The organism is Afipia sp. DC4300-2b1 (assembly GCF_049895725.1).
GTDB lineage: Bacteria > Pseudomonadota > Alphaproteobacteria > Rhizobiales > Xanthobacteraceae > Afipia > Afipia broomeae.
Genome location: NZ_JAFCSX010000001.1, coordinates 1,177,178 through 1,233,063 on the forward strand (window position 1 = coordinate 1,177,178; position 55,886 = coordinate 1,233,063).

Annotated in this window: 56 protein-coding genes and 2 tRNA genes (2 of these 58 running past the window's edge); 27 read left to right on the forward strand and 31 right to left on the reverse strand. The window is 61.9% G+C overall.

All coding sequences use genetic code 11. From position 1 onward, the window contains the following. The 6 genes from ACP7AL_RS05840 to ACP7AL_RS05865 all read left to right on the forward strand — a co-directional run. Positions 1–27: the final stretch of a GNAT family N-acetyltransferase gene (locus ACP7AL_RS05840; protein ID WP_425989736.1), read on the forward strand. It extends 681 nt beyond the left edge of the window; 27 of the gene's 708 nt are visible here — the last part of the coding sequence; the start codon falls outside the window, past its left edge; the stop codon is at positions 25–27. Positions 28–158: 131 nt separating this feature from the next. Then, positions 159–1,493, forward strand: a complete 1,335-nt coding sequence (gene mnmE, locus ACP7AL_RS05845; protein ID WP_425989738.1) for a tRNA uridine-5-carboxymethylaminomethyl(34) synthesis GTPase MnmE — start codon at positions 159–161, stop codon at positions 1,491–1,493. A gap of 143 nt (positions 1,494–1,636) precedes the next feature. Continuing rightward, entirely contained in the window at positions 1,637–3,505 is a 1,869-nt protein-coding gene (mnmG, locus tag ACP7AL_RS05850; RefSeq protein ID WP_425989740.1) for a tRNA uridine-5-carboxymethylaminomethyl(34) synthesis enzyme MnmG, read from the forward strand. 8 nt (positions 3,506–3,513) lie between these two features. After that, positions 3,514–4,170: a 16S rRNA (guanine(527)-N(7))-methyltransferase RsmG gene (rsmG, locus tag ACP7AL_RS05855; RefSeq protein WP_425989742.1), complete on the forward strand. Its 657-nt coding sequence runs from the start codon at positions 3,514–3,516 to the stop codon at positions 4,168–4,170. A 36-nt stretch (positions 4,171–4,206) separates the two neighbouring features. Next, positions 4,207–5,064 (forward strand): ParA family protein, encoded by an 858-nt coding sequence (locus ACP7AL_RS05860; RefSeq protein ID WP_006023298.1) that lies wholly within the window; start codon positions 4,207–4,209, stop codon positions 5,062–5,064. Between the two features lie 92 nt (positions 5,065–5,156). Next, positions 5,157–6,044, forward strand: a complete 888-nt coding sequence (locus ACP7AL_RS05865; RefSeq protein ID WP_425989744.1) for a ParB/RepB/Spo0J family partition protein — start codon at positions 5,157–5,159, stop codon at positions 6,042–6,044. A gap of 148 nt (positions 6,045–6,192) precedes the next feature. Here ACP7AL_RS05865 and holA read toward each other — a convergent pair whose 3' ends face one another. The 4 genes from holA to ACP7AL_RS05885 all read right to left on the reverse strand — a co-directional run bounded on the left by holA (position 6,193) and on the right by ACP7AL_RS05885 (position 12,211). Further along, positions 6,193–7,221, reverse strand: a complete 1,029-nt coding sequence (gene holA / locus ACP7AL_RS05870; protein WP_425989746.1) for a DNA polymerase III subunit delta — start codon at positions 7,219–7,221, stop codon at positions 6,193–6,195. Between the two features lie 24 nt (positions 7,222–7,245). Continuing rightward, positions 7,246–7,800, reverse strand: a complete 555-nt coding sequence (gene lptE / locus ACP7AL_RS05875) for an LPS assembly lipoprotein LptE (protein WP_425989748.1) — start codon at positions 7,798–7,800, stop codon at positions 7,246–7,248. Beyond that, positions 7,787–10,417 carry a leucine--tRNA ligase gene (gene leuS, locus ACP7AL_RS05880; protein WP_425989750.1) on the reverse strand — a complete coding sequence of 877 codons (2,631 nt, stop codon included), beginning with the start codon at positions 10,415–10,417 and terminating at the stop codon, positions 7,787–7,789. Before leuS ends, lptE begins: the two co-directional genes overlap by 14 nt. 102 nt (positions 10,418–10,519) lie before the next feature. After that, a complete protein-coding gene (locus ACP7AL_RS05885) occupies positions 10,520–12,211 on the reverse strand; it encodes a sensor domain-containing diguanylate cyclase (RefSeq protein ID WP_425989752.1) in 1,692 nt (563 codons plus the stop codon). A gap of 106 nt (positions 12,212–12,317) precedes the next feature. Between ACP7AL_RS05885 and ACP7AL_RS05890 the strand changes: the two genes are divergently transcribed. After that, the gene (locus ACP7AL_RS05890; protein ID WP_425989754.1) at positions 12,318–13,007 is read left to right on the forward strand and encodes a YggS family pyridoxal phosphate-dependent enzyme; all 690 of its coding nucleotides are present in this window, start codon (positions 12,318–12,320) and stop codon (positions 13,005–13,007) included. 65 nt (positions 13,008–13,072) lie between these two features. On the opposite strand, the gene ACP7AL_RS05895 is transcribed toward ACP7AL_RS05890, so the two are convergent. Beyond that, positions 13,073–13,690 carry a L,D-transpeptidase family protein gene (locus ACP7AL_RS05895; protein WP_024921035.1) on the reverse strand — a complete coding sequence of 206 codons (618 nt, stop codon included), beginning with the start codon at positions 13,688–13,690 and terminating at the stop codon, positions 13,073–13,075. A gap of 130 nt (positions 13,691–13,820) precedes the next feature. On the opposite strand from ACP7AL_RS05895, the gene ACP7AL_RS05900 reads away from it, so the two are divergent. Both ACP7AL_RS05900 and ACP7AL_RS05905 read left to right on the forward strand, forming a co-directional pair. After that, complete coding sequence (locus ACP7AL_RS05900) at positions 13,821–14,507, forward strand: response regulator transcription factor (RefSeq protein ID WP_006023290.1); 687 nt, start codon at positions 13,821–13,823, stop codon at positions 14,505–14,507. 33 nt (positions 14,508–14,540) lie between these two features. Beyond that, the gene (locus ACP7AL_RS05905; protein WP_425989757.1) at positions 14,541–14,981 is read left to right on the forward strand and encodes a Crp/Fnr family transcriptional regulator; all 441 of its coding nucleotides are present in this window, start codon (positions 14,541–14,543) and stop codon (positions 14,979–14,981) included. A 22-nt stretch (positions 14,982–15,003) separates the two neighbouring features. Here the strand turns inward: ACP7AL_RS05905 and ACP7AL_RS05910 are convergent, their stop codons facing one another. The 8 genes from ACP7AL_RS05910 to ACP7AL_RS05945 all read right to left on the reverse strand — a co-directional run bounded on the left by ACP7AL_RS05910 (position 15,004) and on the right by ACP7AL_RS05945 (position 24,926). Beyond that, positions 15,004–15,819, reverse strand: coding sequence for an exodeoxyribonuclease III (locus ACP7AL_RS05910; protein ID WP_425989759.1), 816 nt, complete (start codon positions 15,817–15,819; stop codon positions 15,004–15,006). Positions 15,820–15,977: 158 nt separating this feature from the next. Beyond that, a complete protein-coding gene (locus tag ACP7AL_RS05915; protein ID WP_425990033.1) occupies positions 15,978–16,736 on the reverse strand; it encodes an outer membrane lipoprotein carrier protein LolA in 759 nt (252 codons plus the stop codon). Between the two features lie 175 nt (positions 16,737–16,911). Then, positions 16,912–19,365, reverse strand: coding sequence for a DNA translocase FtsK (locus ACP7AL_RS05920; protein ID WP_425989761.1), 2,454 nt, complete (start codon positions 19,363–19,365; stop codon positions 16,912–16,914). A gap of 4 nt (positions 19,366–19,369) precedes the next feature. Beyond that, positions 19,370–20,602, reverse strand: coding sequence for an aminotransferase class I/II-fold pyridoxal phosphate-dependent enzyme (locus ACP7AL_RS05925; protein ID WP_425989763.1), 1,233 nt, complete (start codon positions 20,600–20,602; stop codon positions 19,370–19,372). 369 nt (positions 20,603–20,971) lie between these two features. Further along, positions 20,972–22,414: an ammonium transporter gene (locus tag ACP7AL_RS05930; RefSeq protein WP_425989765.1), complete on the reverse strand. Its 1,443-nt coding sequence runs from the start codon at positions 22,412–22,414 to the stop codon at positions 20,972–20,974. 37 nt (positions 22,415–22,451) lie between these two features. After that, the gene (locus ACP7AL_RS05935; protein ID WP_002713927.1) at positions 22,452–22,790 is read right to left on the reverse strand and encodes a P-II family nitrogen regulator; all 339 of its coding nucleotides are present in this window, start codon (positions 22,788–22,790) and stop codon (positions 22,452–22,454) included. 328 nt (positions 22,791–23,118) lie between these two features. Then, positions 23,119–24,429 carry an ammonium transporter gene (locus ACP7AL_RS05940; RefSeq protein WP_425989768.1) on the reverse strand — a complete coding sequence of 437 codons (1,311 nt, stop codon included), beginning with the start codon at positions 24,427–24,429 and terminating at the stop codon, positions 23,119–23,121. A gap of 158 nt (positions 24,430–24,587) precedes the next feature. After that, positions 24,588–24,926: a P-II family nitrogen regulator gene (locus ACP7AL_RS05945; protein ID WP_006023282.1), complete on the reverse strand. Its 339-nt coding sequence runs from the start codon at positions 24,924–24,926 to the stop codon at positions 24,588–24,590. Between the two features lie 254 nt (positions 24,927–25,180). On the opposite strand from ACP7AL_RS05945, the gene ACP7AL_RS05950 reads away from it, so the two are divergent. Next, a complete protein-coding gene (locus ACP7AL_RS05950) occupies positions 25,181–26,056 on the forward strand; it encodes a DUF4339 domain-containing protein (protein ID WP_425989770.1) in 876 nt (291 codons plus the stop codon). An 84-nt stretch (positions 26,057–26,140) separates the two neighbouring features. On the opposite strand, the gene tesB is transcribed toward ACP7AL_RS05950, so the two are convergent. Then, positions 26,141–27,028, reverse strand: coding sequence for an acyl-CoA thioesterase II (tesB, locus tag ACP7AL_RS05955; RefSeq protein WP_425989772.1), 888 nt, complete (start codon positions 27,026–27,028; stop codon positions 26,141–26,143). 163 nt (positions 27,029–27,191) lie between these two features. Between tesB and ACP7AL_RS05960 the strand changes: the two genes are divergently transcribed. After that, positions 27,192–28,412, forward strand: a complete 1,221-nt coding sequence (locus tag ACP7AL_RS05960; RefSeq protein WP_425989774.1) for a ubiquinone biosynthesis hydroxylase — start codon at positions 27,192–27,194, stop codon at positions 28,410–28,412. Between the two features lie 94 nt (positions 28,413–28,506). Here ACP7AL_RS05960 and ACP7AL_RS05965 read toward each other — a convergent pair whose 3' ends face one another. From ACP7AL_RS05965 to infC, 3 genes are all read right to left on the reverse strand, one after another. Then, a complete protein-coding gene (locus ACP7AL_RS05965) occupies positions 28,507–28,905 on the reverse strand; it encodes a nuclear transport factor 2 family protein (RefSeq protein ID WP_425989776.1) in 399 nt (132 codons plus the stop codon). 73 nt (positions 28,906–28,978) lie between these two features. Next, positions 28,979–29,179 (reverse strand): Trm112 family protein, encoded by a 201-nt coding sequence (locus tag ACP7AL_RS05970; RefSeq protein WP_006023276.1) that lies wholly within the window; start codon positions 29,177–29,179, stop codon positions 28,979–28,981. Between the two features lie 146 nt (positions 29,180–29,325). Then, positions 29,326–29,865, reverse strand: a complete 540-nt coding sequence (gene infC / locus ACP7AL_RS05975; protein WP_041713089.1) for a translation initiation factor IF-3 — start codon at positions 29,863–29,865, stop codon at positions 29,326–29,328. 444 nt (positions 29,866–30,309) lie between these two features. On the opposite strand from infC, the gene ACP7AL_RS05980 reads away from it, so the two are divergent. Further along, positions 30,310–31,116, forward strand: a complete 807-nt coding sequence (locus ACP7AL_RS05980) for an alpha/beta hydrolase (RefSeq protein WP_024920178.1) — start codon at positions 30,310–30,312, stop codon at positions 31,114–31,116. An 8-nt stretch (positions 31,117–31,124) separates the two neighbouring features. On the opposite strand, the gene queG is transcribed toward ACP7AL_RS05980, so the two are convergent. Then, positions 31,125–32,309 carry a tRNA epoxyqueuosine(34) reductase QueG gene (queG, locus tag ACP7AL_RS05985; RefSeq protein ID WP_425989779.1) on the reverse strand — a complete coding sequence of 395 codons (1,185 nt, stop codon included), beginning with the start codon at positions 32,307–32,309 and terminating at the stop codon, positions 31,125–31,127. Beyond that, positions 32,258–32,950, reverse strand: coding sequence for a glutathione S-transferase family protein (locus tag ACP7AL_RS05990; RefSeq protein ID WP_006023271.1), 693 nt, complete (start codon positions 32,948–32,950; stop codon positions 32,258–32,260). The genes queG and ACP7AL_RS05990 overlap by 52 nt, the downstream gene beginning before the upstream one ends. A 239-nt stretch (positions 32,951–33,189) precedes the next feature. Here ACP7AL_RS05990 and ACP7AL_RS05995 point away from each other — a divergent pair, with 239 nt between their 5' ends. Next, the gene (locus tag ACP7AL_RS05995) at positions 33,190–33,996 is read left to right on the forward strand and encodes an undecaprenyl-diphosphate phosphatase (protein ID WP_425989781.1); all 807 of its coding nucleotides are present in this window, start codon (positions 33,190–33,192) and stop codon (positions 33,994–33,996) included. A gap of 15 nt (positions 33,997–34,011) precedes the next feature. Here the strand turns inward: ACP7AL_RS05995 and ACP7AL_RS06000 are convergent, their stop codons facing one another. Further along, a complete protein-coding gene (locus ACP7AL_RS06000) occupies positions 34,012–34,980 on the reverse strand; it encodes a complex I NDUFA9 subunit family protein (protein ID WP_425989783.1) in 969 nt (322 codons plus the stop codon). Positions 34,981–35,184: 204 nt separating this feature from the next. Between ACP7AL_RS06000 and ACP7AL_RS06005 the strand changes: the two genes are divergently transcribed. The 10 genes from ACP7AL_RS06005 to ptsN all read left to right on the forward strand — a co-directional run bounded on the left by ACP7AL_RS06005 (position 35,185) and on the right by ptsN (position 42,901). Then, positions 35,185–35,271 (forward strand) — tRNA-Leu (locus ACP7AL_RS06005). Between the two features lie 140 nt (positions 35,272–35,411). Then, positions 35,412–35,741, forward strand: a complete 330-nt coding sequence (locus ACP7AL_RS06010; RefSeq protein ID WP_425990035.1) for a DUF930 domain-containing protein — start codon at positions 35,412–35,414, stop codon at positions 35,739–35,741. 122 nt (positions 35,742–35,863) lie between these two features. Next, positions 35,864–36,046, forward strand: a complete 183-nt coding sequence (locus ACP7AL_RS06015; protein ID WP_425989784.1) for a hypothetical protein — start codon at positions 35,864–35,866, stop codon at positions 36,044–36,046. Between the two features lie 399 nt (positions 36,047–36,445). Then, the gene (locus tag ACP7AL_RS06020; RefSeq protein ID WP_006023265.1) at positions 36,446–37,060 is read left to right on the forward strand and encodes a ribonuclease D; all 615 of its coding nucleotides are present in this window, start codon (positions 36,446–36,448) and stop codon (positions 37,058–37,060) included. A 164-nt stretch (positions 37,061–37,224) separates the two neighbouring features. Next, the gene (gene lptC, locus ACP7AL_RS06025) at positions 37,225–37,914 is read left to right on the forward strand and encodes an LPS export ABC transporter periplasmic protein LptC (RefSeq protein ID WP_024920184.1); all 690 of its coding nucleotides are present in this window, start codon (positions 37,225–37,227) and stop codon (positions 37,912–37,914) included. Continuing rightward, a complete protein-coding gene (locus tag ACP7AL_RS06030) occupies positions 37,911–38,654 on the forward strand; it encodes an LptA/OstA family protein (protein WP_425989786.1) in 744 nt (247 codons plus the stop codon). Before lptC ends, ACP7AL_RS06030 begins: the two co-directional genes overlap by 4 nt. A 109-nt stretch (positions 38,655–38,763) precedes the next feature. Next, entirely contained in the window at positions 38,764–39,840 is a 1,077-nt protein-coding gene (lptB, locus tag ACP7AL_RS06035) for an LPS export ABC transporter ATP-binding protein (protein ID WP_425989788.1), read from the forward strand. A gap of 131 nt (positions 39,841–39,971) precedes the next feature. Next, a complete protein-coding gene (rpoN, locus tag ACP7AL_RS06040) occupies positions 39,972–41,612 on the forward strand; it encodes an RNA polymerase factor sigma-54 (protein WP_425989790.1) in 1,641 nt (546 codons plus the stop codon). A gap of 64 nt (positions 41,613–41,676) precedes the next feature. Continuing rightward, on the forward strand, positions 41,677–42,300 hold the full coding sequence (gene hpf / locus ACP7AL_RS06045; RefSeq protein ID WP_425989792.1) for a ribosome hibernation-promoting factor, HPF/YfiA family: 624 nt from the start codon (positions 41,677–41,679) through the stop codon (positions 42,298–42,300). Positions 42,301–42,439: 139 nt separating this feature from the next. After that, positions 42,440–42,901 carry a PTS IIA-like nitrogen regulatory protein PtsN gene (gene ptsN / locus ACP7AL_RS06050; RefSeq protein WP_425989794.1) on the forward strand — a complete coding sequence of 154 codons (462 nt, stop codon included), beginning with the start codon at positions 42,440–42,442 and terminating at the stop codon, positions 42,899–42,901. Positions 42,902–42,951: 50 nt separating this feature from the next. Here ptsN and ACP7AL_RS06055 read toward each other — a convergent pair whose 3' ends face one another. After that, positions 42,952–43,281, reverse strand: a complete 330-nt coding sequence (locus ACP7AL_RS06055) for a hypothetical protein (protein ID WP_425989796.1) — start codon at positions 43,279–43,281, stop codon at positions 42,952–42,954. A gap of 239 nt (positions 43,282–43,520) precedes the next feature. Here ACP7AL_RS06055 and ACP7AL_RS06060 point away from each other — a divergent pair, with 239 nt between their 5' ends. After that, positions 43,521–43,973 carry an Hsp20 family protein gene (locus ACP7AL_RS06060; protein WP_425989798.1) on the forward strand — a complete coding sequence of 151 codons (453 nt, stop codon included), beginning with the start codon at positions 43,521–43,523 and terminating at the stop codon, positions 43,971–43,973. Between the two features lie 699 nt (positions 43,974–44,672). Here ACP7AL_RS06060 and ACP7AL_RS06065 read toward each other — a convergent pair. The 10 genes from ACP7AL_RS06065 to ACP7AL_RS06110 form a co-directional block, all read right to left on the reverse strand. Then, entirely contained in the window at positions 44,673–44,936 is a 264-nt protein-coding gene (locus ACP7AL_RS06065) for a DUF1150 family protein (RefSeq protein ID WP_006023256.1), read from the reverse strand. Positions 44,937–44,986: 50 nt separating this feature from the next. Beyond that, on the reverse strand, positions 44,987–45,412 hold the full coding sequence (locus tag ACP7AL_RS06070) for an Hsp20 family protein (RefSeq protein ID WP_006023255.1): 426 nt from the start codon (positions 45,410–45,412) through the stop codon (positions 44,987–44,989). A gap of 157 nt (positions 45,413–45,569) precedes the next feature. Beyond that, positions 45,570–46,667, reverse strand: coding sequence for a sn-glycerol-3-phosphate import ATP-binding protein UgpC (locus ACP7AL_RS06075; RefSeq protein WP_425989801.1), 1,098 nt, complete (start codon positions 46,665–46,667; stop codon positions 45,570–45,572). Between the two features lie 10 nt (positions 46,668–46,677). Next, positions 46,678–47,526 (reverse strand): sn-glycerol-3-phosphate ABC transporter permease UgpE, encoded by an 849-nt coding sequence (ugpE, locus tag ACP7AL_RS06080; RefSeq protein ID WP_425989803.1) that lies wholly within the window; start codon positions 47,524–47,526, stop codon positions 46,678–46,680. Then, positions 47,526–48,407: a sn-glycerol-3-phosphate ABC transporter permease UgpA gene (gene ugpA, locus ACP7AL_RS06085; RefSeq protein WP_425989805.1), complete on the reverse strand. Its 882-nt coding sequence runs from the start codon at positions 48,405–48,407 to the stop codon at positions 47,526–47,528. Before ugpA ends, ugpE begins: the two co-directional genes overlap by 1 nt. 8 nt (positions 48,408–48,415) lie before the next feature. Continuing rightward, the gene (locus ACP7AL_RS06090) at positions 48,416–48,814 is read right to left on the reverse strand and encodes a VOC family protein (protein ID WP_425989807.1); all 399 of its coding nucleotides are present in this window, start codon (positions 48,812–48,814) and stop codon (positions 48,416–48,418) included. Positions 48,815–48,835: 21 nt separating this feature from the next. Then, entirely contained in the window at positions 48,836–50,149 is a 1,314-nt protein-coding gene (gene ugpB / locus ACP7AL_RS06095; RefSeq protein ID WP_425989809.1) for a sn-glycerol-3-phosphate ABC transporter substrate-binding protein UgpB, read from the reverse strand. A 201-nt stretch (positions 50,150–50,350) separates the two neighbouring features. After that, positions 50,351–51,553, reverse strand: a complete 1,203-nt coding sequence (locus ACP7AL_RS06100; RefSeq protein WP_425989811.1) for a CaiB/BaiF CoA transferase family protein — start codon at positions 51,551–51,553, stop codon at positions 50,351–50,353. Positions 51,554–51,754: 201 nt separating this feature from the next. Beyond that, positions 51,755–51,830: transfer RNA gene (locus ACP7AL_RS06105), tRNA-Ala, on the reverse strand. Between the two features lie 120 nt (positions 51,831–51,950). Then, positions 51,951–52,367, reverse strand: a complete 417-nt coding sequence (locus tag ACP7AL_RS06110) for a TIGR02300 family protein (RefSeq protein WP_006023249.1) — start codon at positions 52,365–52,367, stop codon at positions 51,951–51,953. A 152-nt stretch (positions 52,368–52,519) separates the two neighbouring features. Between ACP7AL_RS06110 and aroA the strand changes: the two genes are divergently transcribed. The 3 genes from aroA to rpsA all read left to right on the forward strand — a co-directional run. Continuing rightward, positions 52,520–53,857: a 3-phosphoshikimate 1-carboxyvinyltransferase gene (gene aroA / locus ACP7AL_RS06115; protein WP_425989814.1), complete on the forward strand. Its 1,338-nt coding sequence runs from the start codon at positions 52,520–52,522 to the stop codon at positions 53,855–53,857. Next, positions 53,854–54,492: a (d)CMP kinase gene (gene cmk, locus ACP7AL_RS06120; RefSeq protein ID WP_024920194.1), complete on the forward strand. Its 639-nt coding sequence runs from the start codon at positions 53,854–53,856 to the stop codon at positions 54,490–54,492. Before aroA ends, cmk begins: the two co-directional genes overlap by 4 nt. A 252-nt stretch (positions 54,493–54,744) precedes the next feature. After that, a protein-coding gene (rpsA, locus tag ACP7AL_RS06125; protein WP_006023246.1) for a 30S ribosomal protein S1 crosses the window boundary here: on the forward strand, positions 54,745–55,886 show its 5' portion. The gene runs 559 nt beyond the window's last position; the window shows 1,142 of its 1,701 coding nt (coding positions 1–1,142); its start codon is at positions 54,745–54,747; its stop codon lies off the right edge, out of view.

Below are 55,886 nucleotides of genomic sequence, written 5' to 3' on the forward strand. Positions count from 1 at the left end.
GAGATAATGATCGCAGCGCGCGGGTGAACTTTGATTGTGCATCGCAATATGGAAAATTATTGCGGTAGACGCTGCAGCATATTGCGCCGCAGCAATCTTAGAGTCACGGCCTTCGGGGATTTTTCGTTGCCTGCCGGACGGGTGTCCGACAAATAGGCATGCATTCCGCTGACCAGACCATCTTCGCCCTGTCGTCCGGCCGTGCCCCCTCGGCGATAGCCATCATCCGCGTGTCTGGCCCGCAGGCGAGGGCGGCGGTCGAGCGGCTGTGCCGGAAACTGCCGACGCCTCGCGTGGCGCATCTTGCGACTTTGCGAGACCTCGACGGCAGCGCCATCGACGAATCGGTGGTGCTCTGGTTTCCAGGTCCGGGCAGCGCGACCGGGGAAGACGTCGCAGAATTTCATGTCCATGGTGGACGCGCCGTCATTGCGGCGATGTTCGATGCGCTTGGATCTATCGACGGCTTGCGTCCCGCGGAGCCGGGCGAGTTCACGCGCCGTGCGTTCGAGAACGGCAAGCTCGATCTGACCGAAGCCGAAGGTCTCGACGATCTGATCCACGCCGACACCGATCGTCAGCGCCGTCAGGCGTTGCGGCATCTGAAGGGTTTGCTTGGCGTGCGTGCCGAGACCTGGCGGCAGCAGATCATTGAAGCGTCGGCGCTGATCGAAGCGGGGATCGATTTCTCGGACGAGGGCGATGTGTCGGCAGAGCTTGTCGCGCCGGCGCTGCACAGGATCGCAGCGCTCAAATCTGAAATCGAAGAAACCCTTTGTTCATCGGCACAAAGTGAACGCCTGCGCGAAGGTCTCACGGTTGCGATCGCCGGTCCGCCCAACGCCGGCAAGTCGACGCTGCTCAATCGTCTTGCGCGGCGTGAAGCTGCGATTGTTTCGCCGCATGCCGGCACCACGCGCGATGTGATCGAAGTCCATCTCGATCTCGACGGCTATCCGGTGACGCTGATCGACACCGCAGGTGTGCGCGACACCCATGATCCGGTCGAGCAGGAGGGCGTGCGCCGCGCGCGCGATCGCGCCCGCACATCCGACCTGGTTCTGTGGCTTGTCGATGCCAACGACAAGGCCGCGCCGTCGCCGCAGAACGAAGGCGACCATGCGCCGGTCTGGCTCGTCCGCAACAAGGTCGATCTGGTCACGGCGAAAGGCGAGGGCGGGGCTGGGGCGCAGTTCAATATTTCCGCCGCGCAGGGCAGCGGCGTCCCGGAGTTGATCGCGGCGCTTGTGGCCTATGCCCAGGATTACTTCGGGGCGGGCGAAATGGCGCTGGTCAGCCGCGCCCGGCACCGGACATTGCTGCGCGAGACCGTGGCGGCACTGGACCGGGCAGGGCGCTCGGCCGGAAGGGGCGACGAGCTTCTCGCGGAGGAGCTACGAATCGCGATTCATTCATTGGGCCGTTTGACCGGACGGGTGGATGTCGAGGACATCCTCGATGTGATCTTCCGCGAGTTCTGTATTGGCAAGTAGGCCATTGGCCGACTGAGGTTCCATGTCGGCCACTGGACCTGTTTCACGTGAAACAGGCGGCGGAACCTTTCATTGTTCACGTGAAACACGCCAGATTGATTTCCGTCTTTCAGCTTTCGCACCAACGCGATAGAAGTCTGCCCATGCAGACATTCGACGTCATTGTGATCGGAGGAGGCCACGCCGGCTGTGAAGCCGCGGCGGCGTCCGCGCGCGCGGGGGCCAAAACGGGGCTTGTGACCCATCAGTTTGCAACCATCGGTGCGATGTCCTGCAATCCTGCCATCGGAGGTCTTGGAAAAGGCCATCTGGTCCGGGAAATCGACGCCTTGGATGGCCTGATGGGCCGGATGGCCGATCGGGGCGGCATCCAGTTCCGGGTTCTGAATCGCCGGAAGGGACCGGCTGTGCGTGGTCCCCGTGCCCAGATCGACCGTAAACTTTATGCGGCGGCGATGCAGGCGGAAATCCGGGGCACGCCAAACCTGACCGTGATTGAGGGCGAAGCCGACGAGCTTTTGCTGTCCGGGGGCCGAATCTGCGGGATTCGTCTTGGCGATGGGCGGGAATTTGCCGTTGGCGCTGTGGTCGTGACCACCGGGACCTTCCTGCGGGGGCTGATTCATCTCGGTGAGAAGAACTGGCCCGCAGGCCGGGTTGGGGAAGCGCCGGCGATGGGTCTATCCAGATCCTTTGAGCGAGCCGGATTTATCCTGGGCCGTCTCAAGACCGGGACGCCGCCGCGGCTCGACGGATCGACGATCAACTGGTCGGCGGTGGAAATGCAGCCCGGAGACGATCCGATCGAGCCGTTTTCGGTGCTGACCGACCGGATCATGACCCCGCAGATCGAATGCGGGATCACCCGGACCACCAACGCGACCCATGAGATCATCCGGGCCAATGTCCATCGCTCGCCGATGTATTCCGGCCAGATCAAAAGTTCCGGCCCGCGCTATTGCCCGTCAATTGAGGACAAGATCGTTCGGTTTGGCGACCGCGACGGCCATCAGATCTTCCTGGAGCCGGAAGGGCTCGACGACACCACGGTTTATCCCAACGGCATCTCGACCTCGCTGCCGGAAGAGGTCCAGCAGGCAAGTCTGGCAACCATTCCGGGCCTCGAGCAGGTGAAAATGGTCCGGCCGGGCTATGCCATCGAATACGACCATGTCGATCCGCGCGAACTCGATCCGACCCTCCAGACTAAGCGCGTCCCGGGCCTTTTCCTGGCCGGACAGATCAACGGCACCACCGGCTATGAAGAAGCCGGTGCACAGGGTCTCGTGGCCGGATTGAATGCCGCCTTGCTGGCCAGTGGCGCTGAACCGGTCGTGTTCGACCGCGCCGACGGTTATCTCGGCGTGATGATCGACGACCTGACCTCGCGCGGGATCACCGAACCGTACCGGATGTTCACCTCCCGGGCCGAGTACCGTCTGACCCTGCGGGCCGACAATGCCGATCAGCGTCTGACCGACCGCGGCATTGCCCTGGGATGCGTCGGCAGCGAACGGGCAGGGCGTCACGCTGCCAAGATCGCCGAACTTAACACCGCGAAATCACTGGCGAAATCCCTCTCCGTAACACCGAACGAGGCCGCAAAGCACGGTCTGATGCTGAACCACGATGGCCAGCGCCGGACAGCATTCGAGCTGCTGGCCTATCCGGAGGTCGAGTGGGCCAGCGTCGTATCGATCTGGCCGCAGCTTAACGGGATCGACCCGAAGATCGCCGTCCATCTGGAGATCGATGCCAAGTACGACGTCTATCTGGCGCGCCAGGCCGCCGACGTGCAGGCCTTCCGCCGCGACGAAGGTCTGGTGCTGACCGATGTCGATTACGGCGCCGTTCCGGGCCTTTCAAATGAGGCCCGGCAGAAGTTGGAAAAGGTTCGGCCCCGGACCATCGGGCAGGCGGGCCGGATCGAGGCCATGACTCCGGCAGCGCTGGCAATTCTCGCGGCATATCTCCGCCGTGAGGCACGCCGGTCTGCCGTCGCGTCGGCCTGAGGCATCCCATGGCCAAAGCGGCCCCCATTTCCATCCCGGCTTCGGACAAGGCGGCGGCATTGGCGCTCACGCCTGTTTCACGTGAAACAGAGGCGCGGCTCGATCGCTATGTCGATTTGCTGGTGGCGTGGCAGGCCAAGACCAATCTCGTCGCGCCTTCCACGCTTCCGCAGCTTTGGACCAGGCACATTGCCGACTCTCTCCAGCTTCTGGATCTCGCGCCGTCGGCAAGACATTGGCTCGACTTCGGCAGCGGCGGTGGTTTTCCCGGGGTGGTTCTGGCCTGCGCGATGGCGGAGCATGAAGGTGCGTCCGTCCAGCTTGTCGAACGAATCGCCAAGAAGGCGGCGTTCCTGCGCGAAGCGCTGCGGGTCACCGGTGCGGCCGGCTCGGTTATCCTCGCCGACATCGGGGATTATGTGGATAGCTCAAAGGCGCCGATAGATTGCGTCACAGCGCGCGCGGTCGCTCCACTACATATGTTGCTGGGCTATGCAGAACCCTTGGTGCAACGAGGCGCGAAGGCACTCTTTCTAAAGGGACAAGATGTAGAGTCTGAATTGACGGAAGCTACTAAATACTGGAATATCGAGCCCATTTTGCATCCCAGCCGCACAGGCGGACACGGCTGGATCGTCGAGCTCAACACCATCGAGCGGCGATAATCGTCCGGCAGTAACAGGTACAAGGCGGCCAGGCACATGGTTGGCATCGGCGGAATTTTTGAGGACGAAAACGGCGCGGCGACGGGTGAACGGGGCCATCCCCGGATCCTGGCGCTGGCCAATCAGAAGGGCGGCGTCGGCAAGACCACGACCGCGATCAATCTCGGGACTGCGCTGGCTGCCATCGGCGAGCGGGTGCTGATCGTCGATCTCGATCCGCAGGGCAACGCGTCGACCGGTCTCGGCATCGATCGCCGCAACCGCAGCTGCTCGACCTACGACGTGCTGGTCGGCGAGGCCAAGCTGCGCGAGGCGATCATCCCGACCGCGGTGCCTCGCCTGCACATCGCAGCTTCGACCATGGATCTCTCGGGTCTTGAACTCGAACTCGGCACCACGCGCGACCGCGCGTTTCGTTTGCGCGACGCCATCGCCGATCTCAACGTCAATGTCGCGCCGGACACCGACTACACCTACGTGCTGGTCGATTGCCCGCCGTCGCTCAACCTCATCACCGTCAACGCCATGGCGGCGTCGCATGCCATTCTCGTTCCGCTGCAGTGTGAGTTCTTCGCGCTCGAAGGTCTGTCGCAGTTGCTGCAGACGGTGGAGCAGGTGCGCTCGACACTCAACCCGACGCTGTCGATTCACGGCATCGTGCTGACGATGTTCGACTCGCGCAACAACCTGTCGAACCAGGTCGTCGCCGATGTGCGCCAGTTCATGGGCAAGAAAGTTTACGACACCATGATCCCGCGCAACGTGCGCATTTCCGAAGCGCCGTCCTACGGCAAGCCGGTTCTGGTCTACGATCTCAAGTGCGTCGGCAGCGAAGCGTATCTGAAACTCGCGACTGAAGTCATTCAGCGCGAGCGCGAGTTGCGCACGCACTGATCCTGCGACGTGAATGCTGGCGGCGATGAAGATCGCCGCACCGAAAAGTTTGTGAAGCAGGAGTACGTGAGTTGAGTGCGAGGGAAGCGGCAATGGCCGAGGAGCGTTCGCGACTGGGTCGCGGTCTTGCAAGTCTGATCGGAGATGTTGGCGGCGAGGCGGCGCATGTCGACCGTCCCGCCCGCACGCCGCGGCGCGTTCCGATCGAATTTCTGAAAGCCAACCCGCGCAATCCGCGCCGGACTTTTTCCGACGACGAACTCAATGAACTGTCGGCGTCGATCAAGCAGCATGGCGTAATTCAACCGATCGTGGTGCGGCCGGTGAAGGGCGCGCAGGATCGTTTCGAGATCATCGCCGGCGAGCGGCGCTGGCGCGCGTCGCAGCGCGCCGGTCTGCACGATGTGCCGATCGTCACTGTCGAAGTGAACGACAGCGACGCGCTCGAAATCGCGATCATCGAGAATGTGCAGCGCTCCGACCTGAACGCGATGGAAGAAGCGCAGGGCTATCACGCGCTCGCCGCGGAGTTCAAACGCAGCCAGGAAGACATCGCCAAGATCGTCGGCAAGAGCCGCAGCCATGTCGCGAACATGATGCGCCTGACCAGGCTGCCCGATCAGGTTCAGGCCTACATCGCCGAAGGCAAACTGTCGGCTGGTCATGCGCGCGCGCTGATCGGCGTGCCGGATGCCGCAGCCGCGGCAAAGCGGATTGTAGAGGAAGGTCTGAACGTGCGTCAGACCGAAGCGCTGGCGCATGAAGAAGGCGTGCCGGAGCGCGGCGCCCAGAAGGCGCGCGGTGGCGGTTCTGCCAAGGTAAAAGATCCCGACACCATCGCGCTCGAAAAGCGCGTCAGCGATGTGCTCGGCCTGAAGGTCAGCGTCGATCACCGCAATCCGGGCGGCACGGTGCAGATCAAGTACACCGATCTCGATCAGCTCGACGAGATTTTGCGGCGGCTGGAAGCAGGCAAGTAACTGCTTCAGCAAAAGATGTCATGGCCGGGCATAGCCCGTCGAAGACGGGCGTGAACGCCCTTTTGTCCCGACCATCTCGACGAATTGAGCAGGGTGCCTTGGTAATCGGGATCACCGGGACAAGCCCGGTGATGACAACCTGAATCGCTTACCCTCGCCGCCGCGCGTTCACGGCGATTGCAAGCAGCGCACGCTGTGCAATGGCTTCCGCCAGCGATGACTGCTTGCGCATGTCGAACGCCGCGTCGGCCAGTTGCGCCATGACCCGGGCCATACGCTCGGAACTGGTGTTGCGCAGCGCCGTTTCGACCAGAGTCTTGCGCGAAAAGTGCAGCCGCGGAAATCCGCTGTCGAGCGCCTCAAGTTCGCTGCGGCCCTCTTCGATCGACAGACGCGCCTTGTGCAGCAGCGCTGCGTGGCGCTGCGCCGACATGATAATCAAGCCCGGATAGGTGCCTGCGGCCATCGCCTTGGCGAAGGCCGTTTCGACATCGGCGGCACGTCCCGCAAAGGCATTGTCGACGATCGGATCGAGCGCCAGGCCAGATGCGTCGGTCACGATGGCGACCACGTCATCGAGTGTGACCTCGCGCTGACCATGGGCGTAAAGCGCGACTTTCCGAATCTCGTTGCGTGACGCCTGCCGGTCGCCGCCGAGCAGCGACGTCAGCGCTGCGCGCGCGTCCGGCGCAATCTTCAGATTCGACAGCCGCAGTTCGTCGTCGATCAGCTTCGCAAGATCGCGCTCGGTGTCGGCGTAGCAGGCGATGGCCACGGCGGTCTTGGCTTTCTCGCAGGCTTTCCGCAGCGGCGCATCCGGGCGCAGTTCGCCGGCCTCGATGACGATGCGGCAATCCTTCGGCTGCATCTCGGCCAGCGTATCGATGCCGCTTGCGAAGCTGCGCGAGCCGGCGCGAATCCGGATCGCGCGGCGGCCGCCGAACAGCGGCACAGTCATGGCTTCGTCAACCAGCCGTGACGGCTCGGCGGCGAGTTCGTCGCCGTCCATCCTGACCAGGGAAAAAGGATCGTTCGGATCGTCGACGGCCGATGCCATCAAGGCGTCGGCGCGCTCGCGCACGAGGCCAGCGTCGGGACCATAGAGCAGGATGATCGGCCGCGATGGATCGGGCCGGGCCAGAAACGCGTCGATTTCCTTCCCGCGAAGCGCGACCACAATTATCTCAGGGCTGAGTGTCGATCAGGTGCCGGCGATGAAGAACGATGCGAGACGCTGGCTGATATTGTCGGCGATGACCTTGGCAGCGCGGTCTTCGGCGTCACGCAGTCCGCGCGAGCGGGCGAAGCGTTGTGCCTGTCCCGGAATGTCATAGGACACGCGCGAGAAGGTCGTACCGGTCAACACCGTCTTGTCGGTGGCGTTGTCCTTCAGCTCATAGGTCGCATCGATGCCATAGTTTTCGATGTCGGGCCGGGCGGTGGTGGGATCGACGATGATCGACAGGCGGGATGTGGTGAGCCGCATCACCAGACGGTGGGTTGGCGGTCCGCCGACGGCACTGCCGTACATGTTGAACATCAGATTGTTGCGGATCTCGACACCAAGCCGCGCCTCGCGTGAACCGTTCGGCAGGTTGAGCGGGGGAACCTCGACGCCTTGCAGCTTCTCGCGCAGGGCCGATCCGCCGGTCGCGCTCCGCTCGCCGTACATCGGCTGGAAGCACCCGGCCGTCAGGGCCGCAAGGGCAGCCACGGCGAGGAGCCGGACAGCGATGCGCTTATCAAACCACGACATTCACGATCCTCTGCGGAACGATAATGACTTTTCGGGGAGATTTCCCGTCCAGTGCCGATTTTACTGCATCGAGTACCAAAACGGCAGCCTCAATTTCCCCATTTGAAGCATTTCGGGCGACCGTGACATCCGCGCGTTTCTTGCCATTAACCTGCACCGGGAGCGTAATTGTGTCATCGACCAGCAATTTGGCTTCGGTTTCAGGCCAATTTGCCTCCGAAACCAGTTCCTGATGCTCCAGAGCCTGCCAGCATTGCTCGGCCAGATGCGGCATCATCGGGGAGATCAGCCGTACCAGGATGTCGAATGCCTCCCGCGCCGCCGCTGCGACGGCGGGGTCGATCTGCAGGGATTTCCCCGGTCCGTCGACGACGTCGCCCAGCGCGCCGACGAAGGTATAGAGCTTTGCGATGGCGGTGTTGAACCGCAGACGTTCGATCGCGGTCGAGACATCCGCAAGGGTGCGGTGCGCGATGCGCCGGAGCGCCATCGCGCCGTCGTTGTTTTCCGGGATGGCCGTTCCCGGCTTCGGCAGAAGCGGAGCGGCGGTATTCACCAGCCGCCAGATGCGCTGGACGAAACGCCCGGCGCCCTGCACGCCTTCCTCGCTCCAGATCACGTCGCGGTCGGGCGGCGAGTCGGACAGCATGAACCAGCGGGCGGTGTCGGCGCCGTAGGTGCCGATGATGTCGTCGGGGTCGACGGTGTTGCGCTTCGACTTCGACATCTTTTCGATCGGGCCGATCTCGATCGGCTCTTTCGTCGTCAGCAGTTTCGCGATGCGCTTGTCGCCGACGGTCTCGATGCTGATCTCGGCCGGCGAGGCAAAGGTGCCGTCCTGCTTCTTGTAGGTTTCGTGCACCACCATGCCTTGCGTGAACATGCCGGCGAACGGCTCGTCCATGCCGATGTGCCCTGTTGCCTTCATCGCGCGGACGAAGAAGCGGCTGTACAGCAGATGCAGGATCGCATGCTCGACGCCGCCGATATACTGGTCGACCGGCATCATGCGATCGACGACATTGCGTGTCGTCGGCGCGTTCTCGTTCCACGGGTCGGTGAAGCGCGCGAAGTACCACGACGAATCGACGAACGTGTCCATCGTGTCGGTTTCGCGTGTCGCCTTGCCGCCGCATTGCGGGCAGGTGACGTGCTTCCAGGTCGGATGATGATCGAGGGCATTGCCCGGCTTGTCGAAGGTCACATCCTCCGGCAGCACGACCGGCAAATCCTTGTCCGGCACCGGCACCACATCGCACGTCGGACAATGAATAACCGGGATCGGACAGCCCCAGTAGCGCTGGCGCGAAATCCCCCAGTCGCGCAGGCGGAAGTTCACCTGCCGCTCGGCGACCGGCGTATTGCCGCGCGTTGCGCTCTCGAGGCGCCTGGCGACGTCTTCCTTCGCCTCCTCGATGGTCATGCCATCGAGGAAACGCGAGTTGATCATGCGGCCTTCGCCGTCATAGGCGGTGTCGGTAACGACGAACGATTTCGGATCGACGTCCGGCGGACAGACCACCGGCGTATTTCCGAGACCGTATTTGTTGACGAAATCGAGATCGCGCTGATCGTGCGCGGGGCAGCCGAAGATCGCCCCGGTGCCGTATTCCATCAGCACGAAGTTGGCGACATAGACCGGCAGCTTCCAGTCCGGATCGAACGGATGCACGGCCTTGATGCCGGTGTCGAAGCCCTGTTTCTCGGCGGTGTCGATGATTTCCTGCGCGGTGCCCTGACGTTTGGTTTCGGCAATGAATTCGGCAAGCTTCGGGTTTTTCGCCGCTGCCGCCTGCGCGAGCGGATGATCCGGCGCAATCGCCATGAACTTGGCGCCGAACAGCGTATCGGGACGCGTCGTGAAAACCTTGAGTTCGTTCTCGCCGCCGGGCGCGGTCGCCGGGTCGAGCGCGAAACGGATCAGCAGGCCTTCGGAGCGGCCGATCCAGTTGCGCTGCATCAGCCGCACCTTGTCGGGCCAGCGATCGAGCGTGTCGAGCGCGTCAAGCAGATCCTGCGAGTACTTCGTAATCTTGAAGACCCACTGATTCATTTCGCGCTGTTCGACGACGGCGCCGGAGCGCCAGCCGCGGCCGTCGATCACCTGCTCGTTGGCGAGCACGGTCATGTCGACCGGGTCCCAGTTGATCTTGCGCTTTTCGCGCTCGGCGAGCCCCGCCTTCATGAAATCCAGAAACATCTTCTGCTGATGTTTGTAGTAGCCCGGATCGCAGGTCGCGAATTCGCGCGACCAGTCGAGCGACAGCCCCATGGTCTGGAGCTGCTTCTTCATCGCGGCGATGTTCTCGTAGGTCCATGCCTTCGGCGCCACCTTGCGCTCGATCGCGGCATTTTCGGCCGGCAGGCCGAAGGCGTCCCAGCCCATCGGATGCAGCACATTGTGGCCCTTGGCGCGCATGTAGCGCGCGACGACGTCGCCCATGGTGTAATTGCGGACGTGACCCATGTGGATGCGACCCGACGGATAGGGGAACATCTCGAGCACGTAATATTTCGGCCGGGGATCGTCGTTGCGCGTGGCGAAAATCGCCCGCTCGTCCCAGAGCTTTTGCCAGCGTGGCTCGGATTCGCGGGCGTTATAGCGTTCGGTGCTCATCGGATGGATCGTCTGCCAAAGGGGGATTCAGGAGGCGGCAGACTAGCCACAAAAGACCGCGAGGGGTCAACGCTTTAGGCGCAAATATGGTCTGCGCGGCCCTTACCCCGCCAGGGAAACCGGCCGATCGGCAGGCAGGATCAGGCCGTGTTCGACCACCGTGTTCCGGCCCCGGCGTTTGGCCGCATACAGCGCCGCGTCCGCGGCCTCGATCAGATCGTCTTGCGGCTGGGCGCTGCCCGGCGTGACCGTCGCGATGCCCACACTGACGGTGACGTGCTTGAAATCGCTGGTGACGTGCGGAATCGTCAGTTCTTCGATTGTTGTGCGAACTTTTTCGGCCACCTGCAGCGAGCGGGCGGCACTGCTGTTCGGCAGCAACAAACAGAATTCCTCGCCGCCATAACGGGCTGCGAAGCCGGCATAGGCATCCGCGATTGTCGAAAGCGCCTCGCCGACGCGGCTGAGGCAGGCGTCGCCTTCGGGATGGCCGTAGGTGTCGTTGAAAAGCTTGAAATGATCGACGTCGATCATCAGCAGCGAAAGCCTGGTGTCGGATTGCAGTGCCTTCATCCACTCGAATTCGAGCCGGCTCTGGAAGCCCCGGCGGTTGGCCAGCCCGGACACCAGATCGAGCGATGCGATGACGGTGAGCCGGTCGTTGGCGGCGGCCATTTCGCGCTCACGCTCGGAGAGTTGTGACGCCATGGTATCGAACGCCCTGGCGAGCGGAATGAACTCTCTTGGCAGCGAGGCATTCGATGCCCTCGCCGAAAATTCGCCGCGGCCAAAACGATTGGCGGTGTCTGTCATCGCGCGGAGCGGCCGGATGATGAGGCGCTCGCCGGCGAACCAGGCACCGAGCAGTGTCGCGAGAACCACGATTGCAAGCTCGATGTATGCAGTCTGGATGTCACGGTTTATGTCGCCCAGCATCAGGGACTGATTGACGCTGACAATCATGCGGGCCTTGGTGCCGGTAACCCGCGCGAACGATACGGCCTTCTTCTCACCATCGGCCGATTCGAAGGAGATCGATCCATATTCGCGATCGAGATTGATTTCGCGCAGCGTGACTGCTTCCAGCAGCGAGGTGTCCTTGAGCTTCTGCCCGATCAGATTCATGCTTTCGGGTGGAGACGCCAGGATCGTTCCCGCGCCGTCGACAAGGACAACCGATACGCCCGAACGTCCGCCGCGATTCACCAGCAGCTGCGACATCCATTTCAGATCGATCGCAGCGATGACCACCGATTCCTGCCGGCCGTCCACCGCGGAAACCGGATACGCCGCAATCATCGTCGGCAGGCTGGTAATGCGGCTCGGGATGAAGTCGCTGAGAACGAAATCGTGAAGCTCGCGCGCCTTGAGGACATAATCGCGGTCGCTGAGATCAAAGCCGACGATGCTTTGCGTTGTCGAGCAGTCGATCTTGCCTTCCGGGCCAATGATCGAAAGGTTTCTGATCCACGGCAGATCGACCCGCAGGCTGGCGCGCATCACCGCGCAACCACGGCCCTGCTGGGAACCGGCGGCATAGATGTAGGCGGAGGATTTCACAACGGCCTGCACCGTCGATATGATTTCGCGCTGCGCATCGGCGGTATGTTTTGCGAGCTCGGAGAGTTCGTTTGCGGCCTGCATCATCTGCCTGGAGCGCGAGTCTTCCAGCAGGCGGACGCGGTCGAGCATCAACGGCACGACCAGAATCAACGCCAAAAGCACAAGACGGGCACGAATCCCGAATAGCGCCTTGAGTTTTGACGTGTTGCGGCCGAAGCTGGCGATTGACATCAGTATTCCCTTGCCCCACGCCAACACTACAAAAAAGGGTTCAAGGACCCTTTTTTGAATTCGCTAAAATTCGAATGATCCTTAATTTGAAGGCAAGTTTACATCGATGGCTGTGGATAATATGCCGCCGGTAACATCTGATTCACCAAGCGGTCTCGCCGGCGTGGAGCGCGAGATTTCGCGCGCATGCAAGGACGCGTGCCGTGATCGCTCCTCGGTGACGCTGGTTGCGGTGTCGAAGACATTCGATGGCGACGCCATCGCGCCGGTGATCCGCGCCGGTCAGCGTGTGTTCGGCGAGAACCGCGTGCAGGAAGCGAAAGCCAAGTGGCCGCCGCTAATGGCCGAGCATTCCGGGCTTGCGCTTCACCTGATCGGGCCGCTGCAATCGAACAAGGCCAAGGAGGCCGTCGCGCTGTTTGACGCCATTCATTCGGTGGACCGCGCCAGTCTCTGTGAGGCACTGTCGAAGGAAATCGTTAAGCAAGGCCGTCATCCGCAACTGTTCGTTCAGCTCAACACCGGCGAGGAGTCGCAGAAAGCGGGGATCGCCCCGGCGGATGCCGATGCATTCATTGCGAGCTGCCGCGACGTCTACGGTCTGCAAATTTCCGGACTGATGTGCATCCCTCCGGTCGAGGATCCGCCTGCGGCGCACTTCGCGCTGACCGCCAAGATCGCAGCGCGCAACGGACTGAAATTATTATCGATGGGGATGAGCGCGGATTTCGCCACCGCGATTCAGCTCGGCGCAACCCATGTGCGTGTCGGCTCCGCGATTTTCGGAAAGCGGTAGTTTCTTCACGAAGAACTCCATCGTCATTGCGAGGAGCGCCAGCGACGAAGCAATCCAGCTTTTTGCTACAGTGGATTGCTTCGCTTCGCTCGCAATGACGCGTAGCTTGCAATGTCACCGATCACGATCTTCGTCTGCGGTCCGATCCGTTCCAGCAAGCGCAGCATCCCATTGCGCGTCAGCCCGACGCAGCCGGCGGTTGGCGAGAATTTTTCGCGGGCGAGATGCAGGAAAACCGCGCTGCCCCGCCTTGCGATGCGCGGCCGGGTGTTGTGGTCGATCTCGATGATGAAATCATAGAGATGATCCTCCCGCGCCAGCCGGTCGCCGTCCTCGCCGGGCGCGCGTTTGACCGCGCGATTGTAATGCCGGTCGGCGGGATTTTCCGACCAGGCGTCCGCAGGGCCGATCGCCCGGACCGGAAGATAGGTTCGCGGCCGGGGGTGCCTGTCGGCGCGCCACCACAGCCGCACCGGCCGGAATATGCCGCGGGGTGTTCCGCCATCGCCTTCGAACTTGTTGGCCTTGATTCCGCCGCGTCCAAGCGCGACCGGTAGGATATGGGTGCCCGCCACCAGCCAACCCTGGTTCGGCCGGCCGGCGGCAGCATGAACCCTGACAGCGGAAAGCGGCCGATCACGCAACGGTGTTCGATAAGCCCTTGGAAAGCCTAGATTTCCCATAATTGGTTCCCGTGACTGCGTACAACTCCGGCTTGCGCTTTCGCCTGCAAATGCTCTATTTCGCCGAGGTTCTTCGAGATCGCTCTCCGGACCCTCTATATACAAGCCGAATTTTAAAGGACTGGATGCAATGGCCAACGCCCGCAAGATCCTGATCGTGGACGACGACACCGATCTGCGCGATGCCCTGGTGGAGCAGTTGTCGCTTCACGAGGAGTTCGAGGCATCCGCCGTCGATACCGGCGCAAAGGGCGCGCTGGCGGCGAAAAGCAACTCGCCCGACCTTGTGCTGATGGATGTCGGCCTGCCCGACACCGACGGCCGCGAGGTGGTCCGCAGCCTGCGCAAGGGCGGCTTCAAGTCGCCGATCATCATGCTGACCGGCCACGACACCGATTCGGACACGGTTCTCGGGCTCGAATCGGGCGCGAACGACTATGTCGCGAAGCCTTTCCGATTCGCCGTGCTGCTGGCCCGCATCCGTGCGCAGCTGCGCCAGCATGAAGCCAGTGAAGACGCGGTGTTTTCGGTGGGTCCGTACAGCTTCCGCCCGGGCTCGAAGATGCTGACCGGCGCCAATGCCAAGAAGGTTCGGCTCACCGAGAAGGAAACCGCGATCCTCCGTTTCCTTTACCGCGCCGGGCAGATGCCGGTGTCGCGCGAGACCCTGCTCCAGGAAGTCTGGGGTTATAATTCCGGGGTGACCACCCACACGCTGGAAACGCATATCTATCGCCTGCGTCAGAAGGTGGAGAAGGACGCCGCGAATCCCGAAATTCTTGTGACTGAGTCTGGCGGCTATAAGCTGGTGCCATGAGGCGAATCAATCGCCGATCCATCTCGGCGCCCTATGGCTATTGAAGACGACATCGCCCTGTTTTCGCGCGTCCCGACACTGAATTTGTTGGGCGCGGCGGCATTGCAGGTGCTTGCGATCGGTGCCGAGCAGCGCGACTACGGATTCGGCGAGCGGCTGTTCGAACAGGGCGACCCTGCGGATTCCGGTTTCATTGTTCGGCATGGCGCGTTTCGCGTCGCTTCGGACGATGGTCATGAAGCCATTGCGGGCCAGAACGTTCTGATCGGCGAGCTCGCGCTGGTGGTTCCGATGGCGCGGCCGGCGACCGCGACGGCTCTGGAACCGTCGTCGGTGCTGCGCATTTCGCGCAGCCTGTTCCAGCGTGTGCTCGAAAGTCATCCCGAAGCGGCACGACGTCTGCGCGACGATTTCGCCGCGCGCACCAACGCGGCGGCGGGGGCAATGGTCCGGGTGAGCGCGACGCTGCGATAGTTTTATCGCGTTCTATCCTAAATCACACATCGAGCACCGCCGTGACCGGCACATGGTCTGACGGGCGCTCCCAGCCGCGCGCGTCCCTGGTGATTTTGAAATCACGAACGCTGTCGCCGAGCGCCTGTGAGATCCAGATGTGGTCGAGGCGGCGGCCCTTGTTCGCCGCGCTCCAGTCCGCGGAGCGGTAGCTCCACCAGGAATAGACTTTCTCGGATAGCGGAATTCGCTGCCGCGCGACGTCAATCCAGTTGCCCTGCGCCTGTATGCCGAGCAGCTTCTCGCATTCGATCGGCGTATGCGACACGATCTTCAAAAGCTGTTTGTGGGACCAGACGTCATGCTCGTGCGGCGCGACGTTGAGATCGCCGACGAGAATATGCCGGTCAGCGGGCTTCGGATGCAGCGGCTCGCAGTCGCGCATCTCGTCGAGGAACGAGAGCTTGTGCTCGAACTTCGGATTGATCGCGGGATCGGGAATATCACCGCCGGCAGGCACATAAAAATTATGCACGACCAGCGGGTCGGCGATCTGCGCCTTCGGCCCGAACACCACCGAGATATGCCGCGAATCGACCTTGCCGCAGAACGTGCGCACGTCGCTCGATTCGAACGGAATTTTCGAGACGATGGCGACGCCGTGATAACCCTTCTGGCCGTTGAGCGCGACGTGCTCATAGCCGAGCCGCTTGAAACGCTTCAGCGGGAATGCGTCATCGATGCATTTGGTTTCCTGAAGACACAGCACATCGGGCCGCACCGACTTGATGAATTTCGCGACCAGATCGATGCGCAGCCGCACCGAATTGATGTTCCAGGTTGTCAGGGTGAAGCGCATGGGAAACGTAAAGCACAGGACGCGCGACGAGGAAACGTCATCCTGAGGTGCGCGCTCTTTCTTGCGCGCCTCGAAGGGTGACGGGAAAGGATGACGGGATACGATTGAAGGGGGTACCGTCGCCCTTCGAGGCTCGCACCTCAGGGGACGGCAACGACCTAGTTGTTCGAGTTCTGATAGTTGGTGAAGTCGATCTTGAACATCGAGGGATCGAGCTTCTTGGTGGTGTCGAGATTGTAGACCGCGACGGTGGTGTCGTATCCCTGCGGATCGGTGACGGTCCATTGCTTGAGCTGATTGTCCTTGGCCCCGATCATCAGCATCAGCCGGCTGGTCCCGACCAGCGCCTGCTTTTCCTCGATGGTGACGCTGATGAACATGTTGTCCGAGGAGATGCCCACGACATTGGTGTCGCGCAGCAGATCGATGCGGTCGGACAACAGGTAGCGCAACGGCGTCTGCGACAACGGATAGACGTCCTGGGTCGCGAGCCTGCGATCCAGCACGACCACCGATGTGCCGTCGGCCACCAGCGCGATCGGCGACGGATCGTCATATTCGAAACGGATCTTGCCGGGCTTCTGGATATAGAAATCGCCGGTCGTGCGTTTGCCGTCCGGACCGACCTGCACGAAATTGCCTGAGACGTTCTGCAACGACGAGAGATAAGTGCTGACCTTGCCGGCCAGCGCCTTTTGATTGGCGTCGAAATTCTGGCTCGGCGTCCCGCCGCCGAACAGGCTGCGCAGATCCGGAATGATCGGTGTCGGTGGTGCCGACGTGGCGGGTGCCTGCACCTGCGGTGCGGGGGTATCGCCGATGCGGGCTTTCGGTGCGGGCTTTGGAACAGGAACAGCCTGGGCCAGAGCCGATGACATCATGAGGGATGCCGCGATCGTTGCCGCCAATGCCGCCATGGGCACTTTCATCGGCACTTTCGCGACCGAAACAGGCTGTGTGGAGCGCCGGGGCCCGCAGAACGGCTGATTGCGATGTAATTTTCTCAACTGTCCGTCCTGTGGATGCCTTGTGATCTGTCCGCCGGGGCTATCCCGAAGCTATGGCGATTTCGCGGCTGCGAATAGCGGGGATTTAGCCAAATCGTTCGTCTTCCTCGGCCACCAGAATCTCGCGTTTTCCGGCGTGATTGGCCTGCCCGACGATGCCTTCCAGCTCCATCCGCTCCATCAGGGTGGCGGCGCGGTTGTAGCCGATCTGCAGGCGGCGCTGGATGTAGCTGGTCGAGGCCTTGCGATCGCGTTTGACGATAGCAACCGCCTGCGAGAACAGGTCGCCTTCGCCGCCGTTGGCGCCCATGCTCGTGCCGTCGAATACGGCGTTGCCGTCCTCGTCGGTTTCCTCTTCCGCGGTGACCGCCTCGAGGTATTCAGGCTGACCCTGCGACTTGAGATGACGGACGATCTTCTCGACTTCCTCGTCCGACACGAACGGGCCGTGCACGCGGCTGATGCGGCCGCCGCCTGCCATGTAGAGCATGTCGCCCTGACCGAGCAGTTGTTCCGCGCCCATTTCGCCGAGCAGCACGCGGCTGTCGATCTTCGAGGTGACCTGGAAGGAAATACGCGTCGGAAAGTTCGCCTTGATGGTGCCGGTGATGACGTCCACCGACGGGCGTTGCGTCGCGAGAATGACATGGAGACCCGCAGCGCGCGCCATCTGCGCAAGGCGTTGCACGGCGCCTTCGATGTCCTTGCCCGCGACCATCATCAGGTCGGCCATTTCGTCGACAATGATGACGATATAGGGCAGCGGTTCGAGCTCGAGCTTCTCTTCCTCGTAGATCGCCTTGCCGGTTTCCTTGTCAAAGCCGGTCTGCACGGTGCGAGTCAGCTCCTCGCCCTTGGCCTTCGCCTCGGCGACGCGCGTGTTGTAACCATCGATGTTGCGCACGCCGAGCTTCGCCATGTTCTTGTAGCGCTGCTCCATCTCGCGCACCGCCCATTTCAGCGCGACGACAGCCTTCTTCGGATCGGTCACCACCGGCGTCAGCAGGTGCGGAATGCCGTCATAGACCGACAGTTCGAGCATCTTCGGATCGACCATGATCAGGCGGCACTGGTCCGGGCGCAGGCGATAGAGCAGCGACAGGATCATGGTGTTGATGCCGACTGACTTGCCCGAACCGGTGGTGCCGGCGATCAGGAGATGCGGCATGCGCGCCAGATCCACGATCACAGGCTCGCCGCCGATGGTCTTGCCGAGGCACAGCGGCAGCTTCGCGGTGCTCGCGGTTGCCTCCTTCGCCGTGAGCAGCTCCCGCAGATAAACGGTCTCCCGCTTGACGTTCGGCAGCTCGATGCCGATGGCGTTGCGCCCGGAGACGACCGCGACACGCGCGGAGATCGCGCTCATGGAGCGCGCGATATCGTCGGCAAGGCCGATCACGCGCGAGGACTTGATGCCGGGTGCGGGCTCGAGTTCGTAAAGCGTCACGACCGGTCCGGGGCTGGCTTTTACGATTTCGCCGCGCACGCCGAAATCCTGCAGCACGCCTTCGAGCGAGCGCGAGTTTTCTTCCAGTTCGTCCTTGCTCAACGTGAGGCGGTCCGATGCTTTCGGAGCGGCGAGAACGGAAACCGGCGGCAGAACGAAGACACCCTTGCGGCCGGACGACTTCGGCTCTGCGCGCTTGCGGGCACGCGGCGCGGGCTCCTCGTCTTCCTCTTCTTCCTCTTCTTCTTCCTCGTTCTCTTCGTATTCGTCTTGCGGCACCAGCGATGGAGCGCGCCGTCCGCCGCCGAGGTTCGGCTCCATACGCTCGAACGATGCTGAGCGGCGCGATTCCGTGCGTCCGACCAGCATCGCGAAGAAAGCAGAAAGCGCCCGAACCACGCGTGTTTTTGCGCTCATCGCAGTATGAACGATCCAGCCGAGCGAGACCGACCGGCGATCGTTCTCCTCGAAATCCTCTTCATCCTCGATCATCGGCGGCCGGGTGCGTTCGACGATCTTCTCCTGCGCGCCCGCGCCGCATGCGAAGACGAAACTGCCGATCATCGCGGCAAACAGAATGACGCCGAGCACGATGCGGTAGATCAGGCCGGGCGGACCGAACACCACCGCCGGAAAACGCACCAGCGCGTCGCCGACAACGCCGCCAAGTCCGGTCGGCAACGGCCATGCGCCGCTGCGCGGCAGGCAGCTTGCGAATCCCGCGGCGATCACCGCGCACAGAATCCAGCATGCGATGCGCAAGGCTTCGCGGTCGAAATGACGGTGGGTCACCAGCCGCCAGCCCCAGATCGCCACCGGCAGGATCAGCATGATCGCGCCAAGGCCGAGAATCTGCATCAGCATGTCGGCGCCGATCGCGCCCGGACGGCCCATCAGATTGCGGATCGGACCTGAGGTTGCGTGGCTGAGGCTGGGGTCCTGCACCGACCACGTCATCAGAGCCGCGGCAACAACACACGAGAGCGCGATGACGCCGAGACCGGCGAGTTCGCGCAGGCGCCGCGCCAGCATCTCGCGCAATGGATCGGAGATCTGGCCGACGATGGGAATGACGCGTTCGATCGCTGGCATTGTTTTACGAACCCCGAGCTTCGTTCAGGACGTCGACCATCCGGTGCAACGCCTCAGCCGTTGTTTCACTGTCCTGCTGCACCAGGGCGACGCGGATATATCCGGTGCCTGGATTGCTGCCATCGGCCTGCGGCCTCGCCAGATAGCTTCCCGGAATGACGCGCACGCCGCCTTCCTTGAAAAGCTTTACCGTCGCCGCTTCGTCGCCGCCATGCGCGGAGACATCGAGCCAGATGCAGAAGCCGCCCGCGGGCCGCCGGTAACCGAAGCGGTTGCCGAGAATCTGGTCCGCGAGATCGAACTTGATCCGGTAGAGCCTGCGGTTCGCATCGACATGAGTCTCGTCGCCATAGGCGGCGACGGCGACATGCTGCAACGGGACCGGCACCTGAGGCGCCGCGACATTGCGCAGTTCGTGGAAGCGCGCGAGAAAATTCCTGTCGCCGGCGACGAAGCCGACGCGCAGGCCCGGCAGGTTCGATCGCTTGGACAGCGACTGGAACGCAACCACGTTGGCGAAGTCGTTTCCGGCGGAGGCGAGCATGCTGCCCGGCGCTTCGCCGGTGTAGATTTCGGAATAGCATTCGTCGCTGAGCACGATGAAGCCGTGACGGTCGGCGAGCTGCTTCACGCGGTCGAAGTAGGCGCGCGATGGCACCGAGCCCTGCGGGTTCGCAGGCGATGCCAGGTAGAGGGCGACGGTGCGGTCGAGGGTTTCCGCGCTCAGGGAATCGAGATTGGGCAGAAAGCCGTTTTCGCGCGTGGTCGGCAGAAACACCGCTTCGCACCCGGCGGCCCGCGCACCGGCCGCATAGGCGGGATAGAACGGGTTGGGCATCAGGATCGCGGGCGTGCCCTTGCGGGGGCTGACATAGCGCGCGGCGGCGATCGCTGCGAAAAACAGCCCCTCGCGGCTGCCGTTGAGCACCAGAATTTCGGTTTCGGGATCGATGGCCTTGGCCAAAGCGAATCGCCGGGAAACCCAGGCGGCGGCGGTCTTGCGGAACGGCTCGATGCCCTTGGCAATCGGGTAGCGGCCGAAGTCGTTGATATGGCTGGCCAGCACCGGTCCGACAAAGCCGGGCACCGGATGCTGCGGCTCCCCAATTGACATATTTATCAATGGCTTGCCCGGCGTGTAAGGGCTCAGCAGCTCGGTCAGCCGGACAAACGGCGAGCGCTCGCCGTCTTGGGCGCCGGCGGCGGAAGCCGAGCGGGAAGAAGCGGTCATGGCCATTCGAAAAACGCCAGCACTATTAAGGTCCGTCGATCCTGCGGGTCGGTCAGGGGGCCACGCAGGACTTGATCACGTCACCATAGGTGCGGCGAGGTTAAGACGCGATTAACCATCGCGGCGCGGGCTTAGTTTGCCGCCCTTTCCGGGCACTGATCTTGCCCCGGAAACCGGCCTCCTTGTTCCGGACGCAGCGGCACAAAAAGTAAGGGCCCCAGCTTGCGCTGGGGCCCTCCGACGGACGGGGCATTGCCGGGTTTGTGCCCCAACCGTTGTTCAGAAGCATGATCCGGAAAAGTGGAAACCGGTTTTCCGATAAGATCATGCTCACCAGAGAATTCGCCGCGACCCGTAAGGATCGCGGCAGGTCGCTTACATGTTGTAGGCGCGCTCGGTGTGGTCGGTGAGATCCAGACCTTCGCGCTCCTGCTCGACCGGAACGCGCAGACCGACGATCACGTCGACGACCTTGTAGATGATCGCCGAACCGATGCCCGAGAACAGCAGCGTGGTGCCCACGCCCCAGCTCTGCGAGATCATCTGAGCGCCCATGTCGTAGTCGCCGATCTTGCCGGTGACGTAGTCCATGACGCCGGTGCCGCCGAGGGCCGGGTTGACCAGAATGCCGGTGCCGAGAGCGCCGACGATGCCGCCGATGCAGTGGACGCCGAACACGTCGAGCGAGTCGTCATAGCCGAGCGCGTTCTTCACAACCGTACAGAAGAACAGGCAGACGACGCCGACGATTAGGCCGAGCACGATTGCGCCCATCGGACCTGCGAAGCCGCAAGCCGGAGTGACGGCAACGAGACCCGCGACCGCACCCGACAACGCGCCGAGCACTGACGGATGGCCCTTGATCATCCACTCCGCGAACATCCAGGACAGCGCCGCAGCAGCGGTTGCCAGGAAGGAGTTGGTCATCGCGAGAGCAGCGCCGCCCGAAGCTTCGAGGTTCGATCCGGCGTTGAAGCCGAACCAGCCCACCCAGAGCAGCGAAGCGCCGATCATGGTCATGGTCAGCGAGTGCGGAGCCATCAGCTCCTTGCCGTAGCCGGTGCGCTTGCCGATCAGGAGAGCGCCGACGAGACCTGCGATACCGGCGTTGATGTGCACCACCGTGCCGCCTGCGAAGTCGAGAGCGCCCTTCTTGAACAGGAAGCCGCCGTCAGCCATCACCTCGTCGAGTTTCGCCTGTGCTGCAGTCTTTGCAGCGCCGTCAGCCGCGGCTGCCAGTGCCTTGGCTGCATCGCTGATCGCGTCCGGTCCTGCCCAGTACCAAACCATGTGGGCCATCGGGAAGTAGATCAGCGTCACCCAGAGCGGGATGAACAGCGCGATCGCTGCGAACTTCATGCGCTCGGCAAAGGCGCCGACGATGAGGGCCGGCGTGATCGCGGCGAAGGTCATCTGGAAGCAGAAATAGATCATTTCCGAGATGTTGGCATCGACCGAGAACGTCGCCGCCATCGAGTCAGTGGTGATGCCGGCCATGAAGGCTTTGGAGAAGCCGCCGATGAAATCCGAACCGCCGGTGAATGCGAGGCTGTAGCCGTAGAGGGCCCAGATCACGCAGACGATGCAGACGGTGTAGAAAACCTGCATCAGCACGGAAAGCATGTTCTTGGAGCGGACGAGGCCGCCGTAGAACAGCGCGAGGCCCGGGATGGTCATCAACAGCACGAGAACTGTTGCAGTCATCATCCAGGCATTATCGCCCTTGTTGACGGTTGGCGCGGCGTAGGCGGCTGTCGTAGCGAAGAGGCCGACGGCGAGAGCTGCCAATCCCGCGCTGGTGGGACGCTTGAACGTCATTTGTTTGTACTCCTGATAAGATGAGGTTTGCGCGAAATCAGAGCGCCGCGTCATCGGCCTCGCCCGTGCGGATGCGAACCGCATGGTCGAGATTGATGACGAAGATTTTGCCGTCGCCGATCTGGCCGGTCTTTGCAGCGCCGGTGATCGCTTCGATGGTCTTGTCGACTTGGGACGAGGCGACAGCGACCTCGATCTTGATCTTGGGCAGGAAACTGACGGCGTATTCAGCGCCGCGGTAGATTTCCGTGTGGCCTTTCTGGCGGCCATACCCCTTGACTTCCGTCACCGTGAGACCGTGAACGCCGATGGCGGTCAGGGCATCGCGGACCTCTTCCAGCTTGAATGGCTTGATGATGGCCATAACAATTTTCATGGATACTTCCCCGCTTGGGCCCGGTCGTACGGACCGGGCGTTCTCGACTGAGGGTCACCGCGCGAAGAAAGATCACTCCACGGGCACCAGCCGGGTCCCATAGAATCAAATGCCGTGCCAACACCGCCAAATTCCCTAACGGTTTATGAATCCGAGGGTTTTTGGCTTTGGAGGGGGTGCGAAAAAATTGGGCTATTTTGTCGCGCCTAAAAGAGCGACAGAGATGCCAAAAACATAGGCACACCAGACCGTCGACACATTCGTGCCCATCAGACAAGCAAAAGGTATCTAAGCCCCGACAGCCGAGGCCAAATCCAAATGGGGCGATTTATTGGAGCGCTTCGCCGTGCTGGGTGATGTCGAGGCCTTCCACCTCGTGCTCGTGCGGAACCCGCAGACCGGCCAGCATGTCGACGACCTTCAGCAGCACGAACGTCATCGCGCCGGTCCAGACGAACACCGCCGCCACGCCATAGGCCTGGATCAGCAGCAGCCTGGGATTGCCCTCGATCAGCCCGGCGCTCCCGCCGATGGCGGCGGTGGCGAACACGCCGGTCATCAGCGTTCCCAGCAATCCGCCGATGCCGTGAATGCCGAACACGTCGAGTGTGTCGTCATAGTTGAAGCGGTGCTTGAGGCTGGTGCAGGCCCAGAAGCAAACCGCGCCGGCCACCACGCCGATCACGATGCCATGCCAGGGCTCCACGAAGCCCGAGGCGGGCGTAATGGTGCCCAGCCCGGCCACGGCGCCGGAGATCATGCCGAGCACCGAGGGCTTGCGCCGCGTCAGCCATTCGATCGCGGTCCATGTCAGTGCGCCGGCGCAGGCGGCCAGATGCGTCGCGAGGATCGCCATCACGGCGCGCGAGTTGGCCTGCAAGGCGGAGCCGCCGTTGAAGCCGAACCAGCCGACCCACAACAGGCCGGTGCCGATCACCGCCAGCGAAAGATCGTAGGGCGCAAGGTTCTCGGTGCCGTAGCCGCGGCGTCGTCCCATCACAACGGCTGCGACCAGACCCGCGGTGCCGGCGCTGAGATGAACCACAAGGCCGCCGGCGAAATCGAGAACGCCGGCCTGCGCGAGAAAGCCGCCGCCCCACACCCAGTGCGCGAGCGGAATGTACACGACCGTAAACCAGCCGATGCAAAAAAGGACGTAGGATGAGAAGCGCAGGCGGTCCGCGACCGATCCCGCCACCAGCGCGACGGTGATGACCGCAAAGGTCATCTGGTAGATGACGAACAGCGCTTCGGGAATGGTCTTCGCTGCACTGCTCACGCCGTCCATCGTCATGCCGGCCAGCAGAAAGCGCTCCAGCGTGCCGAGCCATGCGCCGTCGCCGACAAACACCAGGCTGTAGCCGTAGATCACCCAGAGAATGGAAATCAGCGCCACGGCGATCAGGCTTTGCGCCATCGTCGCCAGCACGTTCTTCTTGCGCACCATGCCGGCATAGAACAGCGCGAGACCCGGGATCGTCATCATCAGGACGAGCGCGGTCGCCGTGATCATCCACGCGGTATCGGCGGCATCGATCCTGGCCGTTTCAGCAAGGGCTGGCGTCGCAGACGTGACAGCGATGCTTACAGCAGCAAGCGCGGTCGCAAACTGTGCGACCGCACGCGGCAATCTCAACATGGTAATCCCCCCGGCTCGTGTGGTGGTTCGCAAGTCCGCATCATTTCTGCAGCACATGGTGCGCGCCGAAAAATGAAGCGAACTTCGGATCAGGACACTAGGAAGACCTTGCGGCGTCTTTCACGCGCCGCTGCAGTCGTGATGCGTATTCCAGAAAATTAAAGGGCGTCGTTGTCGGTCTCGCCGGTGCGGATGCGGACGGCGTTTTCGATCGGCGTGACAAAAACCTTGCCGTCGCCGATCTGTCCGGTGCGTGCACCGGCGGTGATCGCCTGCACCGCCTTGTCGGCAAGGTCGGCCCCGACCGCGATCTCGATGCGCAGCTTGGGCAGGAAATTCACGATGTATTCGGCGCCCCGGTAGATTTCGGTGTGCCCCTTCTGGCGGCCGAAGCCTTTCACCTCGGTCACGGTCATGCCGTGCACGCCGATGGCGGTCAGGGCCAGACGGACCTCTTCAAGCTTGAAGGGTTTGATGATGGCGGTGATAAGCTTCATGGCAGCTCTTCATCCCTTAAAGTTCAGCGCGGCAGCGCCACGAGTCTTTACTCGGGCCCGTATCAATCCGCCACCTTTTTGGGCAACGGGGCAGAAAAATATGCAGGGCCGATTGAAAACCGTTGCGGCAAAGCGCGGTCCGTTTGTAGCATTCGCAGTCTCGGGGGCTGAGACCGACTGCCATTCATCTGATGCCGCAGGATTTTCCCGCGGCTGGTCCGGCACCTTATTTTCCCAAGAACAAAGGACATGCCATGCCGGGCCGATCTTGGTTTGTTGCCGCCGGAGATAAGCAGGAAGGCCCGTATTCCGAAGACGAGTTTCGCGATCTGATCGCGCGGGGGAGTGTCAGGGCCGACACCTATGTCTGGGCCGACGGCATGCAGGACTGGAAATACGCCGGCGATATTCCGGGGCTGCTTTCGACCGGTGTCGCGCCCCCGGCGATCCCGCGGCCGGGTGCCTCTGTCCCGTCCGCCAATGGCGATCCCTCGGGCGGATCGTTTTCAATCAATATCGGCATCTGGGAGATGCTGGGCCGCGCGCTGGTTTTCGTGATCGGATTCCTGCTGGTCATTCCCGCGCCATGGGTGGCGGCAAGTTTCTATGGCTGGATTGTCTCGCGCATTCACGTGCCGCAGCGGGGTTATCTCGGCTTCAGCGGAAAGCCTCTCGACATCTGGTACGTGTTTGTCGGGCTGGCGCTGATGACATACATCGGGCTCACCGGCGTTCCCTACCTCGAATACCTGCTGTTTCCGGTTCAGGCGTATCTGTCGTGGATGACGGTACGTTGGGTGATGGCGAATATCACGTCGGAGGGCCGTCCGCTTCAGCTCAGTTTCGACGGCAGCCCGTGGATCTATATCGGCTGGTACCTTCTGATGGCGGTGTCTTTCATCTCCATCATCGGCTGGGCCTGGGTGGTCGTCTATTGGATGCGGTGGATTTGCGCCAACATCAGCGGCACGCACCGCGCCATTTCGTTCAACGCGACGGGACTTGAGGTGCTCTGGCGAACCCTGGTGTTTTCCATCGGCTCGGTGCTGATCATCCCGATTCCGTGGGTGATGAGCTGGTACACCCGCTGGTACGTGTCGCAGTTCTCCGCTTCGGAGCGGCTGGCGTAACACAACGCGATGATGCGTTAGCCAGCGTCGGTTTCTTTCAGTCAGGCATGATCTGATCCGAAAACCGGTTTCCGCTTTTCGGGATCATGCCTGAACCGGCTTTTCCTTGCGCTCGCGCACCGAGCCTTCCTGCGCGACGGAGGCGACCAGTGTTCCGTCCTGCTTGAAGATCAGCCCGCGCGTCAGGCCGCGGCCGCCCTGCGCGCTCGGAGAGTCCTGGCTGTAGAGCAGCCATTCGTCGGCGCGGAACGGGCGGTGAAACCACATCGCGTGATCGAGGCTCGCGGGCATCATGCGCTGATCGAACAGCGTGCGGCCGTAACGCGCCATCACCGCGTCGAGCAGCGAGAAGTCCGACGCATAGGCCAGCGCGCACATGTGCAGCGCCGGATCGTCGGGCAGCTTGGCGACGGCGCGAATCCAGATATGGATGCGGCCGTCGTCGATCTTCTGGCCGAAGTAGCGGCCGAGTTCGACCGGGCGCAATTCAATTGGCCGGTCTGATTCATAGTAGCGGCGGATGAACTCCGGCATCTCCTTGAAAATCGGCTGCTTGGAGACTTCCTCCGCTGTGAGTTTTTCCGGCGGCGGAACGTCCGGCATCTTGTCCTGATGATTGAACGAGCCTTCTTCCTCGGCGTGGAACGACACCATGATCGAGAAGATCGCTCGCCCATGCTGGATCGCGGTGACGCGCCGCGTCGAATAGCTCTTGCCGTCGCGCAGCCGCTCCACCTCGTAGATGATCGGAATCTGCGGATCGCCGGGCAGGATGAAATAGCAATGCAGCGAATGCGGCAGCCGCTTCTCGACATTCTCGACGGTGCGGCAGGCCGCCACCATCGCCTGACCGATCACCTGCCCGCCGAACACGCGCTGCCAGCGCGTCTTTGGGCTCGTGCCGCGAAACATGTTCACTTCGAGCTGTTCGATATCGAGGATCGACAACAGATCAATCAGGCTTTTCGACATTCACGATGTTCCGATCTTCGGCATGCAGACACGACAGGGTGGTTTCCGGTCGCCCGCAAACCCTGATAAACAGCGGCGGGTCCATGTTCCGGTCCCATTCATAGGGCATATTTCCCTTATGGCCGGGTTTGAGGCAAGGGCGGTTCAGAGATACCGGGGTAGCATGTCGTCACAACGAAGTATCGTGATCGGAGGCGGCGCGTTCGCCGGTCTGGGGCTGGCGCTGGCGCTGCGGCAGGGCCTTGGCCCCGATATTCCGATCATCGTTGCGGATCCTGCTTTTGCCATGCGCCCGAGCCGCGATCCGCGCGCATCCGCGATCGTTGCCGCCTGCCGGCGGCTGTTCGAGGTGGTCGGCGTCTGGGATCAGGTCGCCGAAAGCGCCCAGCCGATTCTCGACATGGTGGTGACCGACTCGAATCTTGAAGACGCCACGCGGCCTGTGTTTCTGACATTCGGCGGCGAGGTCGAGCCCGGCGAGCCGTTCGCGCACATGGTCGAGAACCGTCACCTGACCAACGCGCTGGCAACACGTGCGGAAGCCCAGGGTGTCGAACTGAGCGCAGTCGCGGTCTCGAGCTACGACTCGAATGCCGAGTGCACCCGCGTCACCCTGAGCGACGGCCGCATCATTGATGCAAGTCTTCTGGTCGCCGCCGACGGCGCGAAATCGAAACTGCGCGAACGCGCCGGCATCGCAACCCACGGCTGGGATTACGACCAGTCCGGCATCGTCGTCACGGTCGGACACGAGCGCGATCATGGCGGCCGCGCCGAGGAACATTTTCTGCCCGCAGGTCCCTTCGCGATTCTTCCGCTGAAGAACAACCGCTCATCACTGGTCTGGACCGAAAGCCGCCGCGAAGCCGCGCGCATCATCGAACTGCCCGACAATGAATTTCAGGCCGAACTCGAGAGGCGGTTCGGTCTGCATCTCGGCGAGGTGAAGGCGCTCGACAAACCGCGCGCATTTCCGCTCGGCTATTTCGTGGCGCGATCGTTCATCGGCGAGCGGCTCGCGCTGGTCGGCGACGCCGCCCATGTGATCCATCCGATCGCCGGGCAGGGGCTCAACATGGGCCTGAAGGATGCGGCGGCGCTGGCGGAAGTGATCGTCGATGCGGCGCGACTCGGCATCGATCACGGACAGGCCGATGTGCTGGAGCGCTATCAGCGCTGGCGGCGGTTCGACACGGTGGCGATGGGCGTCGCCACCAATTCGCTCAACATGCTGTTCTCGAACAAGTCGGCGCTGCTGCGGACGGTGCGGGATATCGGGCTTGGTCTTGTGGATCGCGTGCCGCCGCTGAAAAGCGCGTTCATTCGTCAGGCCGCTGGTCTGTCCGGCGAAGTGCCGCGGTTGCTCAAGGGCGAAGCTCTGTAGTTGCGTCATTGCGAGGAGCACTTGCGATGAAGCAATCCAGTTTTCTTTCTGGTTCAGACGTGGATTGCTTCGCTTCGCTCGCAATGACGAAGAATCATCCGGCCGCCGCTTTCGCCAGTTGTTCGCCCATCAGGCGGTGCAGCAGATTGATCGCCTTCAGCGGGCGGACCATCACCTTGAAATGCGTGATCTGGCGCCCGTCATCGCTGAACGTGATGATGTCGACGCCATTGATCTTGATGCCTTCGACTTCGTTCTCGAACTCCAGCACCGCGCCGTTCTCGTTGCGCCATTCGCCGAGATACTTGAAGCCGGGGCCGCCGAGCACGGATCCTGCGCTGACGAGATACTTGAAGGTGATGTCCCGTCCGCGCTGCGGCGTGTGGACGACCGGACTTTCGAACACGGCGTCGGGGTGAAGCAGATCCCACAACGCTTTCTCATCATGATATTTGATGAAGTCGTGCCAGCGGTCGAGGGCGAAGGGTCGCATCGGGCGTCTCCGGTGTCGTTATGGACAAGGCATCGCTTCAGCCGGCGACGCTCCAAAGTAGCGAAGGCCGCGCTTAGTCAATCCGCCGCGCTTCTTCCGGCAGCATGATCGGAATGCCGTCGCGGATCGGATAGGCGAGCTTCGCGGAGCGCGAGATCAGTTCCTGCCGCGCGCTGTCGAACTCCAGCGGGCCCTTGGTCTGCGGGCACACCAGAATTTCCAGCAATTTGGGATCGACACCGCTTTCGGGTCGTTCAGCCGGCGAGGTCGTCATGGGTGGCTCCAGAACTGTACGTGACTTTGCGCAGTGTATCACACCCGCGGCGGGCCGGATCAACTTCTGCGGAAACGAAAACGGCCCGTCGGTCATCCCGGCGGGCCGTCAGCATCAATGACATCGATGCGAAAGTGCAACGTGCGTTAGCGCGGCGCCAGAACCATGACGACCTGACGGCCCTCAAAGCGGGCGTCCTGTTCGACCTTGGCGACATCGGCAACGGCGGCCTTCACCTTGTCGAGCAGCTTGGTGCCGATTTCCTGATGCGCCATTTCACGGCCGCGATAGCGCAGCGTGATCTTGACCTTGTCGCCTTCCTCGAAGAACCGCAGCATCGCGCGCATCTTCACGTCGTAATCGTGATCGTCGATCATCGGGCGGAGCTTGATCTCCTTGATCTCGACGACCTTCTGCTTCTTGCGGGCTTCGGCGGCTTTCTTCTGCGCGGAATACTTGTACTTCCCGTAGTCCATGATCTTGCAAACGGGAGGATTGGTATTCGGCGAAATCTCCACGAGATCCATGCCGGCTTCCATCGCCATCTTCACCGCGACCGCCGTTTCGACGGTGCCATGGTTGACGCCGGTCTGGTCGATCAGCTGAATGGTGAGATTGCGGATTTCATCGTTGGTACGCGGCCCGTCTTTTGCTGCGGCGGGCGGGGCTCTGTTGGGACGGCGAATGGGTAGTCTCCGATGTTGTTAAAGAAGCAATCATTTTGAAGGATTAAGGCCTGCCGGGCAAGCACGACAACGCCGCGGGGCGCATTTTCCGAAGCGTTGCCGCAGGACATCGGGATCGGCCATAAAACCGTAAAATGCCTGACAAATAACCGGCCCGGCGCTCTCCGCAGCCCGCTTCACATAGAGGTATGGCGTCCGGTTCGCAAGCGCGCTCAGACACCTGTGCGTTGACGGAACGCGTCGTGGGCCTCCATAACAGGCAGTGGAGCGGATTTGACGTTCGCGGCAACCCGGCCCGCAGTTCGCATCGCGAATGTCAAATCCAAAGCTCCACTAGAGACTTAGTAATCCCCCAGTGGTCGCTTGATTCTAACATTCGCAAGCCTGCCCGGTGAAACGGGATGCGAATGTTAGAATCGGACCACCGGGACGGGGCAATATTTCATGACGCAGACATCCAACGGTTCCGCTGTGCCGGAGCTTGGCTTCATCGACGTGGGCGACACCGGCGCGACGCGGCGCATCGCGGTTCGCCGGCGCCCCGGCGCCCTGCCGGGCGTGTTCTGGCTCGGCGGCTTCAATTCCGACATGAAGGGAACCAAGGCGCAGGCGCTCGATGAATGGGCAGCGGAATACGGCCGCGCCTGTGTAAGGTTCGATTATTCCGGTCATGGCGAATCTTCAGGCACGTTCGCCGAAGGCACCATCGGGCGATGGCACGAGGAGAGCCTCAAAGTGTTCGATGCCTTTTGCGAGGGTCCGCAAATTGTGGTCGGCTCGTCCATGGGCGGCTGGATGGCGCTGCTGCTGGCGCGCGCGCTGGCCAAGCGCCGCGGAACGGCCTCACGGGCGACGCTCGCGGGGCTGGTGCTGATCGCGCCGGCGCCGGACTTCACGGAAGATCTGATGTGGAAGGGTTTCTCCCAGGAAATCCGCGACGAGATCATGACCAAGGGCGTGTGGCACCGGCCCTCCGACTACGGCGAGCCATACCCGATCACCCGCAACCTGATCGAAGAGGGCCGCAACCATCTGCTGCTCGGCGGTACCATCGATGTCGGATGCCCGGTTCGTATTCTGCAAGGCGCGCAGGACCCGGACGTGCCGTGGCGTCACGCCTTCGCGCTGACCCATTGCCTGCCCAGCGACGATGTGGTGCTGACGCTGGTTCAGGATGGCGACCATCGCCTGTCCCGGCCGCAGGACATCGCGCGCATGCTGAGTGCGGTCAGCGAATTGTCGAACGGATAGGCGTGCCATCAGGCCAGAGCGGCGGCCCACTCGCTTCGCACATGTTCATCGGCATCATGCGACCGCGCGGCGAGTTCGGAAAATTCCTCGCGCGGCAGCAGGCGTGACAGCGCCCACACCGCGGCGCCGCGCACCAGCGGACTCTCGTCATCAAGCAGACGGCGGGCTTCGGTCCCCAGCGACGTATCGTTGCTGTTGCCGATTGCGGTCAGCACATTGCGCAAAAATCTGTCGCGGCCGATTCTCTTCACCGGCGATTTCGTGAACATCGCGCGGAACGATGCATCATCGAGTTTCGCCAGCTCGGCCAGCGCCGGCCCGCGCAGTTCGTCGCGTGCGGCGAGTTTTGCCTCGTGGCCTTCCTGCGCGAACTTGTTCCAGGGGCACACGCTCAGACAATCGTCGCAGCCGTAGATGCGGTTGCCGATCGCTTCACGGTATTCGTGCGGGATCGCGCCTTTATGCTCGATGGTGAGATACGAAATGCATTTGCGCGCATCGAGGCGATACGGTGCGGGAAATGCGTTGGTCGGACAGATAGCGAGACAGGCCCGGCACGATCCGCAGTGATCGATATCAGTAGCGTCGCGCGGCAGATCGAGCGTGGTGAAGATGGCGCCGAGAAACAGCCATGAGCCGTACTCGCGCGACACGAGATTGGTGTGCTTGCCCTGCCAGCCGAGGCCGGCGGCCTGCGCCAGCGGCTTTTCCATCACCGCGGCGGTGTCGACGAACACCTTCACGTCACCGCCGGCGTGGGCGATCAGCCAGCGCGCCAGCGTCTTGAGGCGCTTCTTGATAAGGTCGTGATAGTCGTCGCCGCGCGCATAGACCGAGATCGCGCCGCGGGTCTTCTGGTCGAGCAGCGCCAGCGGATTTTCATCCGGCCCGTAATTCATCCCGAGCATGATGACCGAGCGCACGTCGCTCCACAGCACACGCGGACTGGCGCGGCGTGCCGGCTCATTCGCGAGCCACTCCATGTCGCCGTGCGACCCGGCATCGAGAAAGGTTTGCAACCGCTCGCGCGCGCCTGCGATCGCGTCGGGATCGGTGATGCCGATGGTGCCGAAACCGATGGTGCGGGCTTCTTCAGTCAGCGCGGCCTTGATCGCGACCGCGTCCACGGCGTGCGCCGTTGTCAGAAGTCGAGATCGATGTAGTGCGCCGACGCCGGGACGCCCGCCATCCACTCGTTCAGCAGTGGACGGAACGACGGGCGGGATTTGATCCGCACGTACCACGCCTTGGCTGCGTCGTCCTCGTTCCATGGCACATCGCCCAGATAGTCGATCGCCGACAGATGCGCGGCGGCGGCAAGGTCGGCAAATGTCAGTTGATCGCCGGCGAGAAAATTCCGCGTCCGTGCCAGCCAGCCGATATAGGCCAGATGATAGCGCACATTTGCCTTTGCCGCGCGCAGAACATCGGTGGATGGCGCGCCGCCGCCGTGCTCAGGCTTCATGAACCGCTTGTAGACGCGCTCCGTCACCAGGGGCCCGCTGGCCTCTTCGAAAAACTTGTCGTTGAACCACGACATCAGACGCCGCACCTCGATGCGGTCGTTCATGGCCCGCGGCAGCAAACGGTGATCGCCCAGCGGGGCGCCATGGATCTCGTCGAGAAATTCGGCAACCAGGCCCGGCCCCGGCATCGCGGGCGTGCCTTCGGCAATCAGAACCGGTGTGTCGCCTGCCGGATTGAGCGCGAGAAAGGCTTCGCGGCGATCCCAGACCAATTCCTCCACAAGCCGCGTGTCGAGCCCGTGTTCGCCAAGAGCAAGGCGCACGAAACGGGACCGCGGACAAAACGGATGATGGAACAGCGTGAACATGAAGCTTTTGATAGTCCGGTTAGGTTTAACAAAGGGTCTCGAAGGGAGGTTAACGCGTCAGTGGCCGCGGAAACGGATTACGAACTTCGGACAGTGAGTACTCGGTGCCGAAGCCTGATAAGCAGGCAAAAGGCCATTTGCCAATCCTCAATTTCACGGATTTGCCGTTGCGGCAACACGACGAATGGGCGACAAGAACGCGGGTTGAGGAACCCTCCATCAGTTCGGATTGTCCCCAGATGTTAGCTGATCTTTTGAAGGCCCTCGTTCTCGGTATCGTCGAGGGCGTGACCGAATTCCTTCCCGTCTCGTCCACAGGACATTTGCTGCTTGTGGAACGGTTCATGGATCTGGATCGGGATAATTTCTGGAAGACCTTCGCGGTGATGATCCAGCTTGGCGCGATCCTCGCCATCCTGGTGATCTATTTCGGCAGGCTGTGGCGCGTGGCGCTCGGCATGTTTTCCGATCCTGCGGCGCGGCGGTTCGTGATCGGCGTGTTGCTGGCGTTCTTTCCCGCGGTGGTTCTCGGGCTGATTTTCGGAAGTTTCATCAAGAGCGTGCTGTTCAATCCCTGGGTTGTCTGCTTCACGCTGATTGCCGGTGGCGCTGTGCTGCTGTGGGTCGATCAGCAGGATTTCAAACCGCGCTATCACGACGCGATGGCGTTCTCGCTGCCAATGTATCTCGGCATCGGCGTCGCCCAGTGCGCGGCGATGATTCCCGGTGTGTCGCGCTCGGGCGCGTCGATCGTCGCGGCGATGCTGTTCGGCGCGGACAAGCGTGCGGCCGCGGAGTTCTCGTTCTTTCTCGCGATCCCGACCATGGTCGGCGCGTTTGTCTATGATTTTTACAAGAACCGCGCTGACATGACGATGGATCACGGGCTGATCATCGCAGTCGGTTTTGTGGTGTCGTTCATCACGGCGATCATCGTGGTGAAGACGTTCCTGGACTATGTCACCCGCCACGGCTTCGCGCTGTTCGCATGGTGGCGCGTGATCGTCGGCTCGCTGGGCCTGATCGCGCTGGCGCTCGGGAAATAAATTCGCCCGAGCCCTTCACGCGTCCTTGTGCGCGAACTGTCCGGTCTTGCGGTAGCGCCAGAGATAGGACGGCGCCACGGCTTCGAGCGAGTCGGGGGTCACACCCAGGCCTTCCAGCGTCAGCCCCGCGGCCTTCGCAGCTTCCGACACGACATTGTCGCTGCGCAGCAGTTCGACCTGATCCGGCGTCAGTTTCATGTCGCCCGGCGCAAATTGCAGGAAGAACGCCTGGAACTTGGCGAGCGAGAACGGCAGCGACACCAGCATGGTGTTGCGATAGGTGATCTTCACGATGTCCTCGATGACTTCGCGCATGGTCATCACTTCGGGCCCGCCGAGTTCATAGGTCGCGCCCGGCCTGGTCTTGCCGTCGACCGCATCGGCGACGGCATTGGCAACGTCGCCGACATAGACCGGCTGCAATTTGGTCAGCCCGCCGCCGATCAGCGGCAGCACCGGCGAGATGCGGGCGAGGGCGGCAAAGCGATTGGTGAACTGATCCTCGGGGCCGAACACGACCGAGGGCCGCAGAATCGTTGCTGACGGCGCAGCCGCAAGGACCGCGGCTTCGCCTGCGGCCTTGGCGCGCGCATAGCGCGAGGCTGAATTGGCATCCGCGCCGATTGCCGAGATATGCACCACGCGTGCACCGATCTCGCTCGCCGCGCGCGCCACGGCTTCTGCGCCCTTGGCCTGAACCGCTTCGAAGGTCTGCGCGCCGCTCTCGGACAGAATGCCGACCAGGTTAACGATCACGCTTGCGCCGCGCGCGGCTGCCTGCACCGAGGCCGGATAACGCAGGTTGGCCTGAACGGCGTGAATCTGGCCGACTTTGCCCAGCGGCTGCAGGTGACCGGCCAATTCCGGGCGCCGGACCCCGACCCGGATGCGATAATCCCGCTTGGCAAGCGCCCGGATCACATGCCGGCCGAAAAAACCCGATCCTCCGAAGACCGTGACAAGCGTATCGATGCGGGCTGACATGGGCTGGTTCCTGCGCAAATAAACGAAGCGGGACGGCGGCCCCGCCGATTTCCGCGATACGCCATCATCCTCGCGCTGTACAGGCCATTCCGGTGGCTTCATGGCGTTTTCGAGCGACGTGGCGGCCGGTTCGCGTCAACGAAACGCACCAGGGCGACGGCAATTTGACAAGCGCGCGCCCTGTCCTTAGTAACCGCACCCAATGCCCAGGTGGCGGAATTGGTAGACGCGCTGGCTTCAGGTGCCAGTGGCTTAACGGCCGTGAAGGTTCGAGTCCTTTCCTGGGCACCACACTTCTAAAACAGCCTCCTCCCCGGAGGTCGGATTTTCCGAAACGGTGCACCCTCATCCCACGCTTCGGTGGTGCTTTTGTGAAGATTACCACCGTTGTCCTGACCGCCGCGCTGTTTCCGGTTGCTCCGTGCTTTGCGATGGATGCCCGGTTCGCAGCGAGCCTGAAAAAGCTCGATCCGCAAACGCGGCTGGAGCAGGTCTGCGACCTTGAGGCCATGAGCCGGATCGACCGCGACGCCAATCCCTATCATCCCGACCGCGCCAAGACCGACGTGCTGTCTCATCCGCAGCATGCAGGCGACACCGTCACCGGGAAAGGCGGCGCGTTCCGCAGCAAGGGACGATGGTATTCGTTTTCCTTCGCGTGCAAGGGCTCGCCCGACCACATGACGGTGCTGTCGTTCAGCTACAGGATCGGCGAGCTGATTCCCGAGTCGAAGTGGGCGGCGCTCGGGCTCTGGCGCTGACCTCTCGATGGCTCCGCGCCGCGCGTCTTCAGCGCAGCGCGATGAGCCTGTCGGCACGGCGATGACTGTTACGGTGTCCCGCCATACTTGGATGAATCATCGTAGGAAACGGGAGCTTCGCCGTGGCCGATCCGGTACCCGCCCGGCACGGAATCGTCGCGATAGAGGTGTACCCCGCTTGGGGTAACGAAGGCTGGCACAGCAGCGTTGCTGGACCGAAAGATGTGCTGCGATTTGGCGTGATGATGCGCGCGTGTGGCAGCGTTGCCAGAGGTGCACAGAGCGATCAAAACGAATACGGCTAAACCTGAACGCATTGTATTTCTCCAATCGTTGACCCAGCCCACACACGGTATTTTGGGGCGCACCGTCACATCCGGTGGCGTCCACAGTGCCGTGAATATCTGGTGATCGGGAGACTGCGGTAAAGCTCACGCCAGGCGATGCAGCAAGATCGGCGCATTCCGCAGCAAGGCCGGCAAAACGTGTTCCCTGGCCGGAGCGGATGCGCGGCGGCGTTTGGGGACCATTGCGGCAGCACATCTGCTGCGGCAGCCGCTTCAACCCGTCCCGTCGTCATTGCCAACGACGGCGGGCGCGGTTATGCGGAGCAAATTGGGCCCGTCCTCCCCCTCGTCTGCAGGGGATTTGGGCGGTAGTTTAGGCCCGTCGATTCGACCCATCTGCAAAGGTTTTTACAGACCATGACCATCCGCCTGCATCGCGGCGATTTGCCGGATCTTTCGCGCTACACGCAGTCGGTGGCGATCGACACCGAGACGCTGGGGCTCAATCCGCATCGCGACCGGCTGTGCGTGATCCAGTTGTCCAACGGCGACGGCACCGCGGACGTGGTGCAGATTCCCGCCGGCCATACCGATGCGCCGAATCTGAAAAAGCTGCTCGGCGATCCGAAGGTCACCAAGATTTTCCATTTCGCGCGGTTCGATCTCGCCGTTCTGTTTCATGCGTTCGGCGTGATGCCGGAGCCGGTCTACTGCACCAAGATCGTCTCGCGTCTGGTCCGCACCTACACCGACCGCCATGGGCTGAAGGATCTGGTGCGCGAGGTGCTCGGTGTCGATCTGTCGAAGCAGCAGCAGTCGAGCGACTGGGGTGCGGCGTCACTGACCGATGCGCAGCTCGCCTATGCGGCGTCCGACGTGCTGCATCTTCATGCGTTGCGCGAGAAGCTCGACGCGATGCTGGCGCGTGAGAACCGCGAGGCGCTTGCCGCCGCCTGCTTCCAGTTTCTGCCCACGCGCGCGCGGCTCGACCTCCAGGGCTGGGAAAATGACGATATCTTCGCGCATTCATAATCTGGCCATTTGCAGCCTAATCACGCCATTTGCAGCGAAGTTTGCCCGGTTTCCGTCACTTTTTTGCTCTTTGCCAAGTGCTTGGTAAGGCGGGACAAATGCCGGGCTGCAAAAAGGCGCGTCATTGCGTAGAATGACGGCGCTATCCCGGCGCTTCGGAGCATATTTTGTCGGTTCAGAGCCAGAGCTATCAGGCTGGAGCGGATGCGCGCTATGCGAAGGCGCGGCGTCACAGCCGCCGCGTGCGCCAGATGCGTCTGGCCGTGCCGGTGATGGTCGCCGCGGCAATGCTGACGATCATCGGCATTTCGCTTTTCAACCCGTTCAGGATTCTTTCAAAGCTGCCGATCGACATTGGCAAGCTTGGAGTCTCGGGCACCAAAATCACGATGGACTCGCCGCATCTTGCGGGCTTCACGCCGGACAATCGTCCCTATGAACTCTGGGCCAAGTCGGCGATCCAGGACGTGACCAAACCGAACCATGTCGAGCTGAACGAACTGCGCGCGAAAGTTCAGATGGAAGACAGGACAGGCATCACCATGGATGCGCGCACCGGGCTGTTCGATACGAAAACCCAGTTGCTGGATCTGAAGGACAACATCTTGTTGCAATCTTCCACCGGTTACGAAGCGCGGCTGACGCAGGCCACCGTCGATATCGGCGGGGGCACGGTGTCTTCGGATGAGCCCGTGGCGGTGAAATTGCTGAACGGAACGCTCGACGCCCAGCGTCTCAGAATAACCGAAAACGGCGCGTTGGTGCGCTTTGAGGGCGGCGTCTCGATGATCCTGATACCGGAAGAGCCGAAGGATGCGCCGGCGGCTCCCGCACGTGATGCTGCTGCAAAATGATTTTTGGGATGATGATGAAGATTTACACCGGTCCCGAGGCTAAGGACGTCATGCGCGCGATGACCCGCGCGCTGTCGATCGGCGTACTTGCGGCTGCCCTGTGCACGCCGGCCGCCGCACATGCGCAAAGTTCGGCGACGGGTGTGCCCAACGCGATGCAGGGTTTTTCACAGAACCGCGACAAGCCGATCCAGATCGATGCCGCGTCGCTCGAAATGCGCGACAAGGACAAGGCGGCGACATTCAGCGGCAATGTGAAGGTCGTGCAGGGCGACACCACCATGCTCTGCAAATCGCTGGTCGTGTTCTACGATAGCAACGAGCCATCCGGCGCCAAGAAGACCGCCATGAAATCCGCAACACCCGGGCCGACTGGAAGTTCGTCGATCAAGAGACTGGAGGCGCAGGGCGGCGTCGTCGTGACGCAGAAGGATTCGACGGTCACGGGCGACAAAGGCGTCTTCGATATGCGCGCCAACACCGTCACGATGCACGGCAATGTGCTGCTGACCAAGGACAAGAACGTGCTGCGTGGAGATCGTCTTGTCGTCGATCTCACAACCGGTGTCTCGCGGGTCGAGTCGAACAGCGGGCGCGTGCAGGGCGTCTTTCAGGCCGCTCCGAGCGGATCGCCGGGAGGTAACAATTCAGGCGGCGCGCAGCCGTCAACGACACCCAGCGCGCCTGGAAAGCCGCTTAAACTCAATGACTTGGCGAATCCACGAAAGCGCAACAGTTGAACCGGAGACAGCAAGCCTGTATCACCCGGCCCCTGAACATTTGGGGATGGGCAACACGGCTCCGGTCCATCATGCTCAGGCAACAACCCAAAGGCTGATTTAAGCGGGCATGGTCGATCTCCTGCGCATCTTTCGTCGTCGAGGCCCGGCGCGTGGACGGCAGGGCTTTGCCCGATCGCAGCAGGAAGGCTTGCGCCGGGACATCACGGCGTTGGCGGCGCGCATGGGCGATATCTTCAAGCCGGCTGCGGGCGAGAAACCTCTGGCGGCACGCGAGAGCGCGCCGGTCCGGCGCGAAGCGGTGGCGGCAATTCCGCGCGATCCCCAGACGCCTGCGCCTCAGGCATCCTCCGCATTCACACATGACGCGCCGCCCATTCCGCGCAATCTGCCGCGCGATCCTGCCAAGGAGCAGCCGCGCAGCCGTGCAGCGTCCAACGGCGCGGCACCGCGCGCGCAGCATTCCGGGTATCTTGCGATTCACGGTGTCGAAAAAAGCTTCGGCACGCGCAAGATCGTGCACGGCGTCAGCCTCTATGTCCGGCGCGGCGAAGCCGTCGGCATTCTTGGCCCGAACGGCGCCGGCAAGACCACCTGCTTCTACATGATCACCGGCCTCATCAAGCCGGATCGCGGCCGCGTCGAACTCGACGGCCACGACGTGACGCAACTGCCCATGTACCAGCGTGCGCGGCTCGGCATCGGCTATCTGCCGCAGGAGGCGTCGATCTTTCGCGGGCTGTCGGTCGAGAACAATATTCGTGCAGTGCTCGAAGTGGTCGAGCCGGACAAGCGCAAACGCGAACGCGAACTCGATTCGCTGCTTGAGGAATTCAACATCACGCGTTTGCGGAAATCGCCGTCGATCGCGCTGTCCGGCGGTGAACGCCGGCGTGTTGAAATTGCCCGCGCGCTGGCGTCGCGCCCGAGCTACATGCTGCTCGACGAGCCCTTCGCGGGCATCGATCCGATTGCAGTCGGCGACATTCAGCAACTGGTGCGGCATCTCACGGCGCGCGGCATCGGCGTTCTGATTACCGACCACAATGTGCGCGAGACATTGGGCCTGACCGATCGGGCTTACATTGTTTACGCGGGGGAGGTGCTGACCGAGGGGAGCCCGGACGACATCGTCAACGACCCCGACGTGCGCCGTCTCTATCTGGGCGAAGAATTCCGGCTCTGATTCACCCTGATCCGGGATTGGCGTTCCGCGGGGCCCAGTATCCCAAATTTTCGAAACGTCAAGCCGTGTACAAGCTCACAGGAAACATATAAGCAAGAAACGGACCAACTTTTGGACCGGATCTGGTTTTTATGGCTCTGACGCAGAGATTAGAATTCCGCCAGTCGCAGTCGCTGGTGATGACGCCGCAGCTGATGCAGGCGATCAAGCTGCTGCAACTGTCGAATCTCGATCTCGTGGCGTTCGTCGAGGATGAGCTTGAGCGCAACCCCCTGCTCGAGCGGGCGAATCAGGATGGCGCTCCCGATCACGGTGAGCCCGCTTCCGGGCATGCCGAGGGCGGCGGCGGGGATTTTTCCGACAATGCGGAGTTCTCCTCGGGCCCGGACGGCGAACGGTCTTCGGATAGCTTTGAGGCCGGCGCCGAGGAGTGGATGGCTCCGGATCTCGGCACCCGCGCCGAGATCGAGCAGACCCTCGACACCGGCATGGAGAACGTGTTCCCGGAGGAGCCCGCCGACGCCGCCGCGCGCAATGCGCAGGATGCCGCGCCGACTGCCTACACCGAATGGGGCGGTGGCGCGTCGAATGACGACGACTACAATCTCGAAGCGTTCGTTGCCGCGGAGACGACGCTAAGCGGACATCTCGCCGAGCAGCTCGCGGTTGCATTCCCTGATCCTGCGAACCGCATGATCGGTCAGTACCTGATCGATCTTGTCGATGACGCCGGTTACGTGCCGCCCGATCTTGGTGACGCCGACGAGAAGCTCGGCACCTCGCGCGAAGCCGTCGAGGCCGTGCTTGCGGTTCTGCAGAAGTTCGATCCGCCAGGTGTGTGTGCGCGCAGCCTGAGCGAATGTCTTGCGATCCAGTTGCGGGAGCGTGATCGTTACGATCCCGCGATGCAGGCGCTGGTTGAAAATCTCGATCTGCTGGCGAAGCGCGACATCGCGTCGTTGCGGAAAATCTGCGGCGTCGACGACGAAGACATTGCCGACATGATCGGCGAAATCCGCCATCTCGATCCCAAACCCGGCCTGAAGTTCGGATCGGCCAAGACGCAAAGCGTCGTGCCGGATGTCTATGTGCGTCCTGGACCGGACGGCGGCTGGCATGTCGAACTCAACAGCGACACGCTTCCAAAAGTTCTGGTCAATCAGGTCTACTATTCGCAATTGTCTAAAACCATCCGCAAGGATGGCGACAAATCCTATTTCACGGATTGCCTGCAGAACGCGACGTGGCTGGTGCGCGCGCTCGACCAGCGGGCGCGGACGATCCTGAAGGTCGCCACCGAAATCGTTCGCCAGCAGGATGGCTTCTTTACGCAGGGCGTGGCGCATTTGCGTCCGCTCAACCTGAAAGCCGTCGCCGACGCCATCCAGATGCACGAATCGACCGTCTCGCGGGTGACCGCGAACAAGTACATGGCGACCAACCGCGGCACGTTTGAACTGAAGTATTTCTTCACCGCGTCGATTGCATCGGCCGACGGCGGGGATGCCCATTCCGCCGAAGCTGTGCGGCACCGCATCAAACAGCTCATCGATGCGGAAAGCCCGACGGCTATTCTCTCGGACGACACCATCGTGGAACGTTTGCGTGGCGACGGCATTGATATAGCCCGTCGAACGGTAGCGAAGTATCGGGAAGCTATGCGTATACCTTCGTCCGTGCAACGCCGCCGCGACAAGCAGAGCATGCTGGGTGCCGCGCTGACTTCGGCCGCCCCGGCCGTGGACAGATCCCGCGACACAGCTATCGCTTGACTGCGCCACCAAGAAGCGGAACGCTCAGACATCCGAACTGCCAGTCCGAAAGTGAGGTAACGTCATGACACTCCGGGTCTCTGGAAAGAGTATCAGCGTCGGTGAAGCCCTGCGTGATCGCGTCAGTGAGCGAACGGAAGAAGTTCTCCGGAAATATTTCGACGGAAATTACTCGGGCCACATCACGCTCAGCAAGGATGGTTTCGGCTTTCGTACCGATTGCTCGCTTCATCTGGATTCGGGAATTACGCTGGAGGCGGATTCCATGGCCGCCGACGCTTATGCAAGCGCGGACCAGGCTCTGCTGCTGATCGAGAAGCGTTTGCGCCGTTACAAGAGCCGCCTGAAGGATCGCTCTGCGCGCAAGGCGCATGCAGCCACCGCGGCGCTGTCCGATATGAATGGTGCGGGATATGGCGGGCCGGGTCTCGACGCGCCGAGCTATGTGATCGAAGCGCCGTCCGATGACGACGTCACCGAATTCAATCCCGTCATCATCGCCGAGGCGGTGACGTCCCTGAAGCGGTTTTCGGTGAGCGAAGCGGTCATGGAACTCGATCTGACCGGGGCCGCGGTGATGGTTTTCCAGCATGGCGGCAGCGGCAGGGTGAACGTGATATATCGGCGCCCGGACGGCAACGTCGGCTGGGTGGACCCTCCGGCCGTTGCCGAGCAGGTTCGCCATTGACGCCCAGGGCCAGCCTAACTATGGTCCGCCGCCTTTCAGGGCGCGGGCCATGGTTCGGTTCGAAAGGGCCTTGACGCCACCCGGTCAGAGACCGATTTATTAAGTACACCAACGGCTTAAATTATCCTCGGAACGCTCCATGACGATTACCGATCTGGTCGCACCGGAGGCGATTCTTCCTGCTTTGAAAGTCAACAGCAAGAAGCAGGCGCTTCAGGAACTCGCGGCACGCGCCGCCGTCCTGACCGGACAAAACGAGCGGTCGATTTTCGAGGTGCTTCTCCAGCGCGAGAAACTGGGAACGACTGCCGTCGGTTACGGTGTGGCGATTCCTCACGGCAAGCTGCAGAAGCTCGACAAGCTGTCGGGCCTGTTCGCGCGTCTGGATCGTCCGATCGACTTTGAAGCGATGGATGGCCAGCCGGTCGACCTGGTGTTCCTGTTGCTGGCTCCCGAAGGCGCTGGTGCCGATCACCTCAAGGCGCTGGCGCGAATTGCTCGGCTGCTGCGCGATCAGGACATCGCCAAGAAGCTGCGCGCATCGAAGGATGCGCAGGCGCTTTATTCGGTACTGGCGCTGCCGCCGGCCACGGCCGCCTGAGAAGCAGAGCTTTGGTACAGGCGGCCCAACGCGTGCACGGCAACCTGTTGTCAAAATCCCACGGCTTCAGCCATGTGTTCGATCCGCGGTGGGCGCAAAGCCGCCCCTCCATGGATCGGAGGCGGTCGGTCGTCTTCGTCGTCAAGCCGGCGCAGAGCGCCAAGGATGTCTTTCAAGGGGATTGTATCAGGCGAGCCGGGTAACTGGCGGAGCCAGGGGTTATCCCTGACGGCGAATGCATCCGAGGCCCATGCCGCGAGAACACAGCGCTTCTCTGCGGAGGAGAGAACGGAGTTCTTAAGAACCTCCGACGGATGACTGAAAGTTGCGGCCAGAAGTGAATTTGCATGAATGTCGAAACCGGTTTCACGAACGTTCATGGTCGCCTCCTATTGCTCCTTTCTGTTCAAGACGGCGCCGAAAAATCTAGAGCGACCGACACGCCTTTCAAGGCGGCGTTCAAAGAATTTTTCGAGGGGGGTCTTGAAACCTATCGGATATTTTCTAGTTTTTCCTCGCCGTTTATCGGCCCGGGTGCCCTTCGGGGGCCCGGAGCAGACGGGCATCGGAGGTGTTCGGTGCTCGCTTATATCCAACTTGCTCAGTGGAGGATTTGGCTATGAGAACTTCTTACGACTTCACCCCGTTCTGGCGATCATCTATCGGCTTCGATCGTCTGTTTGACCTCGTCGATGCTGCGCAGCAGCAGGCTGAGGCTCATTACCCGCCGTATAACATTGAGAGACTGGGCGATGATCAGTACCAGATCTCCCTGGCGTTGGCGGGATTCCGCCCCGACGAGATCAATGTTACAGCCGAGCAGAATGTGCTCACCATTGAAGGACGGAAAACGGACGAAAAGCGCGAGTATCTCTACCAAGGGATTTCCGAGCGCCATTTCCGCCGACAGTTCAACCTCGCAGACTACGTGCAGGTAAGAAACGCGTCCTTCGACAACGGGCTTCTGCGCGTTGAACTGGTCCGGGAGATCCCGGAAGCGATGAAGCCTCGGCGGCTCGCCATCAACGGCATTTCAAATATTCAACAACTCGACTCAAAGGCCGCCGCATAACTCTGGGCCGCCTTTGTCCAAATGGCCCCCGCTGGTTTGAACTGGCGGGGCCCCCTTCTCTCAAACGAAAGGAAAGATGGAGGACCGTCGTGTCGACGATGATGGTTGATGAAAAACTTGCCCGCACACGATCGCGGACCAGCAACATTCAGCGATATCGTCGCTTGCTGAAGACAGAACTCACCGAGATAGAGCGTTGCTTTGTTCTGAAGCGACTATCCGAAGAGCAGGATGCGTTGGCGAAACTAACCGACGAGACCTTTCCTCTGCCCATTGGGCCTTCGAGATCCGGGAAGACTATCTCGGCTTCCCTTTAATTGGTTGGCTATGGTCGGCAGTGTCCACGACTACTTGGTGCGAGGCCATCAAAAGGTCATGGGCCACTACAAATTCCTGCTCAGGTCGCCAAGCCTTTCACCCTCCGAAAGGGAGCTATTACAATCTCGGTTAGCAAAGGAAGAAGAGGAACTGGGGGCCCTGATCGAGTCGGTCTGGAAAACCAGTAATCAAGCAGGCTAAAACTGGAGCTGTTGCCACGGCGGTGTCTGCGACCAGCTTGAAGAACCTGCGAGATTGTCCGGTTTCGTGACGGTGGCAACTCGATCCCGACAGTGGGGCGTGTATCAAAACAAAAGCGGCAGCGCTCGCCGCGCTGCCGCTTCGTTCCGATCGTCGCATCACTGCGCGGCTTGCGCCGGTTCAGTGAAGGCTGACGGTCTCCAATTCGTTGCTCCATGCATTTGCGATTGCCGCTTCGCGGCTGTCGGTGAGCATGATCGGCGTGCCGTCAGCGGCGTGAAGCGCGAACAGCTTCAGGCCGGGCGCGATCTGCGGCGCCTGCGGGAAAAGTCCCGGCACGTCTTCCGAGCGAATCTGTTTGACGTAGGCGATATGGCCTTCGCCCAAAGTAGCCAGCGCCTCCAAAGAGACGGCGGGTTCAAAGATGACACTACCTTCAGTCATGGTCTCGACTCCTTGCAGTTGTTAAGCGGTCGAGTCCGCTACTCGTTCCATTATTCGTGCTCATTGATGGCTATCGTCTTAACGACCCGTTCAGGCTCGGGACGAGCCAGATCGATCGACAGCAGGCCGTTCTTCAGGTCTGCGCCGATGACATACATCCCGTCGGCCAGCACAAAAGTGCGCTGGAAATGACGCGCGGCGATGCCGCGATGGATGTACTGCCGGGTCTTGTCGTCCTGCTGGCGGCCCCGGATCACGAGCTGGTTTTCCTCAGTGGTTACATCAAGTTGGTCGCGGGTAAATCCTGCGACCGCCAGCGTGATCCGCAGGCGTTCAGGCTGGCCGTCATCACGGCCGCACCGCTCGATGTTGTAAGGGGGATAACCGTCTGCACCTTTCACGACGCGATCGAGCGCACGCTCGATTTCGTCGAATCCCAAAAGGAACGGACTCGATAGCGAAGGAACACGAGACATTCACAAAGTCCTCTCGAAGCGACTTTGGGTCGGAGCCCTTGCGGCACTCCTTCCTGGGTTCCCGGCAGCCTTGCGGCCTGCCGGTTGAAGCAAATATGGCGATGTCCCTTGCGTTGTTCAAGAACCTCTAACTGCCCGTAAACAGGGGCAAATCCGGCTAGCCCGCCAGCCGGCTGCGGCCGTCGGCACTGAACAGGTGCAGTTTATCCCGCGCCGCGGTGACCCTGATTCGCTCGCCAACGGCGGGGGCGGCTTCTCCGGGCAGCCGGACGATAATCTCACCAGGAGGCAGTTCGCCCGGTTTGGCGCTGACGGTTGGCCCCGCGCCGTCGCGCGCCCTCGTGCCATAGACGAAGGTTTCCGCGCCGACGCGCTCAATGGCGTCGATCACGAGTTCAAGCGCCAGCCCTCCCTGCGCCGGACCGGCCATTGCGAAATCTTCCGGGCGCACGCCAAGAATGGCGTCGCCGGGCACCTTGATCTGCAGCGCATCAAGCAATCCGCCGAGATCGTTCGTCCTGACCGACAGCAGATTCATCGGCGGCGCGCCGATGAAGGACGCGACGAAGGTGGTGGCCGGCTCGCGATAGATGTCGAGCGGCTTGCCGATCTGTTCGACCACGCCGCCGTTCATCACCACCAGAATATCGGCGAGGGTCATCGCCTCGAGCTGATCGTGTGTGACGTAAATCGATGTGGTCTTGAGGCGGCGTTGCAGCTTGCGGATTTCGACGCGCATCGCGATGCGCAGCTTGGCATCAAGATTCGACAGCGGCTCGTCGAACAGAAACACTTTTGGCTGCCGCACGATGGCGCGGCCCATGGCCACGCGCTGGCGCTGGCCGCCCGACAGTTGCCGCGGCTTTCGCTCCAGCATTGGCGTGATTTCGAGAATCTGCGCAGCCTCGCGGACGCGCGTATCGATTTCCGGCTTCGGCATGCCGCGGTTGCGCAGGCCGTAGGCCATGTTGTTGTAGACGGTCATGTGCGGGTAGAGCGCGTAGTTCTGAAACACCATGGCGATGTCGCGGTCGGCGGGCTCGATCTCGTTGACCACGCGGCCGCCGATATCGATGGTGCCGCCGGTGACAGTCTCAAGTCCCGCCACCATGCGCAGCAGTGTGGACTTGCCGCACCCGCTGGGCCCGACCAGCACGCAGAACTGTCCGTCGCCGACCTCGAAGTTGATGCCCTTGATGGCATCGACCCCGCCGGGATAGGTCTTGCGGACATCGTGCAGAACGACGTTGGCCATCTTGTGATTCCTACTTCTCGGTCTCGACCAGACCGCGCACGAACAATCTTTGCATCAGGATCACCACGGCCACCGGCGGCAGCATTGCCAGCACGGCGGTTGCCATCGCGAGCTGCCACTCCGCCAGTTCGTCGGTGGTCGTCAGCATTTTCTTGATGCCGGTCACGATGGTCTGCATCGAGTCCTGCGTGGTGATCAGCAGCGGCCACAAATACTGATTCCAGCCGTAGATGAACTGGATCACGAACAGCGCGGCGATGGTAGTGATGGACAGCGGCAGCAGCGTATCCTTGAAGAAACGGAACGGGCCTGCGCCGTCGATCTTCGATGCTTCCAGAAGCTCTTCGGGAACGGTCATGAAGAACTGCCGGAACAGCAGCGTGCCGGTGGCCGATGCGATCAACGGCAGGATCAGCCCGGCATAGGTATCGAGCATCTGCAGATCGGCGACCACCTTGTAGGTCGGATAGATGCGGACTTCGACCGGCAGCATCAGTGTGACGAAGATGATCCAGAATGCGGTCTTGCGGAACGGGAAGCGGAAATACACCACGGCAAAGGCCGACAGAATCGAGATGCATATCTTGCCGACCGCAATGCCGATCGCGGAGATGAACGAGTTCATCAGCATGCGGCCGACCGGCTCGCGGCTGGTGCGCGAGCCGCCGACAAAGATCGCCCGGTAATAGTTCTCGAGGGTATGGCTGCCCGGCGACAGCGGCATGTTTCCGTTGACCACGGTCGCGGCATCGTGCGTCGAGGCGATCACGGCGAGATAGACCGGGAATACGACAATGAAAACGCCGAAGATGAGAATGGCGTAGGCGACGAAATCGCGCAGCGGACGATGCTCCACCATCAGTACTGCACCTTGCGTTCGACGTAGCGGAACTGAACGGCGGTCAGCGCGATGACGATCACCATCAGCACGACGGATTGCGCAGCGGAGCCGCCAAGATCGCCACCGAGGCGTCCATCCGCATAGACCTTGTAGACCATGGTCGTGGTCGCGCCCGCGGGACCGCCGCCGGTGACCGCGTCGATGATGCCGAACGTGTCGAAGAACACGTAGACGACGTTCACCACCAGCAGGAAGAACATGGTCGGCGACAGCAACGGAAACACGATGGTCCAGAACCGGCGTAGTGGACCCGAGCCGTCGATCGCTGCGGCTTCCAGCACACTTTTCGGAATCGCCTGAAGTCCGGCGAGGAAGAACAGGAAGTTGTAGGAAATCTGCTTCCAGACCGCGGCCATCACAACAAGGGCCATGGCGTGATTGCCGTTCAGCAGCGGATTCCAGTCAAATCCGAAGGCACGCAGCGGCCTCGCCAGCGTGCCGAGCGAAGGATGGAACATGAAGATCCACAGCACGCCCGCGATCGCCGGCGCGACGGCGTAGGGCCAGATCAGAAGAGTCTTGAAGGCAGGCGCCGCTTTCAGGTTCTTGTCGGCCTGGGTTGCAAACAGCAGGGCGATGCTGAGTGAGAGCAGGGCGACCAGGGTTGAGAACACCGCGGTGGTCAGCATCGCCTTGTAGTATTCGGGCTGCGCGAACAGCGCCTCGTAATTTTCCAGGCCGACGAATTCCGACGCAAGGCCGAAGGCGTCCTCGCGCTTGAACGATTGCCAGACGGCCTGACTTGCGGGCCAGTAGAAGAATACGAAAGTGATGATGAGCTGCGGTATGAGCAAGAGATAGGGGAGCAGCTTGTTGTTGAAGACTGCGGACTTTTCCATTCAGGGCGTCACTCGCGAACCGTCGGCGGGTCGTTGCACTCCTGCCCGAACCAGAGCCAGTAGTTGTCGGGATCGCGCAGCTCGAATTCTTTCATGCCATACAACGTGACGCGCAAATCGGTAACAGGCAAGCCGTCGCTCTTCCATGCCGCGTGAAGCGCTGCGACGTCGTCCGGGTAGAAATAGTAGACCTGAAAGTTCTTCGCATGCAGCGGTACCGCGTCCGTTTCCGCGCGGGGAGGCTCATTGAGCATGAGCTTGATGGCATCGCGCCCGATCATGCACCATTTCGGCTCGGGCTCACCGAAGACGTTGATGACATAAAATCCGAGCCGGTCGCGATAGAACGCAATGCTCCGGGTCAGGTCTGACACACTGAGCATCGGAATGAGCGCGGTCAGTTTCATGATGGCCGCGCTTCCGAAGGCTCACTTCGCTGTTTTCTCGAATGTCCGCAGCATGGCGTTGCCCCGGCTCACGGCGGAATCGAGCGCATCCTTGGCAGTCTTCTGGCCGGCCAGCGCGGCCTCTAGCTCTTCCGCCCAGATGTCGCGCATCTGCACCATGTTGCCGAAACGAAGCCCGCGCGAATTCTCCGTCGGCTCCTTGTTGGTGAGCTCCTTCAGCGGCGTCTGCAGCGTCGGATTCTTCTCATAGAAACCATCCGCCTTGGTCTTCTCATAGGCTGCCTTGGTGATCGGCAGATAGCCGGACTCCTGATGCAGCCTGGCCTGACGGTTGGTGTCGGACAGGAAGGCGAAGAATTTTGCGACGCCCTTGTATTCGTCGGGCTTCTTGCCGCCCATTACCCAGAGCGATGCGCCGCCGATGATCGAATTCTGCGGCGCGCCGGCGACGTCGGGATAATACGGCATCGGTGCGGAGGTGAACTCGAACTTCGCAGTGCCCTTGGCGGTTGCGTAGTATCCCGACGACGTCAGGAAGAGAGGGCATTCGCCGGACCCGAAGCGGCTTTCGCTCGCATTGGCGCGGCCGGAATAGTCGTAGGTCTTGTCTTTCTGAAGGTCGATCAGGTTCTGCAGATGCTTGATGTGCAGCGGCGAGTTGAACTTGAGCACGGTGTCGAAACCGTCGAGCCCGTTCGCCTTGGTGCCGATTGGCACATTGTGCCAGGCCGAGAACTGCTCGATGTGAGCCCAGCTCGCCCATGCATTGGAAAATCCGCAGGTGGTGTATCCGGCCGCCTTGAGCTTTTTGGCGGCGTCGAAAACCTGCGGCCAGGTTTTCGGAATCTCCGCGATGTTGGCTTTCTTCAGCGCATCGAGATTGACCCACATCACCATCGAAGACGAGTTGAAGGGGAACGACAGCATGTCGCCTTTCGCCGTCGAGTAGTAGCCGGTGATCGCCGGGAGATAGGCCTTCGGATCGAACGGCTCGCCCGCGTCCTTCATGAGCTGGTAGACCGGCTTGATCGCGCCCGTGGCGCTCATCATGGTCGCGGTGCCAACCTCGAATACCTGAATGATGTGCGGCGCGTTGCCGGCGCGGAATGCGGCGATACCCGCATTCATGGTGTCGGGATAACTTCCCTTGAAGGAAGGGACGACCTTGTAGTCGCTCTGCGAGGCATTGAAATCAGCCGCGAGCTTGTTGACGATGTCGTTGTTGCCGCCGGTCATGGCGTGCCACCATTGAAGCTCGGTGACGGCCTGGGCGGGCGTTGCAAAAGCAAGGAGGGTGGAAGCAGCCAGGCCAAAGCCCATCTGGCGGATTGTCATCGATCGTTTCTCCCTGAAGCCGTCATTATCGTTGCGCGGTAACAGCGCCGGATGACGTGCACGTGACGCGAAATGGTAGTCGGGGAGGGCCGCCGGAGGGAAGCCCTAAATGATCCGGCCCGATGCGGATATCGGTCAATAAAAGAAAACGGGCGGCGGTCGTGACAACCGTCGCCCGGTCATTTGCAGCCTTGCGCGGTGTTATCGCTTCCGCTGATTGACCACCACGCCGGCGGCCTTGAGATCCGCGATCTCCTTTGCCGAGTAGCCGAACTCACCGAGAATCTCGTCGGTGTGCTGGGCGAATTTCGGCGGCACATGGCGCAGGCTGGCCTTGGTCCGGTCGAACCGGATCGGCGAGGCGACGCCCTTGTACCAGTCCTTTTCAATCACATCGCCGCGAGCCTTGGTATGCTCGTTGGACAGTGCTTTGTCGACCGACTGCACTGGACCGGCAGGCAGTCCCGCTGCGAGCAGGCGACGGCAGAGCGGCTCGCTGTCGAAATCCTTGAGGATGTCGACAAGCACGGCACGCAGTTCGTCGCGGTGTGCGATGCGGTCGCGGTTGCGGGCGAAGCGCGGATCGGTGCCGAGTTCGGGACGCCCCAGCTCCTTCATGAGTTTCCGGAAAGTGCCGTCGTTGCCGACGCCCATGAAGATGTTGCCGTCGCGTGCCGGGAAAACCGCATAAGGCACAAGGTTCGGATGCTCGTTGCCGGTCAGCGCCGGCGGCTTGCCATGCATGAAGAAGTTTGCGGTGTGCGGATGCATGATCGCGAGACCAACCTCGTAAAGAGTGGTCTCGAGAAACTGTCCCTTCCCGGATTTCGCGCGTTCGGCCAGCGCCATCAGGATGCCGGTGGCAGCATAGAGGCCGGTCGACATGTCGACGAGTGCAACGCCGATGCGCGTCGGGCCGCTTTCCGGCGATCCGGTCGAGGCCATAAGGCCGACCATCGACTGGATGATCGCGTCATAGCCAGGATGGCCGCCGTGCGGCCCGTCAGCGCCGAAGCCGGAGATGCGACAGTGAATCAGCGTGGGGAATTTCGCGCGCAGGAAATCGTTGCCGATGCCCCACTTGTCGAGCGTGCCCGGTTTGAAATTCTCGATCAGCACGTCCGCCGTCTCGAGCATCTTCATCAGCACGGCGCGGCCGCCGTCGGAGGCGAGATCGAGGCCGACAGAACGCTTGTTGCGATTGGTGCCGATAAAATAGGCCGCATCATCGTCGTGGAACGGAGGACCCCAGTCGCGGGTCTCATCGCCGGCCGGTGGCTCAACCTTCACAACATCCGCGCCGTGGTCGGCGAGGATCTGTGTGCAGTAGGGACCACCAAGCACGCGCGTCAGATCGATCACGCGGAGTCCGGCCATTGCCCCGGGCGCGGTTTGGGTTGTCATTGAGTCAGCCTTCGATGAGCAGAGAATGAAAGATGCTGCTGCAGCGATGCAGCGTGCTGTCACATTGAAAGAATTCGCGACGCGCCGTCAATATCGCGGCCGATGAGGCATCCATGCACGCGCGCATGCTGCGCTGCCGCGTTGTTCAGTGAGCGAACGTGGCGCGTGAAGGTTCAATTTCGCTGATCGAAATCTTGAGGTTGGTGGAGCCAGGCGGGATCGAACCGCCGACCTCTTGCATGCCATGCAAGCGCTCTCCCAGCTGAGCTATGGCCCCGAACACCTCACCGCACTTTGGGGAGTGCGGCGAATTACCTTTTCAAACCTGTCCGGCTTGAGCGCGAAGCAGATGTCCGCTTCGCGAATATGCGCCAAAAATCACACTTGAGAACTTATCTCAAGTCTCTTCATCGCCCGAGACATCGCCGATGATATCGGTGACGTCTTCGTCGTCTTCCTCGTCCTCGGCGATGAAGGTCGAATCATCATCATCGTCGTCGGCAAGGGTTTCATCGACCTCGATATCGTCCTCGGATTCCGGCAGCACGGCCTTGACCTTGCCGCTGTTCTCTTCGGCGTCCGCCTCTTCCAGCGAGACCAATTCTTCCGACTCCGCGGGCTCCGGCACGATGCTGGCCGCGTTTGCCGCAGCGGCGCGTGCGGCCGCATCGGCGCGCGTCCGTGGCGGAGGCACCGGCGCGATCGGCACGATCTCACCGGTGTATGGCGAAATCACCGGGTTTTTGTTGAGGTCATAGAACTTTTTGCCCGTGGTCGGGCAAATGCGCTTGGTTCCGAGATCGGCTTTGGCCACGGTTTATAGTCCTGAGAATGTCTTGAAAAAGCGGTGCTTCACTTGGCTAGTTGCGCCGCTGCTGTCAACCCCGGTTTGAGGGATAAATGACCAGCCCGTGACGTCCTGTAAACCCCGTGGTAGGAGCCGCTCTGCATTGAGGAAACGCAATCTTGTCCCATTCCAACCAACCAACCCCGCTGGAATCGCGGGCTACGGGCGCTCTCAGCGGCCGCGTTCGCGTTCCGGGCGACAAATCGATCTCTCACCGGGCCCTGATTCTGGGCGCGTTGGCTGTGGGTGAAACCCGGATTTCCGGACTTTTGGAAGGCGAAGACGTCCTCAATACCGCCAAGGCCATGGCCGCGCTCGGCGCAAAGGTGGAACGCACCGGCGAGGGGGCCTGGTCTGTCCGCGGGGTCGGGGTCGGCGGCTTCAAGGCGCCGGACGCGCCGCTCGATTTTGGCAATAGCGGCACCGGGTGCCGCCTTGCCATGGGCGCGGTGGCGGGATGTCCGGTCGCCGCGACATTCGATGGCGATGCGAGCCTGCGCAAACGGCCGATGCGCCGGATTCTCGACCCACTGGAACTGATGGGCACCCGCGTTACGTCGAGCGCGGAGGGCGGGCGGCTGCCGATGACGTTGCAAGGCGCGCGTGATCCGATTCCCGTCACCTATCGCACCCCGGTTGCCTCGGCGCAGATCAAGTCGGCGGTGTTGCTGGCGGGATTGTCCGCGCCAGGTATCACGACCGTGATTGAGCAGGAAGCCAGCCGCGATCACACCGAACTGATGCTGACGCATTTCGGCGCGCAGGTGGTGACGACGAAGGAGGGCGCGCACGGCCGCAGGATCGCACTCTCGGGGCAGCCTGAATTGCGCGGCGCCGATGTGGTCGTGCCGGCCGATCCGTCATCCGCAGCGTTTCCGATTGTCGCTGCGCTGATCGTGCCGGAGTCCGACGTCACGCTGACCGACATCATGACAAACCCCTTGCGGACAGGGCTTTTCACGACATTGCGTGAAATGGGCGCTTCGATCGAGGAGAGCCATCAGCGGGGCGATGCCGGCGAGCCGATGGCGCAATTTCGCGTGCGTGCGTCGCAACTCCGCGGCGTGACCGTGCCGCCGGAGCGCGCCCCGTCGATGATCGACGAGTATCTCGTGCTTGCAGTTGCCGCTGCCTATGCGGAAGGCGTCACCACCATGCGCGGCTTGCAGGAATTGCGCGTCAAGGAATCTGATCGGCTCGAGGCGACTGCGGACATGTTGCGCGTCAACGGCGTCGAGGTGGAGATTTCCGGTGACGACATGATCGTGGTGGGCAAGGGTCACGTGCCCGGCGGCGGCCTCGTCGCCACCCATATGGATCATCGCATCGCGATGTCGGCGCTGGTGATGGGCGCAGCGTCCGATGCGCCGGTGAAAATCGACGACACCGGATTCATTGCAACCAGCTTCCCTGACTTCATCCCGATGATGCGCAGCCTGGGAGCCGATTTTTCATGATCATCGCCATCGACGGTCCTGCCGCTTCTGGAAAAGGCACGCTCGGCAAGCGTCTCGCCCATCATTACGGGTACCGCCATCTCGATACCGGCGTGATTTATCGTGCGGTCGCCTATGCCTTGCTGGAGGCGGGGTCCGACCTGAGCGACGAGAAGCTGGCCGTTGCGGCGGCCATGGAACTCGACCCGGAAAAGTTCGGCAATCCGGTCCTGAAAACCCAGAAAGTGGGTGACGCGGCCTCTGTGGTGTCGGCAATTCCCAAGGTCAGGGAAGTACTTATCAATTTTCAGCGGCAGTTTGCGGCCGATCCGCCGGGCGCCGTGCTGGATGGCCGCGATATTGGAACCGTGATCTGCCCGGATGCCGATGTGAAAATCTTTGTCGTGGCAGACCCCCATGTCCGGGCCCGCCGGAGGACCCTGGAGGCCCTTGCCCGGGGCGAGGCGGCGGACGAGGCGGCGGTGCTGGCGGACATCCTCAAGCGCGACGAACGCGACCAGAACCGGGCTACAGCGCCTTTAAAAGCGGCTCCGGATGCATACTTGCTGGATAACTCTCAGTTGGATATAGAGAGCGGCGTCCGGGCTGCCATCGACATTGTCGAGGCCGTTCGAGCGGGCCGGCCGAGGGCTTAGTCCCTGCCGTCATTGGAGGAATGCCCGCTCCCGGTTTTCTGAGGTCGATCTTCGTCTCAGCTCCGGACAGCAGACCATGCGCTTTCCAGGCGCAGCAATCCAATTTTGCACCGTATCGTTCGTGCAGGCACACGCCGGCCCGCTGTCGCAACTCCTCTTTGCGGAAGCGGTCGTCAAAGGTTGCGGACCTTTGACACTGGATGCGCGATACGCCCTTAACCCCGCTGCCGGCATTCCGCATTTGGAGAACAAATGGCTTCGACTGCTACTTCATATAATCCTTCCCGCGACGATTTCGCGGCGATGCTCGACGAGTCCTTTGCAGGCGGCAATCTGCAGGAAAGCTCCGTCATCAAGGGCAAGGTTGTTGCAATTGAGAAAGACATGGCCGTCATCGACGTCGGCCTGAAGACCGAGGGCCGCGTGGCTCTCCGCGAATTCAACGGCCCAGGCCGCGAGAGCGACCTCAAGGTCGGCGACGAAGTCGAGGTGTTCCTCGACCGGATCGAGAACGCACTCGGCGAAGCCGTGCTGTCGCGCGACAAGGCGCGCCGCGAGGAAAGCTGGGGCAAGCTCGAGAAGGCCTTCAACAACAACGAGAAGGTTCACGGCGTTATCTTCAATCAGGTCAAGGGTGGCTTTACCGTCGATCTCGACGGCGCTGTCGCCTTCCTGCCGCGCTCGCAGGTTGACATCCGTCCGATCCGCGACGTCGCACCGCTGATGAACAACTCGCAGCCGTTCCAGATCCTCAAGATGGATCGCCGCCGCGGCAACATCGTGGTGTCGCGCCGCACGGTTCTCGAAGAGACCCGCGCCGAACAGCGTCAGGAACTGGTGCAGAACCTCGAAGAAGGTCAGGTCATCGACGGCGTGGTCAAGAACATCACCGATTACGGTGCGTTCGTTGATCTCGGCGGCATCGACGGTCTGCTGCATGTTACCGACATCGCATGGCGCCGCGTCAACCATCCGACCGAAGTGCTCGCCATCGGCCAGACGGTCAAGGTGAAGATCATCAAGATCAACCACGAGACCCACCGCATTTCGCTCGGCATGAAGCAGCTGCTGGACGATCCATGGCAGGGTATCGAGGCGAAGTATCCGCTGAACTCGCGCTTCACCGGACGCGTCACCAACATCACCGACTACGGCGCGTTCGTCGAACTGGAGCCGGGCATCGAAGGCCTGATCCACGTTTCCGAAATGTCGTGGACCAAGAAGAACATGCACCCCGGCAAGATCGTTTCGACCTCGCAGGAAGTCGAAGTGCAGGTTCTCGAAGTGGATTCGGCCAAGCGCCGCATCTCCCTCGGTCTCAAGCAGACCATGCGCAATCCGTGGGAAGTGTTCGTCGAGAAGTTCCCGGTCGGCTCGACCGTGGAAGGCGAAGT

Coding starts and splice junctions, on each gene's coding strand:
- mnmE (WP_425989738.1), top strand. CDS start 159: ATGCATTCCGCTGACCAGACCATCTTCGCCCTGTCGTCCGGCCGTGCC.
- mnmG (WP_425989740.1), top strand. CDS start 1,637: ATGCAGACATTCGACGTCATTGTGATCGGAGGAGGCCACGCCGGCTGT.
- rsmG (WP_425989742.1), top strand. CDS start 3,514: ATGGCCAAAGCGGCCCCCATTTCCATCCCGGCTTCGGACAAGGCGGCG.
- ACP7AL_RS05860 (WP_006023298.1), top strand. CDS start 4,207: ATGGTTGGCATCGGCGGAATTTTTGAGGACGAAAACGGCGCGGCGACG.
- ACP7AL_RS05865 (WP_425989744.1), top strand. CDS start 5,157: ATGGCCGAGGAGCGTTCGCGACTGGGTCGCGGTCTTGCAAGTCTGATC.
- lptE (WP_425989748.1), bottom strand. CDS start 7,800: ATGTCGTGGTTTGATAAGCGCATCGCTGTCCGGCTCCTCGCCGTGGCT.
- leuS (WP_425989750.1), bottom strand. CDS start 10,417: ATGAGCACCGAACGCTATAACGCCCGCGAATCCGAGCCACGCTGGCAA.
- ACP7AL_RS05885 (WP_425989752.1), bottom strand. CDS start 12,211: ATGTCAATCGCCAGCTTCGGCCGCAACACGTCAAAACTCAAGGCGCTA.
- ACP7AL_RS05890 (WP_425989754.1), top strand. CDS start 12,318: ATGGCTGTGGATAATATGCCGCCGGTAACATCTGATTCACCAAGCGGT.
- ACP7AL_RS05895 (WP_024921035.1), bottom strand. CDS start 13,690: ATGGGAAATCTAGGCTTTCCAAGGGCTTATCGAACACCGTTGCGTGAT.
- ACP7AL_RS05900 (WP_006023290.1), top strand. CDS start 13,821: ATGGCCAACGCCCGCAAGATCCTGATCGTGGACGACGACACCGATCTG.
- ACP7AL_RS05905 (WP_425989757.1), top strand. CDS start 14,541: ATGGCTATTGAAGACGACATCGCCCTGTTTTCGCGCGTCCCGACACTG.
- ACP7AL_RS05910 (WP_425989759.1), bottom strand. CDS start 15,819: ATGCGCTTCACCCTGACAACCTGGAACATCAATTCGGTGCGGCTGCGC.
- ACP7AL_RS05915 (WP_425990033.1), bottom strand. CDS start 16,736: ATGGCGGCATTGGCGGCAACGATCGCGGCATCCCTCATGATGTCATCG.
- ACP7AL_RS05920 (WP_425989761.1), bottom strand. CDS start 19,365: ATGCCAGCGATCGAACGCGTCATTCCCATCGTCGGCCAGATCTCCGAT.
- ACP7AL_RS05925 (WP_425989763.1), bottom strand. CDS start 20,602: ATGGCCATGACCGCTTCTTCCCGCTCGGCTTCCGCCGCCGGCGCCCAA.
- ACP7AL_RS05930 (WP_425989765.1), bottom strand. CDS start 22,414: ATGACGTTCAAGCGTCCCACCAGCGCGGGATTGGCAGCTCTCGCCGTC.
- ACP7AL_RS05935 (WP_002713927.1), bottom strand. CDS start 22,790: ATGAAAATTGTTATGGCCATCATCAAGCCATTCAAGCTGGAAGAGGTC.
- ACP7AL_RS05940 (WP_425989768.1), bottom strand. CDS start 24,429: ATGTTGAGATTGCCGCGTGCGGTCGCACAGTTTGCGACCGCGCTTGCT.
- ACP7AL_RS05945 (WP_006023282.1), bottom strand. CDS start 24,926: ATGAAGCTTATCACCGCCATCATCAAACCCTTCAAGCTTGAAGAGGTC.
- ACP7AL_RS05950 (WP_425989770.1), top strand. CDS start 25,181: ATGCCGGGCCGATCTTGGTTTGTTGCCGCCGGAGATAAGCAGGAAGGC.
- tesB (WP_425989772.1), bottom strand. CDS start 27,028: ATGTCGAAAAGCCTGATTGATCTGTTGTCGATCCTCGATATCGAACAG.
- ACP7AL_RS05960 (WP_425989774.1), top strand. CDS start 27,192: ATGTCGTCACAACGAAGTATCGTGATCGGAGGCGGCGCGTTCGCCGGT.
- ACP7AL_RS05965 (WP_425989776.1), bottom strand. CDS start 28,905: ATGCGACCCTTCGCCCTCGACCGCTGGCACGACTTCATCAAATATCAT.
- ACP7AL_RS05970 (WP_006023276.1), bottom strand. CDS start 29,179: ATGACGACCTCGCCGGCTGAACGACCCGAAAGCGGTGTCGATCCCAAA.
- ACP7AL_RS05980 (WP_024920178.1), top strand. CDS start 30,310: ATGACGCAGACATCCAACGGTTCCGCTGTGCCGGAGCTTGGCTTCATC.
- ACP7AL_RS05990 (WP_006023271.1), bottom strand. CDS start 32,950: ATGTTCACGCTGTTCCATCATCCGTTTTGTCCGCGGTCCCGTTTCGTG.
- ACP7AL_RS05995 (WP_425989781.1), top strand. CDS start 33,190: ATGTTAGCTGATCTTTTGAAGGCCCTCGTTCTCGGTATCGTCGAGGGC.
- ACP7AL_RS06000 (WP_425989783.1), bottom strand. CDS start 34,980: ATGTCAGCCCGCATCGATACGCTTGTCACGGTCTTCGGAGGATCGGGT.
- ACP7AL_RS06010 (WP_425990035.1), top strand. CDS start 35,412: ATGGATGCCCGGTTCGCAGCGAGCCTGAAAAAGCTCGATCCGCAAACG.
- ACP7AL_RS06020 (WP_006023265.1), top strand. CDS start 36,446: ATGACCATCCGCCTGCATCGCGGCGATTTGCCGGATCTTTCGCGCTAC.
- ACP7AL_RS06030 (WP_425989786.1), top strand. CDS start 37,911: ATGATTTTTGGGATGATGATGAAGATTTACACCGGTCCCGAGGCTAAG.
- lptB (WP_425989788.1), top strand. CDS start 38,764: ATGGTCGATCTCCTGCGCATCTTTCGTCGTCGAGGCCCGGCGCGTGGA.
- rpoN (WP_425989790.1), top strand. CDS start 39,972: ATGGCTCTGACGCAGAGATTAGAATTCCGCCAGTCGCAGTCGCTGGTG.
- hpf (WP_425989792.1), top strand. CDS start 41,677: ATGACACTCCGGGTCTCTGGAAAGAGTATCAGCGTCGGTGAAGCCCTG.
- ptsN (WP_425989794.1), top strand. CDS start 42,440: ATGACGATTACCGATCTGGTCGCACCGGAGGCGATTCTTCCTGCTTTG.
- ACP7AL_RS06055 (WP_425989796.1), bottom strand. CDS start 43,281: ATGAACGTTCGTGAAACCGGTTTCGACATTCATGCAAATTCACTTCTG.
- ACP7AL_RS06060 (WP_425989798.1), top strand. CDS start 43,521: ATGAGAACTTCTTACGACTTCACCCCGTTCTGGCGATCATCTATCGGC.
- ACP7AL_RS06065 (WP_006023256.1), bottom strand. CDS start 44,936: ATGACTGAAGGTAGTGTCATCTTTGAACCCGCCGTCTCTTTGGAGGCG.
- ACP7AL_RS06070 (WP_006023255.1), bottom strand. CDS start 45,412: ATGTCTCGTGTTCCTTCGCTATCGAGTCCGTTCCTTTTGGGATTCGAC.
- ACP7AL_RS06075 (WP_425989801.1), bottom strand. CDS start 46,667: ATGGCCAACGTCGTTCTGCACGATGTCCGCAAGACCTATCCCGGCGGG.
- ugpE (WP_425989803.1), bottom strand. CDS start 47,526: ATGGTGGAGCATCGTCCGCTGCGCGATTTCGTCGCCTACGCCATTCTC.
- ugpA (WP_425989805.1), bottom strand. CDS start 48,407: ATGGAAAAGTCCGCAGTCTTCAACAACAAGCTGCTCCCCTATCTCTTG.
- ACP7AL_RS06090 (WP_425989807.1), bottom strand. CDS start 48,814: ATGAAACTGACCGCGCTCATTCCGATGCTCAGTGTGTCAGACCTGACC.
- ugpB (WP_425989809.1), bottom strand. CDS start 50,149: ATGACAATCCGCCAGATGGGCTTTGGCCTGGCTGCTTCCACCCTCCTT.
- ACP7AL_RS06100 (WP_425989811.1), bottom strand. CDS start 51,553: ATGACAACCCAAACCGCGCCCGGGGCAATGGCCGGACTCCGCGTGATC.
- cmk (WP_024920194.1), top strand. CDS start 53,854: ATGATCATCGCCATCGACGGTCCTGCCGCTTCTGGAAAAGGCACGCTC.